Source organism: Prolixibacteraceae bacterium (assembly GCA_019856515.1).
In the GTDB taxonomy this organism is placed as follows: domain Bacteria; phylum Bacteroidota; class Bacteroidia; order Bacteroidales; family Prolixibacteraceae; genus Halosquirtibacter; species Halosquirtibacter xylanolyticus.
In genome coordinates this window covers 2,537,542-2,595,212 of the sequence record CP082230.1, presented here as the reverse complement: position 1 = coordinate 2,595,212, position 57,671 = coordinate 2,537,542, and the positions used below count along the sequence as shown (strand labels likewise).

Annotated in this window: 44 protein-coding genes (2 of these 44 only partly in view); 23 read left to right on the top strand and 21 right to left on the bottom strand. The window is 35.7% G+C overall.

Annotated elements, in window-relative coordinates:
* Positions 1-1,560, bottom strand: the 5' portion of a protein-coding gene (locus K5X82_09195; GenBank protein QZT35536.1) for a PAS domain-containing protein. 183 nt of this gene lie to the left of the window's left edge; the window shows 1,560 of its 1,743 coding nt (coding positions 1-1,560); its start codon is at positions 1,558-1,560; the stop codon falls past the left edge of the window.
* 344 nt (positions 1,561-1,904) lie between these two features.
* Here K5X82_09195 and K5X82_09190 point away from each other — a divergent pair, with 344 nt between their 5' ends.
* On the top strand, positions 1,905-4,373 hold the full coding sequence (locus tag K5X82_09190) for a hypothetical protein (protein ID QZT39058.1): 2,469 nt from the start codon (positions 1,905-1,907) through the stop codon (positions 4,371-4,373).
* 237 nt (positions 4,374-4,610) lie between these two features.
* On the opposite strand, the gene K5X82_09185 is transcribed toward K5X82_09190, so the two are convergent.
* The 7 genes from K5X82_09185 to K5X82_09155 form a co-directional block, all read right to left on the bottom strand.
* The gene (locus tag K5X82_09185) at positions 4,611-5,708 is read right to left on the bottom strand and encodes a hypothetical protein (protein ID QZT39057.1); all 1,098 of its coding nucleotides are present in this window, start codon (positions 5,706-5,708) and stop codon (positions 4,611-4,613) included.
* 27 nt (positions 5,709-5,735) lie between these two features.
* A complete protein-coding gene (locus K5X82_09180) occupies positions 5,736-6,356 on the bottom strand; it encodes a hypothetical protein (protein QZT39056.1) in 621 nt (206 codons plus the stop codon).
* Positions 6,357-6,713: 357 nt separating this feature from the next.
* On the bottom strand, positions 6,714-7,325 hold the full coding sequence (locus K5X82_09175) for a hypothetical protein (GenBank protein ID QZT39055.1): 612 nt from the start codon (positions 7,323-7,325) through the stop codon (positions 6,714-6,716).
* 4 nt (positions 7,326-7,329) lie between these two features.
* Positions 7,330-7,788, bottom strand: a complete 459-nt coding sequence (locus tag K5X82_09170; protein ID QZT39054.1) for a hypothetical protein — start codon at positions 7,786-7,788, stop codon at positions 7,330-7,332.
* 67 nt (positions 7,789-7,855) lie between these two features.
* On the bottom strand, positions 7,856-8,227 hold the full coding sequence (locus K5X82_09165) for a hypothetical protein (protein QZT39053.1): 372 nt from the start codon (positions 8,225-8,227) through the stop codon (positions 7,856-7,858).
* A gap of 93 nt (positions 8,228-8,320) precedes the next feature.
* Entirely contained in the window at positions 8,321-8,629 is a 309-nt protein-coding gene (locus K5X82_09160) for a hypothetical protein (protein QZT39052.1), read from the bottom strand.
* 764 nt (positions 8,630-9,393) lie between these two features.
* Positions 9,394-10,683 (bottom strand): DUF5103 domain-containing protein, encoded by a 1,290-nt coding sequence (locus K5X82_09155; protein QZT39051.1) that lies wholly within the window; start codon positions 10,681-10,683, stop codon positions 9,394-9,396.
* Positions 10,684-11,002: 319 nt separating this feature from the next.
* Here K5X82_09155 and K5X82_09150 point away from each other — a divergent pair, with 319 nt between their 5' ends.
* From K5X82_09150 to pruA, 7 genes are all read left to right on the top strand, one after another.
* Positions 11,003-12,355 carry a Na(+)-translocating NADH-quinone reductase subunit A gene (locus K5X82_09150; protein ID QZT39050.1) on the top strand — a complete coding sequence of 451 codons (1,353 nt, stop codon included), beginning with the start codon at positions 11,003-11,005 and terminating at the stop codon, positions 12,353-12,355.
* 51 nt (positions 12,356-12,406) lie between these two features.
* Positions 12,407-13,573: an NADH:ubiquinone reductase (Na(+)-transporting) subunit B gene (locus K5X82_09145; protein QZT39049.1), complete on the top strand. Its 1,167-nt coding sequence runs from the start codon at positions 12,407-12,409 to the stop codon at positions 13,571-13,573.
* 18 nt (positions 13,574-13,591) lie between these two features.
* On the top strand, positions 13,592-14,296 hold the full coding sequence (nqrC, locus tag K5X82_09140) for an NADH:ubiquinone reductase (Na(+)-transporting) subunit C (GenBank protein ID QZT39048.1): 705 nt from the start codon (positions 13,592-13,594) through the stop codon (positions 14,294-14,296).
* Between the two features lies 1 nt (position 14,297).
* Positions 14,298-14,930 (top strand): NADH:ubiquinone reductase (Na(+)-transporting) subunit D, encoded by a 633-nt coding sequence (locus K5X82_09135; GenBank protein QZT39047.1) that lies wholly within the window; start codon positions 14,298-14,300, stop codon positions 14,928-14,930.
* Between the two features lie 23 nt (positions 14,931-14,953).
* The gene (gene nqrE, locus K5X82_09130; GenBank protein ID QZT39046.1) at positions 14,954-15,571 is read left to right on the top strand and encodes an NADH:ubiquinone reductase (Na(+)-transporting) subunit E; all 618 of its coding nucleotides are present in this window, start codon (positions 14,954-14,956) and stop codon (positions 15,569-15,571) included.
* A 43-nt stretch (positions 15,572-15,614) separates the two neighbouring features.
* The gene (gene nqrF / locus K5X82_09125; protein ID QZT39045.1) at positions 15,615-16,880 is read left to right on the top strand and encodes an NADH:ubiquinone reductase (Na(+)-transporting) subunit F; all 1,266 of its coding nucleotides are present in this window, start codon (positions 15,615-15,617) and stop codon (positions 16,878-16,880) included.
* Positions 16,881-17,338: 458 nt separating this feature from the next.
* A complete protein-coding gene (gene pruA / locus K5X82_09120; GenBank protein QZT39044.1) occupies positions 17,339-18,976 on the top strand; it encodes an L-glutamate gamma-semialdehyde dehydrogenase in 1,638 nt (545 codons plus the stop codon).
* A 596-nt stretch (positions 18,977-19,572) separates the two neighbouring features.
* On the opposite strand, the gene K5X82_09115 is transcribed toward pruA, so the two are convergent.
* Together K5X82_09115 and K5X82_09110 are read right to left on the bottom strand one after the other, a co-directional pair.
* Positions 19,573-20,187, bottom strand: coding sequence for a hypothetical protein (locus K5X82_09115; protein QZT39043.1), 615 nt, complete (start codon positions 20,185-20,187; stop codon positions 19,573-19,575).
* Between the two features lie 42 nt (positions 20,188-20,229).
* Positions 20,230-20,433 carry a hypothetical protein gene (locus K5X82_09110; GenBank protein QZT39042.1) on the bottom strand — a complete coding sequence of 68 codons (204 nt, stop codon included), beginning with the start codon at positions 20,431-20,433 and terminating at the stop codon, positions 20,230-20,232.
* 281 nt (positions 20,434-20,714) lie between these two features.
* On the opposite strand from K5X82_09110, the gene K5X82_09105 reads away from it, so the two are divergent.
* Entirely contained in the window at positions 20,715-21,014 is a 300-nt protein-coding gene (locus K5X82_09105) for a septum formation initiator family protein (GenBank protein ID QZT39041.1), read from the top strand.
* A gap of 1 nt (position 21,015) precedes the next feature.
* Positions 21,016-21,603, top strand: coding sequence for a YqgE/AlgH family protein (locus K5X82_09100; protein QZT39040.1), 588 nt, complete (start codon positions 21,016-21,018; stop codon positions 21,601-21,603).
* A gap of 95 nt (positions 21,604-21,698) precedes the next feature.
* On the opposite strand, the gene K5X82_09095 is transcribed toward K5X82_09100, so the two are convergent.
* The 4 genes from K5X82_09095 to K5X82_09080 are packed head-to-tail and all read right to left on the bottom strand — an operon-like array spanning position 21,699 to position 24,897.
* Entirely contained in the window at positions 21,699-22,454 is a 756-nt protein-coding gene (locus K5X82_09095; protein QZT39039.1) for a hypothetical protein, read from the bottom strand.
* Positions 22,455-22,501: 47 nt separating this feature from the next.
* Complete coding sequence (locus K5X82_09090) at positions 22,502-23,113, bottom strand: rhomboid family intramembrane serine protease (protein ID QZT39038.1); 612 nt, start codon at positions 23,111-23,113, stop codon at positions 22,502-22,504.
* Between the two features lie 6 nt (positions 23,114-23,119).
* Positions 23,120-24,121, bottom strand: a complete 1,002-nt coding sequence (gene holA, locus K5X82_09085; GenBank protein ID QZT39037.1) for a DNA polymerase III subunit delta — start codon at positions 24,119-24,121, stop codon at positions 23,120-23,122.
* 5 nt (positions 24,122-24,126) lie between these two features.
* Complete coding sequence (locus K5X82_09080; GenBank protein QZT39036.1) at positions 24,127-24,897, bottom strand: AMP nucleosidase; 771 nt, start codon at positions 24,895-24,897, stop codon at positions 24,127-24,129.
* Positions 24,898-25,053: 156 nt separating this feature from the next.
* On the opposite strand from K5X82_09080, the gene K5X82_09075 reads away from it, so the two are divergent.
* A complete protein-coding gene (locus tag K5X82_09075) occupies positions 25,054-25,509 on the top strand; it encodes a type I restriction enzyme HsdR N-terminal domain-containing protein (protein ID QZT39035.1) in 456 nt (151 codons plus the stop codon).
* Here K5X82_09075 and K5X82_09070 read toward each other — a convergent pair.
* The gene (locus tag K5X82_09070; protein QZT39034.1) at positions 25,488-26,039 is read right to left on the bottom strand and encodes a GNAT family N-acetyltransferase; all 552 of its coding nucleotides are present in this window, start codon (positions 26,037-26,039) and stop codon (positions 25,488-25,490) included. The two genes, K5X82_09075 and K5X82_09070, sit on opposite strands and share 22 nt — an antisense overlap.
* A 6-nt stretch (positions 26,040-26,045) precedes the next feature.
* Positions 26,046-26,666, bottom strand: a complete 621-nt coding sequence (gene recR, locus K5X82_09065) for a recombination mediator RecR (GenBank protein QZT39106.1) — start codon at positions 26,664-26,666, stop codon at positions 26,046-26,048.
* Between the two features lie 377 nt (positions 26,667-27,043).
* On the opposite strand from recR, the gene K5X82_09060 reads away from it, so the two are divergent.
* Positions 27,044-28,882, top strand: a complete 1,839-nt coding sequence (locus K5X82_09060; protein QZT39033.1) for an ABC transporter ATP-binding protein/permease — start codon at positions 27,044-27,046, stop codon at positions 28,880-28,882.
* A gap of 723 nt (positions 28,883-29,605) precedes the next feature.
* Positions 29,606-30,811, top strand: coding sequence for an L-serine ammonia-lyase (locus tag K5X82_09055; GenBank protein QZT39032.1), 1,206 nt, complete (start codon positions 29,606-29,608; stop codon positions 30,809-30,811).
* 29 nt (positions 30,812-30,840) lie between these two features.
* Here K5X82_09055 and K5X82_09050 read toward each other — a convergent pair whose 3' ends face one another.
* Entirely contained in the window at positions 30,841-32,559 is a 1,719-nt protein-coding gene (locus tag K5X82_09050; GenBank protein ID QZT39031.1) for an ABC-ATPase domain-containing protein, read from the bottom strand.
* Positions 32,560-32,625: 66 nt separating this feature from the next.
* Positions 32,626-33,120, bottom strand: coding sequence for a leucine-rich repeat domain-containing protein (locus K5X82_09045; GenBank protein ID QZT39030.1), 495 nt, complete (start codon positions 33,118-33,120; stop codon positions 32,626-32,628).
* A 220-nt stretch (positions 33,121-33,340) separates the two neighbouring features.
* On the opposite strand from K5X82_09045, the gene K5X82_09040 reads away from it, so the two are divergent.
* From K5X82_09040 to K5X82_08995, 10 genes are all read left to right on the top strand, one after another.
* Complete coding sequence (locus tag K5X82_09040) at positions 33,341-34,612, top strand: adenylosuccinate synthase (GenBank protein QZT39029.1); 1,272 nt, start codon at positions 33,341-33,343, stop codon at positions 34,610-34,612.
* A 601-nt stretch (positions 34,613-35,213) separates the two neighbouring features.
* Positions 35,214-36,299, top strand: coding sequence for a DUF1573 domain-containing protein (locus K5X82_09035; GenBank protein ID QZT39028.1), 1,086 nt, complete (start codon positions 35,214-35,216; stop codon positions 36,297-36,299).
* Positions 36,300-36,819: 520 nt separating this feature from the next.
* Positions 36,820-38,013 carry a helix-turn-helix transcriptional regulator gene (locus tag K5X82_09030; GenBank protein ID QZT39027.1) on the top strand — a complete coding sequence of 398 codons (1,194 nt, stop codon included), beginning with the start codon at positions 36,820-36,822 and terminating at the stop codon, positions 38,011-38,013.
* A gap of 358 nt (positions 38,014-38,371) precedes the next feature.
* On the top strand, positions 38,372-41,620 hold the full coding sequence (locus tag K5X82_09025) for a TonB-dependent receptor (protein ID QZT39026.1): 3,249 nt from the start codon (positions 38,372-38,374) through the stop codon (positions 41,618-41,620).
* An 18-nt stretch (positions 41,621-41,638) separates the two neighbouring features.
* Complete coding sequence (locus K5X82_09020; protein QZT39025.1) at positions 41,639-43,468, top strand: RagB/SusD family nutrient uptake outer membrane protein; 1,830 nt, start codon at positions 41,639-41,641, stop codon at positions 43,466-43,468.
* 25 nt (positions 43,469-43,493) lie between these two features.
* A complete protein-coding gene (locus tag K5X82_09015) occupies positions 43,494-46,505 on the top strand; it encodes a SusC/RagA family TonB-linked outer membrane protein (GenBank protein ID QZT39024.1) in 3,012 nt (1,003 codons plus the stop codon).
* Positions 46,506-46,516: 11 nt separating this feature from the next.
* On the top strand, positions 46,517-48,232 hold the full coding sequence (locus K5X82_09010) for a RagB/SusD family nutrient uptake outer membrane protein (protein ID QZT39023.1): 1,716 nt from the start codon (positions 46,517-46,519) through the stop codon (positions 48,230-48,232).
* Positions 48,233-48,781: 549 nt separating this feature from the next.
* Positions 48,782-50,167 (top strand): C1 family peptidase, encoded by a 1,386-nt coding sequence (locus tag K5X82_09005; protein QZT39022.1) that lies wholly within the window; start codon positions 48,782-48,784, stop codon positions 50,165-50,167.
* A 380-nt stretch (positions 50,168-50,547) separates the two neighbouring features.
* Positions 50,548-51,870 (top strand): tRNA (N(6)-L-threonylcarbamoyladenosine(37)-C(2))-methylthiotransferase MtaB, encoded by a 1,323-nt coding sequence (gene mtaB, locus K5X82_09000; GenBank protein ID QZT39021.1) that lies wholly within the window; start codon positions 50,548-50,550, stop codon positions 51,868-51,870.
* A 267-nt stretch (positions 51,871-52,137) separates the two neighbouring features.
* Positions 52,138-54,534, top strand: coding sequence for a tetratricopeptide repeat protein (locus tag K5X82_08995; protein ID QZT39020.1), 2,397 nt, complete (start codon positions 52,138-52,140; stop codon positions 54,532-54,534).
* A gap of 237 nt (positions 54,535-54,771) precedes the next feature.
* On the opposite strand, the gene K5X82_08990 is transcribed toward K5X82_08995, so the two are convergent.
* From K5X82_08990 to K5X82_08980, 3 genes are all read right to left on the bottom strand, one after another.
* Entirely contained in the window at positions 54,772-55,338 is a 567-nt protein-coding gene (locus K5X82_08990) for a YceI family protein (GenBank protein QZT39019.1), read from the bottom strand.
* Between the two features lie 171 nt (positions 55,339-55,509).
* Positions 55,510-56,682, bottom strand: a complete 1,173-nt coding sequence (locus K5X82_08985; GenBank protein QZT39018.1) for a hypothetical protein — start codon at positions 56,680-56,682, stop codon at positions 55,510-55,512.
* Positions 56,683-56,874: 192 nt separating this feature from the next.
* Positions 56,875-57,671, bottom strand: partial view of a RecQ family ATP-dependent DNA helicase gene (locus K5X82_08980; GenBank protein QZT39017.1) — the end only. It continues 1,144 nt past the right edge of the window; only the last 797 of its 1,941 coding nucleotides appear in the window; its start codon lies beyond the right edge, outside the window; it ends in the stop codon at positions 56,875-56,877.

Here is a 57,671-nt window from a genome sequence, read left to right as displayed (position 1 = left end):
TTTGAGTAAAGGAGCGATGATCATATCTTTATGTATCTGTTGATCCTTTGTAAGTGGTTTCTCTTCAGTACTTGGTTGGTTATTCCAAGACAATAGTTTTTGAGATCCTTGTAAACTTCGGATGTGCGTAGCATCTTGCATCATCTCAAGTACTCCTCTAAATTTACCGTCTTCATCTCTTACTGCATTGTAGATAATATAGATAAACTTTTCACCCATCTGTAGCCAAAACTCTGCCTGGTTCTGTGTTCCAGCTCGAAAAGCTTTGATAATCTCTTCAACGGTTTCTACACTCTCTCTTGGGTGACAGTTCTGTACTTCACGACCAATTACCCCAGCGCTTCTTGGAAAGACACGATGTTTGGTGTCGCTATAGAATTTTACAATATCATTTTCATCGACATAAGAGAGATCAATGGGTAAGTGTTTGAAAATTAGGTTTATCTGATTTAATGTTAGCTTACCCATACTTACATCCATCTCTTTGTTGGACTCTTCTGATGTAGTGGACATACCGTGTTTATTTAGTATTTTGACTAAATCAGACATAAATTCACTAGGGGCTGCTTGATTTATATCTGGTGTGGGCAGTCCAAATGATGGAGGAGGAGATATTAAACAGTAACCAATTTCATCATCACTTATTCTCATCTTGATGAATTCGTCTTCATTAATAAGTTTTAAGGCAGTAGGAAATAGAATGTCTTGTTCTTTTTGTAAAATATCTCTTACCAACTCAATGACATCTGGCTGTTTCTTAATGAACTCTTGATCTTTGCCCTCTTTTAAAAGTATATAGGATTCTTTTATGATATCCCTTACGTTGTTATCAAATGTCCACATAATCTTTGATGGTCGATCAAATCCTTTGGTTTCAAGAGTCGAAAAGAGTTGATTCTGTTTTCGACTGAAGTGAATGTTGATTTGAAGTAGTTTCTCATAACATATCAGCCATTCGTTTTTTATAAACTTGGAGGTTAGTTTTTGTTCAATACTATCCACTAAGTCATTCAAAGCTTTCGCCTCATTGATATAAGTTTGGATAGGATGTCCTTTGGGAAGAGTTGTACTGGTGGTTTGTAGTACATCTTTAAAAATATCAATGATATCATCCATTTCATTTGTCATCTTCTCATCTGAGATGCCAAAGTGAATCATATTTTGTTCTGTATAAGCAAACTCTTCAGGAGTAATATAGTCGAAGGTTTTATTGACCAACTCCTTTGCCTCTTGGTGGTTAAGTTCATGGTGAAATACTCTCTGTTTTAACTCATGTATCTTAGCGACCTTTTCCATATCTATATTCAGATAGGGTTTCATCTTATTGTTTGTGAGAGGATAGAACCATACATGAAACTCTTCATGTTCACGTTGTTCTGTGTATTTTCCATAGCCCCTTTTTTGCATTATATCATAGACTGGAAATGGTTCAAAATCTTTGACAATGTGTATTCCTTCTGCTTCGCTAAGGTTATTAACAGTGTTCAAAACACAGTTGATAAAACTTTCATTCTCACCTCTTCCATCTAATTCAATATAGACAATGTCTGGATAACTCATACCATCAAATTTTTGTTTGATTACAAAGAAAGGATATAATAAAAGAGTAAACTATCCCTAATTGTTGGGATTTTTATTGATAGATGGTTGAATTAAAGTATATGAAGGTGAGATGGAGTAGTTATTATCTAGTAAATTTTTGTGTGATGAAAAGGTTTAATAATGAAAATATTAATAGAATTGTTCTATTTGGGATATCTTAAGTTGTTGATATGCAATTTTCTGTGTGTTATTTGTTGAGGTGTTGGGTAACGATCGTTCAATATTCGATTTGAATTATACTTCCCTTGTTTGTGAATTTAAAAGAGCATATTTGGAATATAACTAATATCCCAGATTTAATCATGAAAAAGATTCAACTGATTTTAGTATTACTATTCTTATTATGTAGTGCTATAGTTTTTGGACAGACTTCAAACAAAAAAGAGAAAGGTGTTCAACATTTTAGAGATTTCTATACAACACATGTTTACAAAGGTTATCAATTAAAAAGAATTGCACCTTTAGAGAAGTGTCTTGAAGATCTTCAAAAAGATGGACATTTTGCAAGTTTAAAGAAATTAGAAGATAAAATTATATCAGAAAAGAGTTATTTGATTCCATCGCAAAAGAAACAATCCAAAGTTGGAACGTTGAATGCAAAAGCCTTTGGAATGATTTGGAAGATCTCTGAAGGAGTACGTTCTAATGAGTTTAGTAAGAGAGATCTTAAAAAGATATATCCAAAATTATATAGTGCAATATTGTTTTATGGAGGAATCGAAAGAGAAAGAGGTACTATCTCTACAGGTCGTTTCCACGCCAGTTGCTTTGCTATTCCTGTTGCTGCTGTAAACACCTATTTCGTTCTTATCGACCAGATGAATGCTGTAGAAAAAGGGAAAGAGAAGAGTAAAACCTTGGTGGCAGTAAATAAAATGTTGAAAGAGTTGAGTTTCCAATCATGGACACAACCATATCGAAATGATGAAACAGATAATAATGTAGTGAGTGTTGCTCGTTTTCGTGGCCATGTATGGTGGGTTGGTGGTAATGCCCTTGGCTATAGAGCTCTTCTGCCTACAGCTGCAGCAATGAGTTCGGCAGCAATGATTGATGTTCTTGCCGAAGTGTCTGGAAAAGCACTAAGTGTGGTAGCTCAAAACACTATTGATACAGACTTTTGGATAGAAGGTTTTACTGCCGATGGTGCAGGATGGGGCCATGGACGACAAAGTATTGTATGGGGGTATCCAATTGATGGTACATTGGCAGCTTTAGAGCTACTTTATCGCTTTCAAAAGACTCCATGGGAACAATCACTTAGTGAGAAGGGTAAGGATGCGATCTTTAACTATCTAAGAGGTAGTTCATGGTATTACTGTCGTGGTTTCTACCCTTATGGATTGGGTCGTGGAGGTATGCAATATTTTGGAGATAAGAAACAGGTGATTAAGTCTCAAAAGATCGCAAGCACTTTGTTAAGAAGCTGGAGAAGCTCTTTTAGTAAGAGTGAGATTAAAGAGTTAGAGTCTTTTGCTTCTCATGCAACGAAAAAGAGTATGGTTGCTACATTACCAAAAGATGGGACTTATCAAGGTGTAAGGTGGTTCTACAACAATGATGACTTAATTAAGAAGAATAAGGATTACTATATTTTTGTAAACATGTCTTCTGTGAGATCTGATGGTACAGAATCGGCTCCCAATATGGCTGATGCATACAACTTCTTTACAGATGTTGGATCTACTGTTCTATGGAAAAAAGGAGATGAATATACGCAAGCTATGGGAGCATGGGATATGAGTTCTATTCCTGGAACGACAGCACGACAAGGTATGTCTGCTTTGCATCCTATTACCAACTGGAGTGGCTACATAAGTCATAAGAACTTTGCAGGGGCTGCTACGGACCATTCAGGAGCTGCATTCGCTGGCTATGATTTAGAGTATATGAATGCGAAGAAGAGAGGTGAGAAGAATTTTAAAGATAGTAACAACCCAACCCTATATGATGTAGTGGCAAAGAAGTCGTACTTTATGTTTGGAGACTATATGTTAGCCTTGGGTAGTGGAATAGAGAATCAAAATAGCTCTTTAGACGGAAATATATGGACTACGATCGATCAAACATCATGGAAGAATAAAGCAAGTTTTTTTACTGTTGGTTCTGTTAATACAAGTGCATCCTCTAAAGTGAGTAACGGTTCTTTTAAATATAATTGGAAAAGCAATAAGGGAGAGTCTTTTGTAAGTGAACAGGTAGATGGATTTGCTTATAAGGTGATTGGCGATCAAACAACAGGAGAGGTTCGTTTGGATTGTGGTTCTAGAGCTACAGCGTGGAAAAAGATTAATGCAACCAATAAGAAAAAGCAGAATCTTCCAACAAAAGCAGATATCTTCCATTTGGTTATTGATCATGGTAAAGAGGTAAAGGATGGAACTTATGGCTACTTGGTTTATGCTGGAGAAAAGACAGGTAAAGATGCTTTTTCAAAGCAAGTGGTAGAAGTTATTTCAAATACGACATCATTACAGGCAGCACAGGATGCTCATCATACAGCTTTAGGTGCTGCATTCTATACAAAAGATGCAGTACTAAAGAGTGCTACACTTGAAATAAGTGTTTCCGATCAAGCGGTGGTGTTGTTATATGCAAAAGCAGGAGAGTTGTTTTTATCGTTGACAGATCCAACGATGGATAAAAATAAAGATGAAATATCCGTTGTTTTGGATGGAGAGTTTTCTGGAAAGCACTTCAATAAACAGAAGGTCACAGTTCAACTGCCTAAAGGTCATCAGAGTGGTGATTGTGTAATTACAAAGCTATAAAAACATAGAGTAATTTATCATTAAATACAGTTTGAGGAAAGAGGGACCTTCGATGGATACTTCTTTCCTTTTTTTTGTCTTAATGTGAATACGATCTTTATTTCATTTGGTATGGATAGATGAGCATCAGACCTACTGCCTGCTTATTACCCTTTTTCATCTATAGCTAGCGCCTTGTACTAGGCCATTTCTTGTAGCACCTTCAGTGCGTGTTGAAATTCCAAGTCGTTTAGGAGGTTAAAAGATCACTGTATGATATTGAGTTATTTTGTTCCACTGAAGATTGGTGTAGAATTCAGGGTAGTAGGTATTAGGATCAACAGGAATATAACAGTTGATGCCATGGGTGTTTTGGAGTGGTAGGATTTCTTGGAATTTCTCGGTATGGTCTTGATAGATAATAAAAGAAGATAGAGATATTTTCATTTGACGCGCTGCTTTTGTGCCAAAGTTTTTCTTTATCATATCTATTAGATCAAAGCAGTCGGCTTGTTTGTGTAGTTTCTGAACATTTGTTGCGTTGACTTTCGTGTTTGGATGGTTGGCAACAACTTTTTGCATGGCGAGTTGAACAGAAGGGATATGATTAAGATTGTACAGAGCAATGCTTGCCGATTGCATCTTCCGTTCTTTTTGTTTGTAATGATCGATATAGGTTTTACACACCTCTTTTAGTCGTTCTTCAACAGTAGGTTGTGTATTGAGAAGGATCGGCAGTATCTTTTTGTAGGGCATTCCTGTGGTTAATATATCCGTTGGAGATGCAATAAGATAATCGGTGGAGTTTTGTAGTTCTGAAGCCACCTCTACACCTCCCATCAAACAGGCATCGAAAAGAATATATTTAAATTTGGTTGGCAATGCCGTTGCCAGGTCATGGATCTCCATCGTAGATTGCTTGTCTACACCAAATGATTTGGTTTTGGGTTTCGGAGCAGGAAACCATGATGTGCCATGTGACCATAAGATCAATCCATACTGCTGGGATGGATATCTATCGATCACCTCTTTTAGTATTTGATGGAGGGTACGGCTATCTGCAGCGTTTTGATCAGGGTATTGCTTGACCACTTGTCGGTGGATAGCCGTGCCATTCTTCTTGTTTATCTCCATCAAATAGGAGTTTTTATCTCCCTTGTCCATAAAAACGATTACCTTTTGATCCTTCTTTATTCCTTCAACCATATCATATACATTTAACAGTGCATTGCCTTTTAGGTCATTATTCGCTGCCATATAGATCACTAACGTCTCGCTGGCTAGAGGTTTAAGGCGATCTGTTTGTTTGCAACTGAAGGATACCACAGCAAGGATAATAAATAGGAGCTGTTTCATAAATTAGATATAATCGTTTTGTATGAATTATTTCTTAGGATAATCCTTAGAGTAGATTATGGGCGTGTTTTTAGCAACTTTATATGCCTCTTTATCAATGTCAGTTGAGACTTTCTTAAACTTGACATATAGGTTGAGTAGTGTAAATCTCTTGTTTTTAAAGTCATAGAAATTTGCTTGGTATTCTGCTGACATAATACTATTATTATACTTTATATTATACCAATATCCATCGTTGTAGTTTAAGTTGTCAAGATCTAAAATTATTTTGTCGTATAGTACATATTTCTTGGCATTATATCGCCATAAAACATTTCTCGAAAATGTTTTACTTGATGCAACCCCATAAATTCGTGATCTCGGGAATTTAATGAAAAGTGTATTGGGAGTTACGATTGTGAATAGACTTGCGTTATTAATATTGGGATTTATTAGTCCATCCTCTTCGCTATTCATCATTTGTCCCAGAATATCATTGGACTCAATACCATCATTGTTGATATCAAATGTGTTCATGTTATTCGATTTTGCCTCAATCAGTTTATAAACACCTCTCATTTCCATAGGAAGATCTTCAGTTGCTGTTGTTAGATCTTCATTTTTGCATGAGTTTAATATCAGAAGAAGTAGAATGAAATATTTTGCCATAAGTGTTTTAATGTAATTAGTTTATGTTTTTTGTGCTCAAAGTAGTTTTTCTTCAATCTTACCTAGGCTTATTAGACACAGTGATGTGTTATAAGCTAAATCACCTCAGCTTTCATGATTTTCTGGTTTAAGCGACTCTTTTTCAATTTTTGCTATATTGTTTCAGTGATATTTAAATGAGGAGAAGTGGGATGGTAAGAAAAATATATCCCCCTTTTCTCCTCTGTTTGCAGCATAAGCATACCACAGTAAGGATGATAAATAGGAGCTGTTTCATAAATTAGATATAATCGTTTTGTATTATGTAATTAATAAAATAACCTTGTAGCTCTACCTGGAGCTACAAGGTTGTATGAATTATTTCTTAGGGTAATCCTTAGAGTAGATTATGGGCGTGTTTTTAGCAACCATAGAGGCTTTGTTTTGATCGTAAGTTAGTTTCTTTAGTTTAACATTGACTATAAGATTTGTAAATCGATCTTCCTTAAAGTCATAGAAGTCAGCTTGATATTTAGCTGAAATTACTCCATCTTTATACTTAACTTTGCTCCATGAACCATCATTGTAATTTACATTGTCAAGATCTAAAGTTATATTTCTATTAAGTACATATCTTTGTGCCGTATATCTCCATGTAAGGTCTCTGGTAAAACAAGTACTTTTTGCTGAACTGTATTTACTCGATCTCGGAAATTTTAGAAATATAGTATTTGATGTGACAACTGAAAATAATGCGGGTTTATTGATATTAATCGTGCAGTAACTGTTCGTAATCTGTCCAAGAATATCAACTGATTCAATACCGTCATTGTTGATGTCAATTGAATTATGACTTGTTTCTTCTGTTTTAGCTTCAATCAGTTTATAAAGACCTCTCATTTCCATGGGGAGGTCTTCCTTTGCAGTTGTTAGATCTTCTTTTTTACATGAGAAAAATATAGAAAGAAGTAAAATGTAATATTTTGTCATGTTTTTAGTTTCTTAAGTCAGGTTGAATTATCATAAACGTTGTATTCCCATTGAAAACAGGTTCTACTGGATAGTGATTCTCAACAACTGGTCTTTTTTTTGTAATCAGTGGATGATGGTATTTCATATCTCCTTTTGCAATTACGCCATCTGACTCTTTAATCGATATTTTTGTTTTTGTTTTAATCGCAGAACCATAATTGTTATTATAACCTCCTGAAAGATTAAAAGCTAGCTCTTTGACTTTAGCCGAAATTCCAGCTTTAAAATCCCAAGTTGTTTGGCAAGTAAATGTTGTTTGAACTTCAGTCTCAAATTTGTTATTGTTATAATCTTGCTCAATTAATACCCAAGCTACTGTTGTTGATTCTTTTGCAATATCCCATTCAAAAAGCCATATTCCATATTTCCCGTTTGGACTAAACGATTTTGATGTAATTCGGTTCTTATCTTTCGTCCTCATTTGATAATTGTTTTCACTATGATTAAACCATGTTGGAATTATTCTATCGTTAGAAACTGTAATAATATCAAATAGATCTTTTATATGCTTCAATCAATCTAGAGTGTATACGTTTTCCTGAAAGATAATCTAAAGTGTCTACTCCTCTTGAAACATTCTGTTCTCTCCATTCAGACCATTTCGTAGATTTCGAATTGTTATAATTAGGATTGTATGAATTTTTTGCAAATTCGTATTTTGCTTCGGCAGATTTTGTAGCAGGAGTCTTTAGAACCATTCTTTCATTGTTCTTGACTACAAGTAATGGAAATCTTGGGATCTCATTTCCTCCAATGTAGTAAACTTCTTCCCCATTACCATAAACGGTGTTTTCAGTGTTTCCAGCTTCTGATACGATAACAATGCGGTTATTTGAAATATCCCATTTCTCTGCACTCATTCCACCTGCAATTTCAAGATTTGGAAGTAGAATGTTAATAAGCGGAGCATTTTTTCAATTTGATCCAATGTGTTTGCATCCTCTGCATATACATCAAGAGCTTGTTTGAAAGTGAGTTCTTCTTTGACTTATTGATTCTTTTACTTTCCCATAAAGAATATCATAGTCATTATCGAACTGTTTTAGTGATTCTCTTTGAATAAAGCCTCGAACAGTTTCGTCGTTATAGACTGCCTTTGAAAGAATCTTAGCGAATTTTGATTGTGCTTCGCCTTGTGAAATAGTAGGCAAGATTTCAAAAGCACTTGCATCTACTGCTTGTCTTGTTGGTTCTATCGCTTCTTGTTGGCACGACATCATACCTCCTACTAAAACAATAAGTGAAAATATAAGTTTTTTCATTGTAAAAATAGTTAAAATATTGTAGTGCTATATTATGTAATATATATATAAGTTGATTTAAATATATATTATTTAACATTTGTATTGATGGAGTATCGATTAGACTTCTGTTAATCCGATAGTCGTGTTTGGATGATATTGATCTATTAAATGTCATATTATCAGTGTTATGAATTTGTGCTGATAACGAGCTGTGGACGAAGGTTTAATAGATTTGTTTGTCGAGATATATAGAGCTATTTAAGATAGTATTAGGCTATTGTTGTTGGCAAATAATTTGTGTTTATATAGTTGTTGTGTCATATTTTAAGTTTGGGTTAGATTTCTGTGTGAATGATAGGTGTTTACTTTTTAATTTTATTTGGGGCTGTTGAGGACAATTTGATATCAGAAGCACCTATGCTATTGTCGGACCTTTATATGTTTTTTTGATATTCATGGACTGGATATATGATCATCGAATTTACAGTCCTCTTGTCTCTTTGTGATCTATTCTCAGCAATTTGTATTGGGTTATTCAATGTAGTACTTTCAGATTTTTTTGAGGAAATATGGGATTGAAGTAAATGGCTCGTCTCTTCTGTCCTATAATTAACCCAGGTTTTTGTGATGGTAAAAATAGAGACGTAAATAGAAAGGTTGTTGGACTCGCCTTGGATGCTATATTATCCATTCAATAAGGTGTAATGCAGGTGAGATTACTAAAAATGAGAGGAGGCATTGTTCTTTTGTTCTATGAATAGCCTCCTATGTGATACTTATAGTTACTTTCGGCTATTTAGAGAAGTAAATCCAACCAACTGAGAATATCTTGATCCTATTGGAGAGTAGAAAACCCATATTTGATATTGATTCTCTGTTTCGATGTGATCGCCTTCGAACATTTGTAGGTTGATATCTTTATCCTGTGCTGTTTTGTAGCCATAAGCGTAGTTGTAGATTCCTTCTTTTAAGAGAATATCAGCAAAATACCCTCTATGCTCTTTTACACGGAACATCATGTTTTCTTTGGTGGTATCCCAATCGGTGAGTGCGCCAAAAACATATATCCCATCTGCAAGGTCTACAGGAACGTCTAGATTAAAATGGACAAATATATAGTCTGCTTGTGTATTGGGATTGGTGGTTCTATCTGCAGTAATGGTATAGGCTCCATTAATATCAGTATTGGTCTGATAAACACTTCCTCTGTTCATCCCATCCATCTCTAATGTTGCATGATAGAATGGCGCGATATATTGCATGTTGTTTACATGAAGGTTTACCGACTTCTCATCTCGAATAGTGAAAGCTCTAAATTCATTTAGTGGCGAGAAGAATAGGTTCTTGTCATTTTGATATTTTAGGTTTTCATCGTCCCTAAAAGTATAGTCAACTTCACGTGCAAGGTCCCATCTTGCATTTTGGGTTACAACTACATGAAGTTCATTTTTCGGATCTGTGACGTTCAATTTCTCATAGTTGAAACTGAAATTTACCTCTTGTTTGCGTCCTCCATCTCGAATAAGGTTTGAATTGATTACTTGAGCTGAGATATCAAGAACTGGAGCTATAACTTGAAACCTCCTTTGGAACAGAACAATATCATCTGCTAGGTCTGCATCATAGAATTGTATGATGTAGTTTCCTGTTTGGGTAATGCGTACATCCTCATTTGGTATAGTGAGTCTGTAATGTGTGTATGGTACTTGTGTGTTTTCGGAATTATAATAATCATATATTTCGTTCATCTCCATACCTTCCAAATAGTCTGTGAAGATATTATCTAGAGGTTTCCAATCCCAGTCACATTGAGTGATTTTGTAGGCGAAATTACGTGGGTCGTTCTTTAGATCATCAAATGACAAGAGTAATTTCTTACTACTATTAAGTAGTAAAAGAGGCATACTTAGATCGTCTCCTTGATGAAAAAACTGCACTGTCTTAATATTCTTGTCTGCAATATAGTTTCGATATTCTTTTTGTTCGAAGTAGTTCTTCTCTTGGGCAAATAATGCACAAAAATGACACATGAACAGTAGTGTGATGAGGCTTTGGAACAGAAGGTTTTTCATTTTTATATGGTTGTTGAATCTTAATAAAAGAGTATAAAGTAGCTTATTTTTATGTTGTGAGACATTTGAATTGATTCATTATCAATGTGTAATGAGCTATTTGTGCGGTAAATATAAAATTTTTATGTAGACAAAATAACGATACGCTACGTAAAAAAGGATAAATCTATAGTATAATAAACTACATGTGCAATAGGCAAGGGGGTTAATTAAGGTAAAATTGAACAATTTTATAACATACTCTGCCTACTTTTCTATTGGGTTTCTCGGTACGAATTTAGTATCTTTGTGCGGCAAATTAAAAAATTAATTCATTGCGATGTCAAACGTTATAAAGCTTAAAAAAGGTTTAAATATTCCGCTTCAAGGTGAGGCTGAGAAGACGATGAAAAAAGCGTCTCCAAGTCAAACCTATGCGATTAAACCAACTGATTTCCCTGGTTTGACACCAAAACTTTCAGTAAAAGAAGGAGCAACAGTGAAAGCTGGTTCTCCTCTATTCTACGATAAAAGTAATCCTGAAGTGAAATTCACATCTCCAGTGAGTGGTGAAGTGGTAGCTGTGGTTCGAGGAGAGCGTCGTCGTATTTTGGAAGTGGTGGTGAAAGCCGACAATGAAATCGTGTACGAAGAGTTTCAGAAAGGTAGTCCTTCTTCCTTAAAGAGGGAAGAGATTAAAGAGAGTCTACTAACTTCAGGATTATGGCCAATGTTGAAGATGCGTCCTTACGGTATCGTAGCGCGTCCAGCAGATACTCCTAAAGATATTTTCATCTCATGTTTTGATTCCGCGCCATTAGCTTCGGATTATGAATTTGTTCTAGCAGAAGAGCAGAAGCATTTTCAGGTAGGTATTGATGCTTTGTCAAAATTGACAGATGGATCTGTTCATTTAGGATTGCCAGCCGATTCATCGAATAAGATGTTTGGAGCGATTCAAGGAGTGAAGACAACTAAATTTTCTGGACCACATCCAGCAGGTAATGTTGGAGTGCAAATTGCTCATATCTCCCCAATAAACAAAGGAGATATCTATTGGACTATTGCTCCTCAGGATGTTGTGAATATCGGTCGTTTGTTCGAGAAAGGTATTTATGATGCCAAACGAGTAATCGCTCTTACTGGATCTCCATTGAAGTCTCCGGAATATGTGGAAACTTTAATTGGTGCTAACATCTCTTCCGTAATGCAAGAGAGTATTGATGCTGAGAATAATCGTATTATTTCTGGAGATGTATTGACTGGTACTCAGGTGGAAATTGATGGACATATGTCTTTCTATTCAAATCAAGTAACGATTCTTCCAGAAGGAAACTACTATGAGATGTTTGGATGGGCTTTACCTGGTCTTGGTAAATTTAGTCCTTCTAGAACATTCTTTTCTTGGTTAGGTTCTAAGGCTAGAAAGTTTACGATGGACACCAACTTCCACGGAGAAGAGCGTGCGTTTGTAGTTACAGGTGAGTATGAGAAAGTTCTTCCTATGGATATTCTTCCAGTTCAGTTGTTTAAATCAATCTTGGTCAATGATATTGATAAGATGGAACAACTTGGAATATATGAAGTGATTGAAGAGGACATTGCTCTATGTGAGTATGTATGTACTTCTAAGATCGATATCCAGAAGATTCTTCGCGATGGTATTAACACAATGATCAAGGAGTTAGGATAGGGATAGAGAGCACTTTACTCTTGTCTTATTCTTTTGAATCAATATTAGAATATGAAAGCATTAAGAAACTGGATTGACAAACAGAAACCGCAATTTGAAAAAGGCGGTAAGTTACATATGTTCAAATCTGTATTTGGTGGATTTGAGACATTTTTGTTCGTGCCAAATCATACAACGAAAATAGGATCGCATGTAAGGGATTATACAGACCTTAAGCGTACTATGTCTATGGTGGTATTGGCATTGATTCCTGCCCTGTTGGTAGGGATGTATAATATTGGTTATCAACACAATCTTGCTGTAGGTGCAACGGCTTCTTTTATGGAGACTTTTTTCTACGGTTTTTTGCGTGTATTGCCAGCAATAATCGTATCCTATGGTGTGGGTCTTGGCGTTGAATTTGTCACGGCACAGTTGAAAGGGCATGAAATTCATGAGGGATTCCTAGTGAGTGGATTGTTGATTCCGATGGTGATGCCAGTAAATACACCTTTGTGGATGATTGCTGTATCCGTAGCATTCTCTGTTGTTTTCTGTAAAGAAGTATTCGGAGGAACAGGAATGAACATTTGGAACCCAGCGTTGGTTGCACGTGCATTCTTGTTTTTTGCTTATCCTTCGCAGATGTCAGGGGAGTCGGTATGGGTTTCGCTCGGAGGAGAGAAAGCTATCGATGCATTTTCTGGCGCGACGCCATTGGCAAAAGCAGCTGAGGCTGTAACGACAGGAACTTTGGATCTAGGTAATTTTTCACCAATGGATGCGTTCTTAGGGTTTATCCCAGGATCTATTGGAGAGACTTCTACATTGGCTATCTTGATTGGAGCAGTGATTCTAATTTGGACAGGTATTGGAAGTTGGAAGATTATGGTATCGACTGTTTTAGGTGCATCGTTCGTTGGAATCTTGATGAATCTATTTGGAAGTAATCCTTATATGACAGATATGCCATTCTGGTATCACTTTATTATTGGTGGATTTGCATTTGGTGCGGTATTTATGGCTACTGATCCTGTTTCTGCAGCACAAACAGAAAAAGGAAAATGGTATTATGGATTTATTATTGGTGTTCTAGCTGTAATTATCCGTGTTATGAATCCAGCATATCCAGAAGGTATGATGTTAGCAATCTTATTAATGAATACTTTTGCTCCGCTTATTGATCACGGTGTTGTTTCCGGAAATATCAAGCGTAGATTAAAACGTGCAAAAGCTTAAACCTATTAATTTAGTAAAATGGATAAGAATAGCAATTCATATACGTTTATCTATGCTTCGGTAATGGTGGTCGTTGTTGCAGCCATTTTGGCATTGGCAGCAGTAAATCTTAAGCCTTTCCAACAGAAAAACGTAGCAATAGAGAAGAAACAAAATATCCTTAAGTCGGTAAATGTAATTGTAGATGCTTCTAATGCAGAAGTTAAATACAAAGAAGTTATCAAGGAAGCTTTTGTTGTAAATAATAAAGGAGAGAAAGTAGAGGGTGATGCATTTACTGTAAACCTAAAAGTTCAGTATTCTGAGAAAGATACATCTAAAAAATTGTTGCCAGTTTTTGTTGCTCAGACCGATGCTGGAAAGAAGTATATCATTCCATTGTATGGAGCAGGTCTATGGGGACCTATCTGGGGATATATAGCATTGAATGATGATATGAACACAATTTATGGTGCAACATTTGATCACCAAGGTGAGACTCCTGGTTTGGGTGCCGAGATTGCTGCCCCTGCTTTTCAGAAGCCATTCAAAGGGAAAACAATCTTTGATAAGTCAGGTAAACTTGTGTCAATCATTGTAGCTAAAGCTAGTGAGAAATCAATAGTGGACCCTGCACATAGTGTGGACGCTATTTCTGGTGGAACTATTACATCGAAAGGGCTTCAAGCGATGGTAGGTGACGATCTTAAGTTGTATGAGAACTTTATCAAAAAAGTAAAATAAGATGAGTCAATTATTTTCAAAGAAAAATATAAAGCTGCTTACTGATCCTATCGGCAGTAAGAACCCTATCACAACTCAGGTTTTGGGTATCTGTTCTGCTTTGGCGGTAACAGCTCAGCTAAAACCAGCGATTGTCATGTCTTTGTCTGTAATGGTTGTATTGGCCTGTGCAAACGTGATTATTTCGTTGTTGCGTAATACGATTCCTAATCGTATCCGTATTATTGTTCAGCTTGTAGTTATCGCTGCTTTAGTGATCTTGGTAGACCAAGTATTGCGTGCATTTGTTTATGATGTAAGTAAGCAGTTGTCCGTGTTTGTTGGTTTGATTATTACAAACTGTATTTTGATGGGTCGTATTGAGGCATTTGCATTAGGTAATAAGCCAGGTCCAGCATTCTTAGACGGTATTGGTAACTCAGCGGGTTATGCGTTAATTTTGATTATTGTAGCCTTCTTCCGTGAATTATTGGGATCAGGAACTTTGTTGGGATATCATGTGATTCCTCAATGTTTTTATGATCTAGGTTATTCAAATAATGGTATGATGATTCTACCTCCAATGGCATTGATTACTGTTGGTGTGATTATCTGGGTACAACGTAGTTATGACCGTAAATTAATTGAAGATTAATCGTTTTAAAGTATTATATACAAATGGAACATTATATTGATTTATTTATCAAATCGGTATTTATCGATAACATGGTATTTGCATACTTCCTAGGAATGTGTTCTTACCTAGCTGTGTCGAAAAAGGTAAATACAGCGTTTGGATTAGGACTTGCGGTTATCTTTGTATTGGGTATCACTCTTCCTGTGAACTACCTATTGGAAACTAAAGTTCTTCGTCCAGGTGCACTGTCTTGGTTAGATCCAAGTTTTGCTGAAGTGGATTTAAGCTTCTTGTCTTTTATCATGTTTATCGGAATTATTGCTGCAATGGTTCAGTTGGTAGAGATGGTTGTGGAGAAGTTTGCTCCAGCTCTTTATTCTAGTTTAGGTATCTTCCTTCCTTTGATCGCAGTAAACTGTGCGATTCTTGGTGGATCTCTTTTTATGCAACAAAAAGAGTTCGTTAACATCGGAGAAGCTACTGTTTATGGTCTAGGATCTGGTGTGGGTTGGTTACTTGCTATTGTTGCTTTGGCTGCAATTAGAGAGAAGATCCAGTACTCGAATGTACCTGCTCCTTTGAGAGGATTGGGGATCACCTTTATCATCACAGGATTGATGGGGATCGCATTTATGGGATTTATGGGAATCAAACTTTAATCCTAAGTAAGATTTATTAACGACAGAATAATAAAAAGATAAAATGATACTACTAGATATAAGCCAATTGAAAGTGGTTATAACGAGTGTCGTGATCTTCCTTTTAGTGATCCTTCTTTTGGTAAGTTTGCTTTTATATGTAAAGAAAAAGCTTACTCCAGAGGGAAAAGTAAAGGTGGATATCAACAATGGTGACCAAACAATTGAGACGGAACCTGGTGCAACTCTATTGAGTACACTAGGAAATGAAAAAATTCTTCTTCCTTCTGCTTGTGGTGGAGGTGGTACATGTGGAATGTGTCGTCTTCAAGTGGATAGTGGCGCAGGATCAATTCTTCCTACTGAAACAGGTTTCTTTACAAGAAAAGAGCAAGCAGACAATTGGCGTTTGGCTTGTCAGGTGAAGGTAAAGGAAGATATGGATATCCGTGTTCCTCAAGAGGTAATGGGAGTTAAGAAATGGGAGTGTGAGGTTGTCTCTAATGACAACGTTGCCACCTATATTAAGGAATTTGTAGTTAGGCTACCAGAAGGAGAGACTCTAGATTTCCAATCGGGTGGATATATTCAGATTGACGTTCCAAAATGTGACGTTGATTTCAGTAAATTTGATATTTCTGATGAGTATAAGCCAGAGTGGGATCAGCATGGTATCTTTGATCTTAAGATGGTTAACCCTGAGCCTACATTCCGTGCTTATTCAATGGCTAACCACCCTGCAGAGGGTAACATTATCATGTTGAATATCCGTATTGCAACGCCTCCTTTTGATCGTGTAAACGGCGGTTTCCAGAAGATTAATCCAGGTATCTGTTCTTCATATATCTTCTCTTTAAAACCAGGAGATAAGATCACGATTTCAGGACCTTATGGAGAGTTCTTCTTGCATGATGATGATCAAGAGCGTATGTTTATTGGTGGTGGTGCAGGTATGGCGCCAATGCGTTCTCACCTGTTCCATATCTTCAATACTGTGAAAGATACGACTCGTAAAGTTACTTTCTGGTATGGTGCTCGTTCATGGAGAGAGGTGTTCTACTATGAGCAGTTCCGTGAGATAGAGAAGAATTTCCCTAATTTTGAATTCCATTTGGCTCTTTCTGATCCACAACCAGAGGACAACTGGGAAGGACCAACAGGATTTATTCACAACGTTATTTTTGAGAATTACCTACGTAATCATGAGGCTCCTGAAGATATCACATACTACATGTGTGGACCTCCAATTATGAACTCATCTGTTGAGAATATGTTATTCGACTTAGGTGTTGAAAAAGAAAATATCCACTTTGATGATTTCGGAAGCTAATACTTCTTTGTCAAAGTAAGAATATATGAAGGCTGTCTCTTATGAGATAGCCTTTTTTTATATAGATCTGTCAGGGGTGGGTGATTTCCTAGGGTAATACATTGTTTTAATATGATATAATAAGTTTACCTCATTAAAATAGGGGTACTACTTTTATATGCCAACTATTGGTAGGACCAATATTAGTTAACATAGTTTGATATTGATCTTTTTTGATCATCTTTTGGTTTTGTATGTCGTTGTTTTCATAAACATAAGATGTTTTTTATTTGTTTAATTAGTATTATTAAATTGTTAACTATTCTTTCATTTTGAATTTAAATAGCCCCATAAAATAGGTATGTATAAGTAGAATGTGGTGTCTGTATGATTTTTGTTAGTAAATATGGATTGTGAACTATATACCTTTGTTATAAAGTATTTAACCCTAATTAAGAATTACTCAAAATATTACAGTTATGACAGATGGTTTTTATAGAGTACCCAAAGCTACTAATGAACCCGTTTATACATATGAGCCAGGAAGCCTAGAGAGAAAAAGACTACAAAAAGCAATTTATGAATGGAGATCTGAGTTGGTTGAACTACCAATGATTATTGGAGGACAGTCCGTCTATTCAGAAAATAGAGAACAGATACGTCCACCTCATGATTTAGCACACCTTCTTGGTTATTATCATATAGGAGAAAAAGAGCATGTTCAGATGGCTATAGATGCTTCTTTAGAGGCAAAGCCAGCATGGGAGACCATGCCATGGCATCATAGAGCATCTATTTTCTTAAAAGCGGCTGAATTGATTAGCGGACCTTATCGATATAAAATTAATGCAGCAACCATGTTGGCTCAATCCAAAAATGCTTATCAGGCAGAAATTGATGCAGCATGTGAACTGGCCGATTTCCTACGTTTTGGGGTACAGTGTATGTCCGAGATATATGCGATGCAGCCAGCTTCATCAAAAGGTATTTGGAACTATAATGAGTTTAGACCTTTGGAAGGTTTTGTTTTTGCTTTGACTCCTTTTAATTTTACTGCTATTGCTGGAAACCTACCTGCGGCACCTGCAATGATGGGAAATACAGTGGTGTGGAAAGCATCGAAGACTGCGATCTACTCTGCTCATGTTGTAATGGAGATTTTTAAGAAAGCAGGTCTTCCTGATGGTGTTATCAACCTAGTTCATAGTTCAGGGCCAGATACTGCTGATGTCGTTTTTAATAGTCCTGATTTTGCTGGAATTCACTTTACTGGATCTACTGCTGTTTTCCAATCGATATGGAAAACTATTGGAAATAATATATCAAAGTATCGTTCATATCCGCGTATTGTCGGAGAGACAGGAGGGAAAGACTTTATCTTTGCAGCACCTAGTGCAGATACAACAGAAGTAGCTACTGCAATTGTACGTGGTGCATTTGAATACCAAGGACAGAAGTGTAGTGCAGCATCTAGAGCTTATATTCCTCGTTCTATGTGGAGTCAACTACAAGAAGAACTTACCAAACAGTTGAAATATATTAAGGTTGGTCCTGTAGAGGATTTCTCTAATTTTGTAAATGCAGTAATTGATCAGGCAAGTTTTACTAAGCTTGCAGGGTGTATTGATAAGGTGAAAGAAGATAAGGATGCTGAAATTTTCTGGGGAGGAACCTATAGTGAAGAGAAAGGTTTCTTTATTGATCCAACTATTGTCGTTGCAAAGAAACCAGACTATTTTACTATGAAAGAGGAGCTGTTTGGTCCAATTATTACTCTGTATATTTATGAAGACGAAGATATCGATAGTATGGCATCTTTAGTCGATACGACTTCAATGTATGCACTGACTGGAGCTATCTTAAGTAACGATAGGTATGAGATTGACCGTTTGGTGAAAGCATTACGTCATAGTGCAGGTAATTTCTATATTAACGATAAGCCTACAGGAGCTGTTGTTGGACAACAACCTTTTGGGGGTGGACGTGGATCTGGAACGAATGACAAGGCAGGTTCTGTGTTTAACCTATTGCGTTGGACATCGATTAGAACGATCAAAGAGACTTTTGTCCCTGCAACACACTATATGTACCCAAACTTTAGACCTGAAATAGAATAATACAAGTATATTATTGAGATACATAAAAAAAGGGGTTCGAGATGAAGCCCTTTTTTTATGTATCTCAATGGAATATGTTTTTTGTGCATAATGACTCTAGCAGTTGAACTGTTCTAAATCAAAATGCTTCCGTATTGTTTTTTTTCATAGTAATGATGTTTTAGCATTGCTTACGACTTAGTGTAGCTGCTATTAAATGGATGGTATTTGTGTCGATTTTCCTACAAAACAAATAATCGGAGGAGGTAATTGTTTAATATAGAGGTTGTCTTCGTAGAAATGAAGTTAGTTCAATTTACACAGAAAGTCAATGATTATATCTCCATTGAGTTATTAAATTTGTTCTAAAGCACTATGGTTGTTATAGTATATGGCTTTGCCTTTAATCCTATGTCAATATTCATTGAGGAATGGATCACTATCGTCTTGCTTACTTATGGGTTTAAACTATATGTTTGGTTGTTTTCGTAGCAAGTGGTTGATATAATGATAAATGGAAGAAGCATCAATGTAATAATTAATCAGAATGAGGAAATAATTTCCCCATTCTGACTGTTAAAGTACGATACAATCAAACCATCGATCCTATATTAGGTTTAATAGATCGGTGTATTTTTAGCAATATTGCTTGCATCTTCTGGATAATATGCATGACGAACAAAGGTGCATTTAATGTTGAGTTTTAAGACTTTATTGGTTTTAAAATCATAACAATCTATTAATGCATATGCTGTTAGTTTTCCGTCTTTATAAATAATATTGGAAATATCTCCTTCTCCATGATTATTACTATCAACTTCAAGACCTGTTGAAGTAAGTAATAAGAAGTCATTATCTATATTCTCTCTTGATTCAAATGATGCCCTCCAACTTAAGGCGTAATTGAAGTGAGGTTTATTGATCTTTGAAAAAGGATCATATTCGACATTTCGAGGGATATTGATCTCAATAGTAGATCCGATAATCGATGTCATCTGTTCCTTTTTTGTGTATCGTATCGGATTGCCATTATATCCTTTTTCGTATTGATAAAGAAGGGAATTGAAATCTTGTCCATCATCATTAAAATCAATAGATCTATTCGATACCATCTCTACTAGTTGATATGAGCCAAAAGCTGATTTTGGCAATTCCTTAGATACGGGCAGTTCGTCTTTACTACATGAGTATAATACAAGTAGTAGTAGGGGTAAAAAAAATATTCTTTTCATTCTGGTCTTATTACAAACATTATTTTATTACCAAAATCTGTATTACATTGTTTCTATTGCTTCGTCGTTGTATACTGCTTTAGAAAGAATCTTAGCGAATTTTGTTTGTGCTTCGCTCTTAGAAATAGTAGGTAAAATCTCAAAGGCAATAGCATCAACAGTTTTACTTGTTATTTCCAATGCTTCTTGCTGGCATAATATCATACTCACAATTAATATATTAAGAGAAAGAAATAGTCTTTTCATAATAATTTATAGATTTAACAATATGTAGTGCTACTAATGTATTGGGAAAAATAATATTTAGTGTTTTGTTATGTGCTTTAAATGTTTAAATATGTATAAGGGTAGTGATTTTGTTGCTATTGTGAAGCTAATTTTAATGAATGGAGTGTACCTTGTTCTTCTATAATGAACTGAACTTTATTTAGATATTAGGATCGTGGAGAGTAGTGTGTTTTTATGGAATTGAGACTAATAAAGTCAACCAATCGTTGTATCTTCGTGTTATATTATTAAACAAGACTATGTTAAGATTAAAAGCAAAGTATCGTATTACATCACGTTTTGCATTCTTTTCTGTATTTGTTGGATTCCTTTTTTGGAGTTTCTTTTTAGATTCACACTCTTATATTGCTTTTAAACGACATGAAAAGGAGTTGAAGCAGCTAAAGAGGGTCCATGAGCAACATAGAATTTCTATTGAGAAGAATCGACAGCGTTTGAAGGAGTTGTCGGAAAATAATGGTGACTTAGAGAAATATGCAAGAGAGCGTTTCTATATGAAGAAACGGCATGAAAAGGTATTCGTTGTAATGGAAGAATGATATGAAGATATTTAATAAGGACTTTCTTGAGATAAATAATTCCGATTCTTTTAAACAAGGATCTTTTATGATTGCGGAGCCATTTATGGTAGGTCGATTCTTTTCACGTTCCGTGATTTACATTGTTGAAAGAACAGATGAAGGGATCGTTGGTTTTGTGTTGAATCAATTGGTTCCTTATAAGGCATCGGCTTTGATTGATGGCTTTCCTGATACTGATTGTGATCTTTTTTATGGAGGACCTTTAGATACGGATCGTTTGTTCTATATTCACACTCTTGGGGATATCTTGAGTGGAAGTGTTCAAATAGAAGAGGGACTTTATTGGGGTGGAGATCTTGAGGAGTTGAAAAGTATGCTTAGTAGCGGTTATGCAACAAAAGATAATGTGAGATTTTTCCTCGGTTATTCTGGTTGGTCTGAAAAGCAATTAAAAGACGAGATAGAGATGAAGAATTGGAAAGTTATAGCTCCGGGTATGATCTCTGTATTTCCACCTAGTATTATGCTTTGGGAGGATACTCTAACGCAATTAGGTGAGCATTATTCGAGTTGGAAATATTTCCCGCGTCACCCATCTCTGAATTAGATTGTGAGTAATGTGGCTTTAGTTGGATAAAGGTTGTGATAAGATAAACCTGATTATCTGGGTGACATATGAAACAAGTAGTCTGTATTCTGTTTTTATCTATGATGTTCATAGAGCCACCTAAAGATGTTTTTACTTGTAATACTAAAAAATCTTCTCTGCCCCATGGCTAAAATCCACTGTAATCCATTGGCGTTATCTAGTATAAATATTTCATCTGATTGTAGTAACTCTTCTTCAGAAATAAAGCTTCGAACTGTAACTTCTTTAATGTAGTTCCGTACCACTTGACTTGATATACTGTTAATATGTTTCAGGTCTCCGATATAGGTTGTTTTTTTTGCTTTGACAATAAAAAAGCCTCCTCTAGATGTTTCTATTATATGTTTTTGATGGTCTAATATAAATAGTAGATCATATCCCATGTCAGATGCCATGGCATTCATAGAGGACCATATTTTCTGATGACGATACCAATATGGAAGATGTAGAAGGTCTGGAAAGCTTTTTACTTCGGACCACCATCCTTCTTTCTTGGTTTCCCAGAAAGAGGTGGTTGGATGAAAGAGTTGAATACAATAATGTTGGTTGGAAAGGATTGTTACCTTGGCTATTGTATCAGACACTTCATTCTGTTTTATTGTTCTCAAAAGCTCTCTTTCAAAGCGCACATGTGTTGATATAGAGTCAGGAATGGATAATCCCATAACACCTGACTTTCTAATAAGATCAGCCCATATGGGATTAGAGAGAATAAAATTTTCATCAGTGTATCGAATACACACCTCCACATTATGATCCCAATGAAGATGGTCTGGAATAGATATCTTCGGTTCATTTCTTGGGACCATAATCCCATCATAATTGATATATCTTTCAGAGGGGTGTTGCATTGAAATTAGAACTGCTGAATGAAATGAGTAAGAAATTTATTGAAGTTAATAAATAACGGATAGATAAAACCAAATAGAGCACCTGTTAGATGTGCATAATGCCCAACATTATCGCTGTTTTTCTGTCCCATATAGTAGCTATAATATATGTATCCGGCTCCAAAAAGTACACCTGGAATAGGTAATACTGCAAAGAAATATATTTTCCCCCAAGGGTTTAAGAATATAGAGCAAAATAGAATTGCAGAAACGGCACCAGATGCTCCTACTGCATTATAGTGTGGATTGTCTTTGTATTTAATAAGATCTACAATAGATGAAATAGGTAGTGATAAGACAAAAAGAAGTATGTAATATATTGATCCTAAGCTTCCAAAATTGCCAATGAAGAATCCTTCTACATTTGATCCAAATGAATAAAGTACTAATAAGTTTATGATTAGATGATTCCAATCTCCGTGAACAAAAGCATGTGTGAATAAACGATAGTATTCAGACTTATGAACTATTTTATATGAGTTAAATTCAAGTTTCTCAAATAGAGACATGTCTTGAAAAGAGTAATATGAAACAATTCCTATGGTAATACAAAGCAGTGTAGTAATAGATAAAATCATAATGAATTAAATGTGCATTATTTTATAAACTAATTCTTTCAACAGATCCCCTTCAGTAGTATTCGTTGGTGCTCCACCTTTTGAAAGTCGGTCATATTCACGAAGCAGGCCGATAATTGCTACGACATTACGTATGTTATAGTTTCTTGCAGCTTTAGAGTATCCAGTCAAGAAGAAAGGGTGTACACCCATAAATCTTGCTAGTTCATCCTTTGATTTCACCTTGGCATAGTGCATCATAAGAAGCTTTTTGAAATAGTTATATAGAACAGCAATGTTCGCAGCAAAAGGATATTGTTTTGGGTTTCCACCCATATGATTTACAATAAGATTTGCTTTTACGACATCTTTTGTTCCAATAGCATCTTGAAGCTCAAAACTATTGAACTCTTTACTGATGCCAATATTCTTTTCAACATTTTCAAGGGTAATCTTATCTCCAGGTTTAATACCAATACTTAGTTTATCGATATTGTTGGAAAGTTGAGCTAGACTGTTTCCAATAGATTCTGCAATAAGCATCGTTGCTTTTGGATCAATAGTGTATCCCATGGATTTTACTCTGCTATTTATCCAATTGGGTATATCACTTTCGTAGGGTTTTTTTGCATCAAATAGCACCCCATTTTTTTTGATAGTCTTCGCAAGTGCCTTTCTCTTATCGATATTCTTATAACGATAATTGATGACCAATATAGTACTTTGAAGAGGATTCTTGCAGTAGGAATCTATTGCTTCAATGTTACGAATATTTTGAGCCTCTTTTACAATGATTAGTTGGTGTTCAGACATCATTGGAAATCTTTTGGCTGCAAGCATTATTTCATTAACATCAGTGTCTTTACCGTAAAGAGTCGTTTGGTTAAATGCTTTCTCATCTTCGGTTAGTACTGTGCTTTCAAGCTTGTTGGTGATTTCATCAATATAGAAAGACTCCTCTCCTTCTAAAAAATAGATAGGAGAGAATTTCTTTTGTTCAATATCTTTTAAGATATTATGAAAACTCATAACGGTTAAAATTTAAGGTGTTTTACAGATTCTCCACCGTCACGAAGTACTTCGAGTGCACTAATACCAATACGAATATGTTCTTCTACATAGTTCTCTGTTACTTTTTTATCACTGCTCTCTGTTTTAACTCCATCTGAAATCATCGGTTGATCAGAAACTAAAAGAAGTGCTCCTGTAGGTATCTGGTTTGCAAAGCCAACAGTGAATACTGTAGCTGTTTCCATATCCACAGCCATCGCTCTTGTTTTGCGTAAATATTTCTTGAACCTTTCATCGTATTCCCAGACTCTTCTATTGGTGGTTAACACGGTTCCAGTCCAATAATCTCGATTGTAACTTTTAATTGCTGACGAGATTGCTCGTTGCAAGCTAAATGCTGGTAATGCAGGAACTTCTGGTGGAAGATAATCATTTGATGTACCATCACTACGAATAGCTGCAATAGGCAAGATAAGGTCTCCCAAATCATTCTTCTTTTTTAATCCGCCACATTTACCTAAAAATAATACAGCCTTTGGGGAAATAGCACTAAGTAGGTCAAGGATTGTTGCAGCATTTGGGCTACCCATTCCAAAGTTGATAATGGTCATGTCATTCGCAGTCGCATTGGGCATAGATCGACCTTCACCTTCGATCTGTACATCAAATAGTTTAGCAAATACTTGTACATAGTATTGAAAGTTGGTGAGAATAATATATTCACCAAAAGTATCTAGGTTTTTTCCAGTATAACGTGGAAGCCAATTTTGTGTTATCTCTTCTTTGGTCTTCATACTTAATTCATTTTTAAGAAATTATCATGTAATATCTATTAGGTATGACAGATAGGACACAATAAGGTTTTCTGTTTGTGCAAAGAAACTTATTTTTGTCTATATTTTACAAGTACATCATAATAATAGCAACTACCAAAAAATATAATATTTAAAATGATCCAATTAAATCTTCCAAAGGCAAAGTTACGAGGCAAAAAGCAGGATGACAAACCTTATGTATGGGATATGTTTAGATCAAAATATGTTCGTCTTACGCCAGAGGAGTGGGTCCGTCAGCATTTTGCTCACTATATGGTTAATCATCTTGAATATCCCGCATCCTTAATGGTTATTGAATATGCAACTAAGGTCAATGGTTTGGATAGAAGGAGTGATATCGTTGTTTTTAATAACAAGAGAACACCTGTATTAGCAGTAGAATGTAAGGCTCCTTCTGTTAAAATAACGCAAGATGTCTTTAATCAAATCGCAAACTATAATCTAGACCTTAATGTGGACTACCTTGTGGTAACCAATGGACTTAACCACTATTGTTGTAAGCTAGATCGAAAGAATCACCGTTATGATTTTATCGAGATGATTCCTCCTTACTCAAACTTTCGTTGTTGAAATGGTGTGATCTTCTGAAATAGCAATTGATCCATCCATTTACCTCCTCTTCGTATCCAATCTTTTTTTGTTGAGGTGTGTTCAAAGTCTAACCTCTCGAAGAGTTTAATACTTGCACTATTGTCATCTGTAACGGTTGCATAAATCTGATGTAGACCTAAAAAATGGAAGGCATATTTCTCAATTGCCTCTAGTGCCTCTGTTGCATAACCTCTTCTTTGATATTTGTTTGAGAAAATTAGGATTCCAATTCCCGCTCTTCGATGAAGAGGATCAAAATCATAAAGATCGACTGCCCCAAGTACCTCTTTTGAGCTTTTCTCTTCAATAATAAGTCTCAGTTGTTGGGCCGCAAAGATATCATCATTGATGGTCTCAACATACTGTTTGAGAACATAACGAGAAAATGGGATAGAACTTTGTCCTACTTCCCATAGTGTTGTATTGTTCTCCCATTGATACAATGTGTCAATATCTTCAGGTTCAACAGGTCGTAGATTTAGGTGGTGTGTGTCAAAAAAAGATTGCATAGACTTTTATATGGATGGGTCAAAAACAGAACGATTCGTAATAGATTTTCCTAGTGTGATAGTATCAGTATAATAAAGTTCATCACCCACAGAGACGCCTCTAGCAAGAACGGATATTCTTATGTCAAACGATTGAAGTTTTTTGTACAAATAAAAGTTTGTAGTGTCTCCCTCCATTGTAGTACTTAGAGCAAGAATTACCTCTTTGATCGATTCGTTCTCCATTCTTGATATTAGACTATCTATCTCAAGATCTGCAGGACCAATACCATCCATTGGAGAGATTGTTCCTCCAAGAACATGATATCTTCCATTAAACTGACTCGTATTTTCAATGGATAAAACATCCCTGATGTTTTCTACAATACACACTGTTTGTGTATCTCTCTCTTGATCTTCACAAATACTACAAACTTCTCTATCTGAAATATTTTGACAAATACTACATTTTTGGATATTAGCCCCCATTGTGATAAAGGTTTGCCCAAACTTATTAAGTGCAGGTTCTCCCTTCTTTAGAAGGTGTAAAGCCAAACGTAATGCTGTTTGTTTTCCAATACCAGGTAATTGAGATAGCTCTTCCACTGCTTTGTCTAGTAGAAAAGATGAATTGTTTGAATGGTTCATCGATATTCCAATAATTGAGTGATGAAAGTAAAATGCAAATATAATCATTTACGACTAGATTCTCTTTTTTTTATCCATAATCACAAATAGGGATTGCCGAACTGCTTTATTTTAAATTAATGAACCCCTATTCAGTTATCATTGCTTATGAACCAAAATGAATATGAATAGAAAAGGAAGGAATTGATCTTCTTCATAAGATTTGTGGTAGGTTCATTAGAAACATTATTTCACATGTTGATGATGTGTCGTGATTCATTGAATATCTTGAATACTCTTCATATAATTATATTACTTTTGTGAGGTTTACTGAGAAAAATAAAAATGAAATTGAGAAGGAACAAGGACGTAGGACCTTGTTTAAATACCATAAAAACATGAAATATATTTTAAGTGTATTCAAACGATATCTTTCTCCCTACAAGGGGAAAGTGTTTTTGACTTTTTTTTATAATATTTTAGGTGCATTATTTGGTGCCGTTTCTTTTGCATCGTTTAGTCCTATACTAGGTGTTCTGTTTAAGACTCAAAAAATGGTGACTGATCCAGGCCCATTTGTTTGGACTTCTATCGATAGTTATAAAAACCATTTAAATTATTATGTGACAGAACTGATGAGTGTTTCTGCACCTGCCACTGCACTTCTATATATTGGACTGTTTATGGTGGTTATGGTCCTTCTGAAAGTAGGATTCACTTATATGGCAATTTACGTGATGGTCCCGCTTAGAAATAATGTCGTAAGAGATATTCGAGTGTCACTATATAAAAAGATAACAAGTCTACCTATTGGTTTCTTCTCTGAAGAACGAAAGGGAGATATCATGGCACGTATGACTGGTGATGTGGCTGAAGTTGAGGCATCGGTGATGAACTCATTGGAGATGTTTTTTAAAAATCCAGTGATCATTATTGTATCTCTATCAGTAATGATTACGATGAGTTGGCAATTGACTCTATTCGTTTTTGCACTCCTACCAATTGTTGGTTATTTTATTGGAAAAGTTGGTAAGAGTCTAAAGAAGCCTTCAATGAAAGGGCAGAATAAGATGGGAGAGATCCTTTCTCGTATTGAAGAGACATTGACAGGACTTCGTATTGTACAAGCGTTTAATGCTGAGAAGATGGTGCGTAGACGTTTCTATGAAGAGAGTACTGATTATCGTAACATCATGAATGATTTGATGTGGAGAAGGGCTCTTGCACATCCTATGAGCGAATTCTTAGGAACAGGAGTTATGATCATTGTTTTATGGTATGGAGGTAGCTTGGTGCTGAAAGGAGATAATCCACCATTGTCTCCAGAGGAGTTTATTACCTATTTAGTGTTTTTCTACTCAATCATAAATCCTGCAAAAGCTTTTAGTACAGCATTATATAGTATACAAAAAGGTATGGCATCGATGGAACGTATAGATGCAATACTGGATGCAGAGAATAAGATTATCGATGGTAAAACCGAATTTCCTATTGAAGGTTTTAAAGGTGAGGTTGCTTATGAAAATGTATCTTTCAAATATAATGACAATGGTCCACAGGTATTGAAGAATGTAAACGTAACGATACAAAAAGGACAAACCGTTGCTTTTGTTGGTCAATCAGGATCTGGAAAATCAACTCTTGTAGACCTTCTTCCGCGTTTTTGGGATGTTCAAGAAGGTAGGATTACTATCGATGGTAAGGATATCAAAGAGATGACAATCCACTCTTTGAGAGATTTAATGGGAAATGTGAATCAAGAACCTATCCTGTTTAATGACTCATTCTATAACAATATTACATTTGGTGTAGAGGGTGCAACGATGGAGCAAGTTATAGAAGCAGCGAAGGTGGCTAATGCACATGAGTTTATTGTTGCAACAGAAGATGGTTATGAATCAAACATTGGAGATCGTGGAAACAAGCTGTCGGGAGGTCAAAGACAACGTCTTTCTATTGCTCGAGCTGTTTTAAAGAATCCTCCTATTATGATTCTCGATGAAGCAACTTCAGCTTTGGATACTGAAAGTGAAGTATTAGTGCAACAAGCTCTAGATAACTTGATGAAGAATCGAACATCTATTGTGGTTGCACACCGCCTCTCTACTATTCGCAATGCAGATCTTATCTGTGTCTTTGATAAGGGAGAGATCGTAGAGTTTGGTAATCATCATAAGCTATACGAAGATGATAAGATCTATCGAAAACTGGTAGATATGCAATCACATAATAGATAAATCTGAGTGTAAAGTCTGTTTGTCTATTTATATAAACAGGTTAAGGATATATTTAAAGATGGGTAATAGGCCGTTGAAGCTTATTACCCTTCTTCTTTTTACTATGGATTAATGCAAATGGATAGAGATTACAGGAGCATGTATATTGAGAATATTGGGATGTGATTGTCGTAGACTATAGTGCAGAACTGGAGCTCAGTGTTTCTAAAGGGATCAACAAAGACCGTGAATTATCCTGTTTATGTTGCTTCCTGTTCTTATGAAACCTTGGATAGGAAAGGTGCTTCTACTTTAGGAGATAAACTGATATCTTAGATAGGGTTTCCTTCGTAGTTTATTGATACTTCAAGGATACTTCGTTGATAGTTCATTCATCAAAAATGATAAATAGATGGATATACTATTGTCATGCTGTGGATTTGATGACGCAAAAAGAGCTATGAATTCATAACGACATATGGTCATGTTATTTTTGATGAAAATATTAAATCCTCTCGTTTGAAAAGTTTAATGCTACAATATGCAATCATCTAAAGGTAGTACTTGGATTGTAGAATATATCGTTGTATTTATGATTTGATTGTAACGATATATCTTTACTTTAAATGATTGGAAAGTGTCATTTATTTAAAGTAATTCAAACCTTTGTTGTATTGTTGGAGTTAAAGATGTAAAATTGTTACTTGCAATAGGAAAATTAGGAATCAATCACTTAGAAAATAAATGGAATCGATAAGAGAGATTTTTCGTATTGGTAATGGACCTTCATCAAGTCATACGATGGGGCCGATGAAAGCAGCGGAGATGTATAGGTCTCGATTTGCAGATGAGAGTCAATTTCGTGTGACTTTATATGGAAGTTTGGCAGCAACAGGAAAGGGACACCTTACTGATTGGGCAATTGAAAAAGTCTTTAACGATAAAGATCTTGAAATCGTCTGGGAGCCAGATGTTTTTCTTCCTGAGCATCCAAATGGAATGAAGTTTGAAGTAATGAAAGATGGTATATGGAGTGATGAATGGCTCTCTTTTTCCATTGGTGGTGGTGCGGTCGTGGATGATATTTCACAAGGAGCTACTCCATCTATTTACCCTCTAGGTACGATGGATGAAATTCTAAAGTGGTGCTATGATAATGGGAAACAGATTTGGGAGTTTGTAGAGGCATACGAATCGGAAGATATTTGGGGTTATTTAGAGGAAGTTTGGGAGGTAATGAAAGCAGCTATTGAGAGAGGACTCGATGCTGAAGGTACATTGCCTGGTATAATTAAATATCCTCGAAAAGCAGCGAGTTATTATACGAAGGCTCGTAATTTTGAACGTACTATGAAGAAACGTTCTATGGTATATGCATTTGCATTGGCTGTTTCCGAAGAGAATGCTGGAGGTGGTCAGATTGTTACAGCGCCAACTTGTGGTGCCTGTGGTGTGGTTCCTTCAGTTCTTTTTCATATGCAGAAATATGAAAAGATTTCTGATGTTCGTATTATCAGGGCTTTGGCTACCGCTGGATTGATTGGGACTTTGGTAAAGAAGAATGCATCGATATCTGGTGCAGAGGTTGGTTGCCAAGGTGAGGTTGGAACTGCTTGTGCAATGGCATCTGCAGCTGCAACACAGCTGAGCGGTGGATCGATATTTCAAGTAGAATATGCAGCGGAGATGGGGCTAGAGCATCATCTTGGTTTAACATGTGATCCTATTGCAGGACTTGTTCAAGTTCCTTGTATTGAACGGAATGCTTTTGCCGCAGCAAGGGCACTAAGCCATAAAAACTATGCGATGTTATCAGATGGACGTCATATGATAAGCTTTGATAAGGTAACCATCACGATGAAGCAGACTGGTGACGATCTTCCAAATCTGTACAAAGAGACTTCTGAAGGCGGTTTGGCTCATTTTCATGGAATTAAAGGTGCCAACTAATGTAATAATCATTGACTAGAGTAGCTTAGCTACTCTGAGTCATGGTGATATTTTACACTTCCGAGTCGATTGAATGCAGCCATTAGCTCTTGTTTGCGGAACATGGCATAACTTCCGATTCCTTTGGGGCCAAGAATGTTAAGTCCTTGCTTTGTAAGGTCTTCAATAATCAAATCAGCAATCTCATTAAGCGATCTTTTCCCATCAATGTATTTCATCGCGTAAACTAGGCTATCACTAATACTACGTAGTTGACTCTCTGAGATCAATTGGTCCACATAAGATAGGTCTACTTCATCGCTACCGAAGAGAATCTTCGTTTTACTTACAGGCTTTACTTTTCTTGTTCCCTTATGCTTAAATCCCTCTAGAATAATTGGAGATGGGACCCTTTTTGAGAAAAAAGATTTTGGTGCAGATGCTTTTACAATGGCAGGTCCACTTTGTGCGATATCGTGTGCTTGAATTGTCACATCAATGGCATTGTACTCTTCCATACATATGACGTAATCTGCTTGGGAGAAATAGTCACCAGAACCACCCATCACCAAAATAGTAGAACACTCTTTTTGATCATATAAGTTACGTACTTGTTGAATAAATGGAGTAATTGGTTCTTTTTGTCTTGGAACTAGTTTTTCCATCTGTGCATCACGAATCATGAAATTTGTAGCTGAGCTATCTTCATCTAGTATTAAAAGATCCGAGCCAGATTCTAAAGCTTCAATAATATTCGTAGCTTGTGAAGTTGAACCCGAAGCATTGCTTGTAGAAAAATTACGGGTGTCAATACGTTGGGGTAAATGATGTATGAAAGCGGAAATATTGACGTGATTTACAGCTCTACCATCTTCGGCTTTGATTTTCATCGCATCCTTTCGTGTAATAACACGTTCTCTACCATCTCCTGGCCTATGGTTGTAAACGCCTAATTCGATAGCCTTCAATAGGGTTGACTTACCATGAAAGCCTCCACCCACAATTAGTGTGATTCCCTCTGGGATTCCCATACCCCAAACTTTTCCAGCATTAGGAAGAGTTACACTTACTTCATAAGAAGAAGGCGAAACAAATGGTACTACATGTTCATTGTCAGAAGGACGATCATCTGAGCCACTCATTCGTGGTAACATCGACTGGTTCGCAACGAAAGCTACGAGTTTTAACTCTTTTAGGTTTGCTCTTAAATGGTCTGCATCTTCATTGATTTCAATATACTCCATAAGAAGAGCAAGGTCGATGTTTTCGTATAGAAGAGTCTCTTCAACAAGTATAGGAATTTCATCGAAGAATATAGCTAAAGCTTCTTGTGATGCGATACGACGTCCATAGGCAGGAAGACCAACAGTGAATCGTACTTCAATGTGTGTCTCATCTGCTACAATACTACTACGATCAAGGATCTCTTGATGAGGAGAATCAATACTTATACGTCCACTTTTACCACTACCTCTGTGACCTTGAGTAAAGTGATAAATTGCTTTTGCAAACCTTCGCGTAAGGAAATCACAGAATCCAACTCTACGGCTAGAGTTCGAATCAAGATGGGATGGGAAGCCAAATTTCTTTCGGTCAATACGAATGGTAAGTCGACTGGGAGATGCAAAAGGATCACTCTGAACATGGTCAATCGATAGAGTAAACCCTTCATGTTTGTAATGATATTTTCCTGTTATATTTTTGTAAGCCAAATATCCTTTTCCATCAATAGCGGTAAGTTCTTGGCGTAAATGATCGTCGTAATGCATGTTGTATAATAACAGATTAAAAGGTTCCTTAAAAGTAGAATGATGACTTTAAAAACAATACTTATTTTACTTTCTTTTCTTCGGTTTCTTAGAGTATCTAAAATAACGAAGTTTCTTCATCATCGGTACATAGTTTGGTGCATCATGAATTCCAGTGCCGACTACATTAATGAGTCGAAGGTTTTCACAAGACCAAAGCACAGGAAGATCTGTTAAATTGGGATTTCCACTTAAAAGAAGCACTTCTAGCTTAGTACATGAGGTGATGATAGGGTCAATCTCTTTAAGGTTGTTGTTTCGTAGAGATAAAACTCTTAGATTAGGAAGATTACTTATCCATAATGGTAACTTCTCGATGTTATTGTCATCAAGAATAAGTATCTGTATTTCACGACGATTAGCATCAATTGGGAATTTCTTGTACCCATTGTAGCTCCCGTCATATACGATGTATTTACCACCATATACACCTCGGCCAGAAAGTGTTTTTACTTTATTTTGTCCATATGAAAGAGAGACAATGAGTAAGCAAAAAATGTTTAGTAAAATAGTTCTAGTCATACGATGTGATTTATTCTTCCATGTAATCATTAACAAAGGTAACATTTTTGCAATAGAGAAACAACCAGCCAATAAATGGAGACAGAAGGGATTATTGATGTTCTATTTTCACTGTAGCCATATCATGTGATATACGAAACAACATTAATTTAACATCAATATTGAAAAACATTTATTAATTTTGTCTGTAATTTTTTGTAAATAACTCAGAAAAATAAAGATGAAAGTCGACGTTTTATTAGGTCTTCAGTGGGGAGACGAAGGAAAAGGAAAACTTGTTGACGTTTTAACACCGCAGTACGATGTTATCTCTCGTTTCCAAGGAGGTCCAAATGCAGGACATACTCTAGAGTTTAATAACATAAAGCATGTGCTTCATACAATTCCATCAGGAATCTTTAGGGAAAATAAGATTAATCTGATTGGTAATGGAGTCGTGATGGACCCGGTGATATTCAAGAAGGAGATTGAAGGGATTGAGAAGTTAGGTATAGACATTACTAAGACATTAATTATCTCTAAGAAAGCACACCTAATTTTACCATCACATCGTCTTTTAGATGCCGCATCAGAAGCAGCAAAGGGGAAAGCTAAGATCGGTTCGACGTTGAAAGGTATTGGTCCAACTTATAGAGATAAGATTGGTAGAGATGGTTTACGTGTTGGAGATATTCTTCACAATTTTGAAGAGAAGTATCAGAAACTTGTAAAACAACACGTAGAGCTTCTAGAGAAGTTTTATCAGTTTGATTACAAAGAGACTTTAGAATCGTATGAAAAGGAGTGGTTAGCTTCTATTGAGACGCTTCGACAGTTTCAAATTGTAGATAGTGATCATATGCTTAACCAAATGATGAAAGATGGTAAAAGTGTGATTGCTGAGGGAGCTCAAGGAACTTTATTGGATATTGATTTTGGTTCATATCCATTCGTTACTTCTTCTAACACGATTTCGGCAGGAGCATGTACTGGTTTAGGTATTGCACCAAACAAAATTGGTAATGTCTATGGAATCTTTAAAGCCTATTGTACTCGTGTAGGTATGGGGCCTTTTCCAACGGAATTATTTGATAATGATGGAAAAGAGTTGCGTGACAAAGGACATGAGTTTGGATCAACAACTGGTCGTGAAAGACGCTGTGGTTGGTTAGACCTTGTAGCTCTAAAGTATGCTATTATGGTGAATGGGGCTACGGAACTTATCATGATGAAAGCAGATGTCTTAGACGGTTTTGATCATATTAAAGTTTGTACTAAGTATGTAATTGGTAGTGAGGAAACCGTGGATTTCCCTTACGAAATTACTGAAGATCTGATTCCTGTATACGAAACATTACCTGGATGGAAGTGTGATCTAACAGGGGTGAATAAAAAAGACGAACTTCCACAAGAACTACACGATTATGTGAAGTTTATTGAGGATTACGTTGAGGTGCCAGTAACTATTGTTTCTGTTGGTCCTGATAGAGATCAAACGATCCGAATTAAATAAGTATACATATAACTCTACGAAATATAATAAAGAGCAACTATCTAATAGTTGCTCTTTATTTTTACTTTTATACCATAAGAATAAGATGATATTATAGATCTATTCAGAAACTTTAGATCAATTAAACCTAGGTATAATAGAACTTATTGTACTTGTTGTATCTCAGAGATAACTCATCTTTGGTTTATGATAGTATTCGATCTTATTCCTACCTGTATCTTGAATGTTAATTTATCGAATATTTGTAAGATGGATTAATGTTGTTGTGAAATGAATGGAAAGAATAAAACAAGCCTTTTGTGAAGGTATGGTAATATAAAAAGATATTTCCTTTTAATGTTTTGTTTGTGCTCATACGACTTTAAAGGTGAAAAGAGTTGTTTCATCTTATAAAACAATAATTTTATCAAATAATTTATTATGAGTTAAATTTTATACTTTTATTTATTGAGTAACATAATAATCTAAATATATTATTGTTAATTTACACTGTCTGTATTTAGACAATTTGTTATGTAGTAAAAACTGAAAGATTAATCATCAATTATAATCCAATGCAACCTTCAATAGTTGAAGATTGTGGTAACAAAAATAATAACGCATGAAGAAGTTTTTATCTTTTTTCGTCATGATGCTAGCCATCAACATTACGTTGTTAGCACAAGCTCCTAAAGGTCATATTGAGTTCGAGTCTTACGAACACAACTATGGGGTAATTAAAGAAGCTGACGGTAAAACAACTTACAATTTTAAATTTAAAAATACGGGTAAAGCACCACTAATCATCGTGAATGCTCAGCCTTCATGTGGGTGTACAACTCCTGTATGGAAAAGACGTCCTATTCCTCCTGGAGGTAGTGATGTATTAGCTGTGACGTTTGATCCGGCGAATAGACCTGGTGCTTTTACAAAATCCGTAAGAGTTTCCTCTAATGCAGATAATAATAATATTATGCTTCGCATTATGGGAGAGGTTATTGGTCGTGAACGTACGCCACAAGAGTTATTTCCTCGCAAGGTTGGTTTAATAAATATGGCAACCAACTATATTGCTTTTACACGAGTTATGAATACTAAGGTGGTAGAGAAGAGCCTTGATTTCTATAACTTTGGAGAGAAGCCCGTTGCATTAGGATTAGCAAGAAAGCCCTCTTTTATTTCTGTGAAATTTGAACCTGAAAATGTTGCTCCAGGTGAAAAAGGAAGAGTAATTGTGAAATATGATGCGAGTAAGGCAAATATCTTTGGATATGATTCACAACGAATCTATTTAAAGATGAATGGAAACGAAGACTACAACTACTCTATTGGTGTGAGTGCTACTGTTGTTGAAGATTTTTCTAAACTTTCAGCAAAAGAGCGTGCAAATGCACCTTCAATTCGTTTTGATAGTAAAGAGTTTAATTTCAAGAAAATTAAGCAAGGAGAGAAGGCGGAACATGTTTTTGTTATCAAGAATAAGGGAAAGTCAAACTTGTTAATTCATAAGGTGAAAGCGTCTTGTGGTTGTACGGCTGTGACTCCAGATTCTAAAATGATTGCTCCAGGAGAATCAACAAATATGAAGGTCGTTTTTGATTCTCATGGTAAACATGGTCGTCAATACAAAACCGTAACCATCATAACAAATGATCCAAATCAGCCAACTTCAATTTTAAAAGTAATTGGGGAAGTGGTTTCTGAATAGGTCAATAGTACAATAATATAGAGAGGAAATCATTCGTTTGATTTCCTCTTTTTTATTTAATTATTTTTTAGGAAATACGATAATTGTGAATGTTTACACCATAAACATATAAAGGTGTACTTAATTGAATAATAGTATACCTTAATTGAATAATACTATCGCGTTTTATGTGTCTATATCTTCGCTAATTGATTGAATTAGTTCTAGTTTTATATCAGATCCTGTGACTCTGTTTTGATTTAGGATCAGCTAATAAAACGACTAAAACTAAATACCAACTAACAATGAAAATCAATTATCGTAACTTCATTGGAGTGAAGCATCGTCTTGTACTCCATAATTCTCCTCATTCTTTAATCAGTAATGTTCCTTTGCCTATTTGTAGTTTGAATGTTAATAATGGGCTATGATTTATTTTTTTTAAAGAATAAATCTATAGTTTTTTTTATTGTTTGTAATTTTAATTAACAGTCTACAAATTATGTATACTATTACCTAAAGATAGATACCTATGGTAAGGATGAAATTAGGGTTTTCTCGAGAAACACAATCTTGTGGAGAGTTTGTGTACCCCCAAAGTCAATCATTGATTGAACGACTCTGTAAGAAAATTATTGTAAGGTGTGAGAAGGTTGAAGGTGAGGTTTTACGTTTAATTGATCAAGATAGTGTCTCTAAAGAAGTTTTGAATAAATACATTGAGATAAAGGAGATATTAGACACAATTAAAGATGTTAGTTCGACTGTTCCTATTTCAACTGATAGTCGCGATAATGCCCCTAACCTGTTTCTGTTGTGTCAATTATTCAAGGAGCAGTTATTACAATCATGTAAAGTTAACTCTATACATTTTTGTAATCCACATAAAATGCAGAAGACGTTTGCTCATATACCAGTAGAGCGTTTTTTATTAATGATGAATTATTTTATTCATACATGGCAAACATCCTATAGTTATGCTATTTTGGATAAGATCTCTTTCATGTCATTGGATTTGAAAGGTAGATGGCAAATGGAGTTTAATTTCAATTATTTACTTAAAAGGCCAGGTTTCATTACTTATATTAAAAAGATAACAACACAAAGAGAAATAATAGAGGTTATTTTTAAAGAAAATTCTAAAATAATTTCTTCTCTTCTAGACGCGTCTAATGCTGAAATTAAAGTTGATGTAATAGGTGGGATTCAAGTTGTTATTTCTCTGATATTTAAATCGTCAAACCAAGAGATTGGATTAAGGACTTTAGAAAAAGAAAGAGTTTTATTAGATCGTATTAATGAGGATACGATAGCTCATAAAAAAACGAGCGTCTTATTAAGTCTTATTGATGATAAATCATTGAATCTAAGTTTTATAAAAAAAGACTGGGAGAAGCTTAATGGAATTGATATTGTAATATTGCAAAAATTGGTAAAAGAAGTATATGACCATATTGATCATTCAAGTTATAATATAAAAGATTTGGCAGAAAGTATGGGAATGGGACGTACTTCTCTTTTTCATAAAATTAAAAGTATTACAGGCTTAACCCCTAATGACTTTATTCTTAATATGAGACTTGAAAAAGCCAAAATACTTTTAGAAAAAAGAGTGGATATGCAGGTCTCTGAAATTGCTTATTGTGTTGGATTCTCTTCACCATGTTATTTTAGCCGCAGTTTTAAATCACATTGTGGCGTTTCACCTAAAGTTTTTCGTGAACAATTAGGGTAAAATAATTCTTGGGTTTGAGTTATTAATTTTCTCCTATTCTTTAACATCACTTCGATAACCAATTATTTAAAGTTGTCCTCTCATCGCTTTGTGATAATGAAGGGATAATTTTATGAACTATATGTAAAGTAATTGTACGGGAATTCAATATTAATGAACTCCTGTACAATTGACATAATCCAAGCAGCCTTATATTTGGTTTCCATGATATGGCCTGTAAAACAAACGATTGCATAACTCAAAGAAATAGAAATACTGAGAAGTATTGTAGTTTCTTTATGGATGTGGTTGATCGTAGGCATATGTGATGATTAATTCGAACAATATCTAACTATTCTTAGTATCTAAACAGACGTTTATGAACAATCTTAGAGCAATGGTCTATTGCAATAAAAGGAGTATTCTATTACGACTTTGTGCTTGGATCTTTCTAATGGGGGTGAGTCCCCAACTTTATGCTGCAGATAGCGGTGGAGCAAATGCAGTTCAACAGAGTACCTCCCGAACCATTAAAGGTGAGGTAAAAGATGGAGATGGTTATCCTATCCCAGGAGCTGCCGTAATGATTAAAGGAACAACCTCAGGTACTGTGACAGACTTTGATGGTAATTTCACATTGAAGGTAAAAGATAGCAATGCTTCGATTGTTGTCTCTTTTATGGGGTATGAGCCACAGACTATAATGGTCGGCTCTAAAAGTGTATTCAAAATTGAGCTTGAAGCTAGTAGTATCAATTTAGGTGAAGTCGTTGCAGTGGGTTATGGTACACAAAAGAAGGAGACTTTAACTGGTGCAATTTCTTCAGTGGAAACTGATGCATTGGTGCGTTCTCCAAATGCGAGTGTCGCTAATTCCTTGGCAGGTCAGATCACAGGACTCTCTTCAATTCAAACAAGTGGTCAGCCTGGGGCTGAAGATCCCAATATCTTTATTCGTGGTACAGGATCATTAACAGAAGGTGCATCAAAACCTTTAATCTTAGTGGATGGGGTAGAAAATGATTTCTTCCAAATGGATCCTAACGAAATCGAGTCAATCTCAGTGCTTAAAGATGCCTCAGCAACAGCTGTGTTTGGTGTACGTGGTGCAAATGGGGTGATTCTTGTTACCACACGACGAGGAAAGGATGGTCCTGCACAAATTACGATCAACTCTTCGGTTGGTATTCAAAGCCCAACAGCTTTATTGGATATGGCAGATAGTTATTCATTTGCACAAGCAGTTCGTAAGATGAACATTAGAGATGGATTGTCCAGAGAGAATTCATTTTCTGATTATGATATGGAAAGATTTCGTTTGAAAGATGATCCATTACTTTACCCAGACGTGGATTGGAGAGAAGAGTTGATGAATAAACAGTCTCTTCAAACACAACACAATGTGAATATCTCAGGTGGAACCAAGAAAGTGAAATACTTTACCTCTTTAGGCTTTTTATATCAAGAGGGTTTGTTTAAGAAACTCGAAGGTTTAGATTACGACAACAACTTCGACTATACGCGTTTTAATTACCGTTCAAATATCGATATCAATATTACAAAATCTACACTCTTAAAGTTAGGTATTGGTGGTATTGTTGGAAATACACAGTCTCCATTAAATATGACTTGGCAAGATCTAAATATATCTGCACCAATGGTGTCTCCTGGGGTTGTTAATGGAAGACTAAATATGGTCGACCCTAATAGATACTACGGGATTCTGATGGATAACAATGTATTGAAAAAGTACTATGGTGCGGGTTACAAGAATAATGTAAAGAATACGATGAACCTAAATTTGGCGTTAAAACAGAAGCTAGATTTTGTTACCAAAGGTCTTTCATTTGAAGTAAAAGGTGCCTATAATACTACTTATACAGTAGAGAAAAAGGCGGTAGGTAAACGAGAGTATTACCAAATATATTATACATCAGAGATTGATGGATCAACACTAATGCCTGGTGATGAAGGGTATAACTACGAGCATGCATATAAAATTATGGAGAAAGATGCTCCATTGAAATATGAGAACAAGATTGCAGGTAGAACAAGAGATTGGTATTTTGAAACAAGTTTACGTTATAATAGAAAATTTGGGAATCACTCTATTGGCGGTTTGATACTATATAACCAAACTAAGAAATACTATATTAAAAAGCCCGAAAGATTTGAGTCTATACCTACCGGTTATGTTGGTTTAGTCGGTCGTATTACATATGATTATAAATCTAAGTATGTGGCAGAGATCAATGCAGGATATAATGGATCAGAAAATTTTGCCCCTGGTAAAAGATATGGACTATTCCCTTCTTTATCGTTAGGGTATGTGATTTCAGAAGAAGACTTCATGAAGAACCAAAATTTAATTAGTTATTTGAAAATTAGAGGTTCTATAGGTCTTGTTGGTAATGACAGAATGGATGGAAGACGTTTCATGTACCTGCCTAATTCTTATGCATTAGGACTTGGAGATTATCATAAAACATTTAAGTTGTATACCAATGGATATAACTATGGACAGAATAGTACATTATGGAGAAAAGGTGTTGCAGAGGGAGCGATTGGAAACCCTGATCTTACATGGGAAACAGCACAAAAGACCAATATTGGTTTAGATGCTCATTTCCTTGATAACCGTTTGAAATTTGTTGGAGACATTTTCTATGATGATCGTAAAGATATCTTGATTTCTCGCAAAACAGTCCCTTTTATGGCTGGATTTGGGAATAAGTTTCCATCTGTAAATATGGGACGTGTGAAGAATCATGGATATGAGTTACAACTTGGTTGGAATGATAAAGTAGGTGATTTCAAATACAATGTATCTGCAAACGTATCTTATGCAAAGAATGAAATTATATTCCAAGACGAGGTCCCTTCAAGACCAGGAGAAGAATATCTACTAAAAACAGGGTATGAAGTAGGAGCAATTTTTGGTTATGAATATGATCGACTGTTTACGGAAGATGATTTTAATATCACTACTGCAGCGGATGGTATAAAAACATATGTAATGAAAGATGGGATCCCTGATCATAGAAATGTAAAGATCCGCCCAGGTGATGCGAAATATGTCGACTTAAATGGAGATGGACAGATTGATTCTTTTGACCAACACTACTTGGCTACTTCAAAACGTCCGGATTATACTTTCGGATTGAATATGGGTTTCTCTTACAAAGGAATATTTGCATCTATGAACTGGACAGGAGTTACGGGTAGAACACTTCTTTTAGATGGTCCTTTTAGAGAAATCGGTTCTGAAAAAGGGAACAACCGAAACTATATGAAATACATTATTGATAATTCTTGGCAAGAAGAAACTGCTGGTCAGTCTGAATTTCCTCGTATGGTCAATGGAACTTCAAGTAACAACAAATTTACATCGGATGTTTGGTTGAGAGATGGGTCCTATATCAAGTTGAAGAATGTAACCTTGGGGTATCGATTCAATAAAAGCAGTGTAGAACGGTTTGGGTTAAAAGGATTAGAGGTGAAACTAACGGGGTATAATCTATTGTCATTCTCAAAATTCGACATTATGGACCCAGAGTCTGAACCAAACTACAATGACAAATATCCTGTTGTTAAGATCTTTAATCTAGGAGCTACACTTCGTTTCTAATCGTGAAATAAGAATATTATGAAAAAGACATATATAATTGTATTTGCATTATGTGCCTTGTTGATCAGTAGTTGTGAGGATTTCAAAGTTGGGGACAATTTCTTAGATAAACCTAATGGTGGAGATAAAACTATTGAAGATGTATATAGTAATAAACTTAATGCAGATCAAGCGCTTGCAACCTGTTATCATACATTAAGAACTAGAATTATTGATGGTACTGGTTATAAATACCAGGGAATTGATCAGTTAACGGACTATATGGCTGGAAAACGTCCAACAGCATATCATGATGGATCAATTAACTCAAGTACGCAACCAACATACGATATTCCTGCCAACGAATTACGCATTCTTTGGACTTACATTGAGAATGTGAATAAAGTCCCTGATATGACCGATGAGGAGAAAGCAACCCGAAAAGCTGAGGTTAAGGTTCTTGTGGCATATCATTACTTAGAAATGCTTCGCTACTTTGGAGGAATGCCTAAAATAGATCATGTATATCTTCCTTCAGAAAATACTTACATGGAGCGTATGACAGTCCAAGAGCATGCCGATTTTATTGTCAAGTTGTGTGATGAAGCAGCGAAAGTGCTGCCTTGGCATGCCGCAGAGGATGATTTTGGTCATTTAACTGCTGCTGCTGCAAAAGCGGTGAAGTTTAAGACTCTTCATTACATTGCTAGCCCACTATTTAATAGTGCAAACCCTTTTAAAGACGGGGAAGCTTCAGCGAAGTTCATCACTTGGTTAGGTAATTACAAAGAGAGTCGTTGGCAAGATGCTTTAGATGCAGGTATGGATTTCATGAGAACTAATACTAAAAATGGGGACTGGTTTGGTTTAGTATTACCGAAAGATAATACTCTAAATGGTTATAGAGATGCTTATGCAGATGGCTATCTAAATCGTAATAATGGAGAAATTATCTTTCCAGTTCAGAAGACAGCTCGTTGGCTGAAAAACATACGTGCATTTGGTAATACACGTTATGGAATGAATATGCCAAGTTTTGAACATGTAAATGGGTATGAGTTTACGGATGGATCGCTTCCTGTCTTAGACACAAATGCTTCAGCAGAAGAGCTAGCGAATAATGAGTATTTCCAAAATCCTTACTTCAAAAAACACGCTCCAAAAACAAAATATAAAGACTTAGAGTATATCCGTGATCCTCGTATGTATGAGAATATTGTGGTTAATGAAGATCGTTGGCAAGGACGTGAGGCAGAGGTTTATAACAAAGGACGTGAAGGAATTAATAATCCAGGCTACTTTAAAAGTTTATGTCTAAATGGGTTCGGAACGCGAAAATGGACCCGAGATTATAAAAATGAGATTTTAAATCGTCCTTTTTGTAATGCCTATATCCGTATGCCGGAGATTTACCTAGGAATTGCGGAGTGTATGGCAGAGTTAAACATGCTTGGAGCAGATGAATTCGGACATGATGTATACTACTATCTCAACCAAACTCGTCAACGTGTGGGACTTATTCCTGTGGCTGCTACAAATGTGACTGGAACAATGCCTGCCCGACTAATCTGCGATTCTAAGGAGAAGTTACTAAACATCATTTTGTATGAGCGTAAAGTTGAATATGTAATGGAGCAAGAAAGATTCTTTGATATCAATCGTAGAATGATCAGCGAAGTGCTTAAATACAAGCGCCATATTATTTATACGACAAAACAGCCTGATGGTTCTTTTAAGATTGAACTACGTGATTTTAAGTGGACTCCATTTACATGGGCAGACAATTGGGATAATAAGTACTACTTACAACCCATTCCTGTTAACGAGATTAACAAGCAATATGGTTTGATTCAAAACCCAGGATGGTAGAGTTTAGATCAAAAAAAGAAACGACATGAAAAAATATATATTATCGATACTCTTATCGATCATTTGTACCGTTACAGCGATTGCACAGCAGGTTAGCGGTGTGGTGTTAGATCGTAATGGAGACCCTATGAAAGGCGTCAAAGTTTCTGTGGTAAGTACTAAATCAATTCATACTTTAACAGACGACAGTGGTATCTTTATTCTTGAAACCGCAGATCCATATATTGAGATAAATTATGCCGATCGTATGGTCAAAAGAGTGTGGGCGAAAGAACAGAATAATCAAATAATTCTTGAAGAGAACGACTTGTTGATTGAGAGTCAAGTAGAGGCGATATTGAAAAGAACATCTACTGCTGCAACAAGTTCAGTAACCTATAATGAATTACATCGCAATGCATCAAATAATGTGGAGTCACTATATCAAGGCTATTTAACAGGGCTTTATAATAAAAATGTTCGTGGTCAAGGTAGTGCACTTCAGATTGTAGATGGTTTAGAAAGAACGATCGAAAATGTAAACCCAGAAGATATTGAGTCGGTTACTGTATTGAAAGATGCAGCAGCCTTGGCTTTATATGGTGTAAGAGGTGCGAATGGAGCGATTGTTGTAACGACCAAAAGAGGTGCGTATAACAGTTTTAATATTAAAGCAGATTATAAACGCGGTCAGATTACTGCGATCAATAACCCTAAAATGTTGGATGCTGCAGGATATGCCACTGCTGTAAACGAAGCGCTTTACTATGACAACTACTATGGGGTTGATCCTGCAACTATACCTGCAGGAGTGAATCAAATGTTCTCTAGATATTCTCAGCAACAGATTGACTACTATCGTAATGGGGCAGGTGATGGCTATGATGCAGACTTGTATCCAAACGTAGATTGGGTCGGAGAAGGAACACGCAACCATGCTGTGAATAATGTTTTTAACATGACTTTTGATGGCGGAGGTAAGAATATTCGTTATTACACAAATATCAATTATCAAAACAACAAAGAGTTCTTGAATCCTGATTATGCAGAAAGAAGTGGTAAGTATGATACACAATTTAGAGATTATCAGCTAAATGTAAGAACCAATTTAGATATTGATATTACAAAGTCAACATTAGTTCGTGTAGATCTGAATGGTCGTCTAGTGGAAAATACTGCACCTAATTTGGGAACATATAAGAAAAACAATAAAGATGTACGATATGATGACTCGAAAGCTTACGAATGGTTATTTGCTACTCCTTCATTGGCTTTCCCTGTTAGAACGACCTCTGATCAATGGGGTGGTGATGAGATTTATAAGAGAAATCCAATAGCGATTAATTCTAATAAAGGTTTTTACCAAACCACCATGAGAATGTTTAGGTCAAACTTCAGTGTGGAACAAGATCTATCCGTATTAACAAAAGGGTTAAAAGCTTCTGCTGGTATTGCGTATGATAACACGGGCATATATCAGAAGACAGGCTCTCAGACTTATGCTTATGAAACCAATCAACTCATTTTAAACCCTGCGTCTGGACTACTTGAAAAACAAAGTACTGTTATTGGGGAAAATGGAGCATTTAATGAAAGCGTGAAGGGGCTTAAAACACAGTATATCCGTTATGCGATAAAAGGTAATCTGTCTTGGAATCGTGCTTTTGGTCAACACAATATCAATACTGTTTTACAGTACAGAAGAGAGTCGAATAACCCTACTGGTACTTATACAACCAGAGAAAATACCGTTGGGGTAGTGAACTACAACTATGGCAATCGATATTTCTTAGATATGTCTTTGAATTATAGTGGGTCGAGTAAATTGCCTAAGGGAGATAAATTCAAATTATATCCTTCTATATCTGCTGGATGGGCCCCAATAATGGATACTGATAAAACATTAGGTTACCTTAAGATTCGTGGTTCCTATGGACGTGTTGGATATGATAATGTCCCTAGATTGTATATGGATAAGCAGTATTGGGTTACAGGTACAGGCTATAGTCTTTTTGGCCCCAATGCAAAGATTGGCACTAGTGGATCATTAAAAGAAGGAACCATTGCCAATCCAAATTATACAATTGTTGACGATACAAAGTATAATGTAGGTGTGGATGGTGTACTATTTAACAACCTATCGTTCACTGCCGACGCATTTTATACTCAAAGACGTGATGCTTACGTTGATTCACAAAATATCATTTCTGAAGTATTGGGTGTTCCTGCTCCTCAAGTAAACAAAGGGTCTACCGACTATAAAGGACTTGAGTTAGGGTTGAACTATCAAAAGGATGGGAAGGATTTCTCTTATTATATTGGAGCTACTACAACATATCAAGTGTCGGAGATAATTGAGAATGGAGAAAAATTCCCTGTAGAGCCTTATTTGACGCGTAAAGGAAACCGTGTAGGACAACATTATGGTTTAGAGTCAATAGGTTACTTTAATTCATGGGAGGAGATTAATGATCCAACTACTCCAAGACAATTTTTCTCAGATGTTCGCCCTGGAGATGTTCGTTATAAAGACCAAAACGGGGATGGTAAAGTCAATGAATTAGATGTGGTTAAGATTGGTCAAACAAGCACACCTCAGATCTATGGTGGAATTTACTTTGGAATGGAGTATAAAGGATTCGGGGTTGATGTAATGTTGCGTTATGCTACCATGTTTGATGTACACCAAAGCAATGGACAAATATACCAACCTCTTAGAGGCAAGAACAATATCTCGGATTGGTACTACACTGATGGGAATGTACGATGGACAGAAACGACCAAAGATCAAGCAAACTTACCTCGTTTGTCTACGCTGAACAATGCAAACAATTACCAGAAAAGCACGCAATGGCTAGAAGATGGATCTTTCCTTAACATCTCTAACGTGAAGGTATACTATACGCTTCCAAAGAACTGGGTGAAGCAAATAAAACTTGAGGAGTTGAAGGTGTATGTAGCAGGTAATGATCTTTATACTTTTGATCATATTAAATATAAAGGTACTAAATTAGAAGAGAGAAGAAGTCTTTTTGCAGGTATCGAGATTAAATTTTAAATGGCATGAAAATGAATAGGTTAAATAAGATAAAAGCATTAGTGCTTGTTTTTGCATGCTTTCATTTCGTGGCATGTGAAAGTTTCCTAGATATAGATGAGTCTACGGGAAATGATAAGGAAACAGTATATCGCTATTTCACCAGTATGAATGCTTTAACAGGGCATCTATACAGCGGCCTTAATAGTGATTTTGGTAATATAAGTGGAGCTTTAAGAGAATCGGCAACGGATAATGCACTTTATACGGATCCAAAAGGCCAAGTCTATGATATTTACAATGACCTATGGTCTCCATCAAACCGTATCGATGATGTTTGGAAGAAATATTATGGTTATATTCGATCGGCAAACTCTTTCCTAGAGAATTTTGATATTTCAAGAGTTGAACGTTATAAGTATGATCCTGATTATAAAGATAAGCTTCTTCCTGCTGCATTAATGTATCCGAATGAAGTTCGTATCCTACGAGCTTACTACTATTTTGAATTGATCAAAAGATATGGAGATGTTCCTCTTCTAACACGTACTTATGAAATAGAAGAAGTGAATACTCTTAAGAAAAGTACTTTTCATGAAGTGGTGAAATATATTGTAGACGAGTGTGATCAGGTCGCTCCTTTACTACCTATTTCTCATCAAGTTGTAACCGTTGATCCGAATGGATTCTTAGGCGAGACAGGGCGTGTTACTAGAGGTACAGCCATGGCAATAAAAGCAAGAGTACTTCTTTATGCAGCAAGTAAATTACATAATCCAACGAACGATAAAGAGAAATGGAAACTTGCAGCCAAAGCTTCTTTAGATTTAATTCAATCTGGATGGTATTCACTACAAGGTGAAGATGCAGATCCACTATTTACAAAATATGATAATGGTGTTCTAACTTCTAAACAGTTGATTTTTGAGCGTCGTAATACGCCTCAGGCAACTTTCGAGCAGAACAATTTACCCTACAATCTTGAAGGAATCTCATCTGGAGGTAAGAATGTTCCGTCGCAAAACTTAGTAGATATTTACGAAATGTCAGATGGAACTCCATTTGATTGGGGTAATGCTGCGCATAAAGATCAACCATACTTTGATGCAACTGGTAAGAAAATTAGAGATCCTAGACTCTACAGAAATGTTAAGGTCAACGGTGTATTGTTTAATTATAATAAACAAAAAATCAATCTTAATACGGTAGAAAATGGCGCACACTATACTTCTATTCTAGGTATGATTAACAGCGGGTACTATATGAATCGTTATATAGATCCTAATGTAAACCTAGTTGCTGGTCGTGTAGACAAATATGGACATCATTATGCGCTTTATCGATATGCGGAGGTGTTACTTAACTATGCAGAGGCTGCGTATGAAGTATTTGGATCAGTAAATGGTACAGATGCAGAGCTAACACTATCTGCTTATGATGCAATAGCTCAAGTTCGTGATGCTGCCGGTATGCCAATGCCAGCATTATTAGATATGGATTATATTCGCGATGAGCGTCGTAGAGAGTTGGCTTTCGAAGACCATCGTTTCTGGGATCTTAGACGTTGGAAAATGGGTGAGAAAGTAAAAGAGATATATGGTGTTCGTATTACTCAAGAAGGAGGTAATACGATCTATACTCGAGTTAAATTACAAGATCGTGTTTGGAACGATAAGATGTACTTTTATCCTTTCTCTCTAAATGAGAATGCAATTAATCCAAATTTGACACAGAATCCAGGATGGTAGATTGGTATTAGACTGAAATTTAAACAATAAAGGATGGAAGTAATAGCCAAGTTTGATGTTAAGTAAACACTTAACTCGAATAAGTATTTCTTCTATCTTTTTAATATACAAAAACAAATCGATTTATAGTTAGTGTTTGAGAGAGTCTATGACTCTCTTTTTTATGTTATAATATTCCATTTATCAATTGAGTAAAAGTGGTTTCGATCTATCTACATTGTATTTTAGATTGTTCTTTTATTTAAGATGTTGTATATAATGTGTTGTGTCTAGTTTGTTGTGGGCTGCATTTTGAGTGTGTTTCATTAATGCTCAAGAGTGTAAAATTGATGGGGTTAAAATCAGTTTTAAATGTTTTTAAGTCGGATTGGATTTATGTAGTTGTTAATCCTGGGAGATGGAACTTTGAATTGATAGTACTGTGAAAATTATGAAAAATAAGTGGTAGTTTAGAAGGGTAAAGAGAGTAATATCATTTTGTAATGAAATATTATTGTAGATCTTTGTAGTATTAGGAACACATAGAATCGTAACATTAAATCAACCATTATGATTAAAAAGAGTATCGGGTTAGGCTGTTTGTTAGCGCTATCTTCTGTTGTCTTTGGACAAAAACAAGGGGAGTTAACAAAAGCTGACATCCAAGAAATCAGAGGGTCGTATAAGAAAGATAGTTATACGAAAGCGATGGAGAATGCTTTATCTAACAACGATGTAAAGTCGATCGCATATAATAGAGAGAATGCAGGTAAATTTGATCATTATTTTAAATATAAAGTAGACGTCAATGGGATTACAGATCAGGAAAGTTCTGGTCGCTGTTGGTTGTTTACAAGTTTAAATGTATTCCGTCCAAAGGTAATGGATGCATATAAAACTTCTTCTTTTGAATTTTCACAAGTATATCTTTCTTTCTGGGATCTATTTGAGAAGTCAAATTTGTTTTTGAATAATATTATTGAGACATCTAAGCAGCCAATTACTGATCGTGAAGTACGTTGGTATTTTGATGAGGTGATTGGTGATGGTGGTGTTTGGAACCTATTTGTTAACGTAGCTGGAAAATATGGTGCTGTACCAAAGAGTGTGATGCCTGAAACTCATTCTAGTAATAATACACGTTGGATGAATAAGTTATTGGTTCGCAAACTTCGTGAGGATGGTATCCGTCTAAGACAAGCAGCAGAGCAGGGGGCTAAAAAGAAAGAGCTTTATGCGAAGAAGAAAGAGATGATGAAAGCGGTTTATCGTATGCTGTGTTTGAACTTGGGTGAGCCGGTAAAAGAGTTTGAGTGGAGATTCAAAAAGAAAGATGGTTCCTTGAGTGAATTAAAGCGCTATACTCCTCAGTCGTTTTACGATGAAGTGATCGGTAAAGAGAGTTTGAATGATTATGTGATGATCATGAATGATCCGACTCGTCCATACTACAAGTTGTATGAAATACGTAATTATAGAAATACAGAAGAGGGGGTGAACTGGAAATATGTGAACCTTCCGAATGATGTAATTAAGCAGTTTGCTGTGGAGAGTATTAAAGATAATCAAGCAATGTATGCTTCGTGTGATGTAGGTAAACAGATTGATTCGAAACATGGTATCTTAGATACCGACAACTATGACTATAATGCTGTTTATGGTGTAGATTTTGGAATGAACAAGAAAGAGCGTATTTATACTCGTGATAGTGGTTCTTCTCATGCGATGACTCTAGTTGCTGTGGATGTTGATAAAAATGGAAAGTCAACAAAATGGCAGTTTGAGAATAGTTGGGGTGCAAAAAGTGGACATAAGGGATATCTTACATTTTCTGATGATTGGTTTGACAACTACATGTTCCGTGTAGTTATAAAGAAAAAATATTTGGATCAGAAAAGTTTAGACGTATTGAAGAAAAAACCAGTGGTATTACCACCTTGGGATTTCATGTACTAAGAAAGAAATATACACAATGTACTGGAAAAGCATCTTATCTATCATGGATAAGATGCTTTTTTTGTATTATTTCAAAACACTTTTTAGTTTTCAATGTTATTAGGGATGGATTGGATAAAGAACGTTCGATAATTCTCGTTTTTCACTATCATATCTCGAATCCTTTATCCGTATAATTCCACCTTGAGAGCCTTGTCCTACTAAGGCTCTCTTTTTGCAATATATCAAATTATTTCAAATGGCTCTATGATAAGAGTTTTTTTCTTCGAATAAAAAAAGATCTTTTAGTTTGATAATAGGGATTTACATTCTTATTTTTGCCGATCCATATGTATTATATGGTTTGTTTTTAGTTATTTAGACTATTTTGGGAGAGAAAGATGAATACAGAATATATAATGAACTACTCAGATAAAAGAGTAGCTTTCACGACACTTGGGTGTAAATTGAATTTTTCAGAGACTTCAACTATTGCTAGGTCTTTCAAGGAGTTGGGGTTCAATCGAGTTGATTTTAAAGAGTCGGCAGATGTATATGTGATTAATACATGTTCAGTAACAGATGCTGCAGATAAAAAAAGTCGCCAATTAATTAAGCAAGCTGAGAAGCAAAATCCTGCTGCATTTATTGTGGTTATTGGTTGTTATGCTCAGTTGAAGCCTGATGAGATCATTAAGATTCCTGGAGTGGATTTGGTTCTTGGTGCGACAGATAAATTTAATATCACCAAATATTTAGAGAATCTTCAGAAGCATGAAAAAGGTGTTACTTCGACTTGCCAATTTAAGGATATCGAAACATTTAATCATGCTTACTCTTTTGGGGATAGAACACGTACATTCTTGAAAGTTCAAGATGGATGTAATTATTTCTGTAGTTATTGTACCATTCCATTGGCAAGAGGAAAGAGCCGTAATCCAAGTATTGAATCTTTGGTGAAAGAGGCCTATGAAATAGCTTCGAAGGGAACCAAAGAGATTATTCTTACTGGGGTCAATATTGGCGATTTTGGTAGAAGTACAGGAGAGTCTTTTTTAGACTTGATAAAGGCTTTAGATAAGGTTGATGGTATTGAGAGAATACGTATATCTTCTATTGAACCAAATTTATTGACAGATGAAGTCATTGAGTATGCTTCTATTTCAAATAAGATCGCACCACACTTTCATATCCCTCTACAAGCAGGGAATAATCATGTACTTGAGTTAATGAAACGAAAGTATAAGAGAGAGGTGTTTGAAAGTCGTGTTTTAAAGATTAAATCATTGATGCCTCACGCTTTTATTGGTGTTGATGTGATAGCAGGGATGAGTGGTGAAACGAAGGAGTATTTTAATGATGCACTTCAGTTTATTACCAATCTGCCAATTTCTCAATTGCACGTTTTTCCATATTCAGAGCGTTCTAATACGAAAGCTATCGAAATTGATGGTAAGGTGCCAGTGGCCGAAAGAAAAGAGAGAGCAAAACATCTTCAGATGATTTCTGATCGTTTTCTACGCATGTTCTATGAACAAAGTATTGGACAAACGACCAATGTGCTATTCGAAGAGCAAAGAGATAAGTCAAAAATGGTAGGTTGGAGTGATAATTATGTGAAAGTTGAAATGCCTTATGATGCTGAGAAAGTAAATAAAACATTTTCTGTCTGTTTAACAGGTATTAATGAAAAAGGAAATATGGAAGCATCATTTGTTGATTAGAAATATAAAGATATATAAGTCTTTAATTATAGCATGCCACTTTTGTTTTCATAACAAGAGTGGCATTTTTATGCATATTGGTTATGAATAGGCCATTATGAGAACCATTTAAAGGGACTGTACGTTACTCTTGTAACATCTCTTGCAGCTCATGTAACATTTACTATAATGATCGTAATTTATAATGAATTTAAGCATGTTAACAAGTAATCAAGGTGTTGTATTAGAAAAAGATGATTAACTTTCGGACGAGAAAAAAAGCATTTAATGAGTAAAAATAGTATTGCTAGGTATTTTATTATGGCTCCAGTCGTGCTTGGACTGGTTTTTGGAACATTACTTTTCTTTCATGCCTGTAAGAGTGTGAAAAAAGAGGATGTTACGGATGATGGTTATGCCGGATCAGAGAGTTGTAAAGAGTGTCATGAGCGTTTCTATAAGTTATGGGAACCTTCTCATCATGGCAAGGCGATGCAGCCAATTACACCTGAATTTATAACAAAGAATCTTCCTCATTTTCCTGAATGGACTCCTGTCGAAAATGTTCAATTTCGAATTGTAAACAAAAAGGGCAAGTTGATCTATGAGGAACAAGATAAGGATGGTAATGTAACCGATTACGAAGCGGTTTATTCCATGGGAGGAAAGAATATTTACTATTTCATGACGGAATTGGAGAGAGGAAAACTCCAGACACTTCCGTTGGCCTTCGATATTAATAAAAGTGAGTGGTATAATGCACAAGAGAGTGGGATGAGACATTTTGGGGATAGTGATCTCGAAGATGAAGCACTGCCTTGGAAGCATTATATGTATACCTTCAATACAACCTGTCATGACTGTCATGTGAGTCAGATGACAAAGAATTATGATTTAAATACTGATTCATACCATTTAATTTGGAAAGAACCAGGTATCAATTGTGAAGCTTGTCACGGTCCTTCAAAAGATCACATTCGTCTATGTCGTGAGGCAGAAGCGAAAGGTGAAGAGCTTGAAGAGCTTGGTTTGATTTCATGGCGAACATTCGACCACCATCAAAGCGATGCAACATGCTCTGCTTGTCATGCGAAAATGAGCCCACTAACGGCAAAGTTTATGGCAGGAGAGAAGTTTTACGATCATTATAATCTAGTGACATTAGAAAACGTTGATTACTATCCAGATGGTCGTGATTTAGGTGAGAATTACACCTATACCTCATGGAGTCAGAGTCCATGTATACAAGAAGGAGCAGATATGGATTGTGTAACATGTCATACATCAAGTGGTCGCTATCGTTTCGCAAAGAAAGACTTTAATAATGCATGTATGCCTTGTCATAAAGATAAAGTGCAGAATATCTCTGAACATAGTCATCACCCTGCTGAGGGAGAAGCTGGTAAGTGTGTATCATGTCATATGCCAAAAACTGACTTTGCTCGAATGAAGCGATCGGATCACTCTATGAGACCTCCTATGCCACGAGCAAGTATTGAATTTGGGTCACCTAATGCTTGTACAATATGTCACACTGATAAAAGTGATGAGTGGGCTGATAAAGAGGTTCGTAAATGGCATAAGGATGATTACCAAGCGGAAACAATTATGGTGGGGCGCTGGATTAAGGAAGGTAGAGACGGAGAGTGGAAACATCTTCCTGAAATGATCAAATGGATCAAGGCTAACCCAAAGAAAGAGATCTTTATAAATTCGTTGGTGAGAATGATGAATACTTGTAACGATGCTAAGAAATGGGATCTTCTTTATTATTTGTTTGAAAATCATCCTTCTGCATTGGTTCGTTCTTCTGCAATATCTCAAATTGGAATGGATCGTGAAAATCCTAAAACCAAGAAGTTGTTAGTTGAAGCTTTAAATGACTCTTTAAGGTTGGTTAGACGAATGGCTACATCTTCATTGGCTTACTATCCATTAAATACATTTAATGCTTTAGATAGAGAGAAGGTCCGTGAGAATTTGGTGGAGTATGAGAATTCCATGGTAATTCGTCCAGATGATTGGATTGCCCACTATAATTTGGGTAACTTCTATTCTCAGAAAGGGATGCATCAGAAGGCACTCGAAGAGTATAAAATGTCGAGTAAACTGTTTGAAGATGCTGTTGTACCATTAGTTAATGGTGGTTACACAAGTGCGGTGTTAGGTGATTATGCACAAGCCGAAAGCATGCTGAAGAAGGCGCTTGCTATGGAACCAAGTAATGAGGCCGCAAATCTCAATTATGCGCTTCTTCTTGGCGAACAGGGACGAACTAATGAAGCAAAATCTTGTTATGAGAAAGTGCTAAGTGCAAATAATGAATCTGCCGTTGCCGCATTCAATCTAGCGGTAATATATGGTCAAAAGGACTTGTCAAAAGCACTAAAATATAGTAAGCAAGCTTTTAAACATGCAAATAATAATCCTAAATATGGTTATACATATGCATTTTACCTATTACAGGATGGAGATAGAAAAGTTGCGATTAGTGTATTAATGCAGGTCGTGAACGTAGATCCAAACTATCTCGATGCTTGGGTATTCTTAGGACAGATGTATGAGCAAGAGAAGAATTATACCAAAGCCATTGAGGCATGTCAAAAGGCCTTACAAGTTGAGGGGTTACCTGACAGAGCACGTCAAGGTCTTCAACAGAAGATTATGATGTTGAAAAGTAAATAAATAATATTACTATCATATAACTAAAAGAGGCTTCTGATCCAATATGGACAAGGAGCCTCTTCTAGTTATATGAAGTATCGATTCAAATAAGTTTATAAAATGCAATATACCCGTTTGATTCTATTTGTGCCACATTAAAGAATATCATCATACGGAATAACGATGACTCTATCTCTTATCTAGTATAATCGAAGGAGACTCTTAGCCATTTATCATCATTTCAGATGATAATGGGGATTACAGATTCAATTCTACTTCTATTTCAAAGACGTCATCAATCGCTTTGTCTCCTAGGTTGTCAAAGAAAGAGTTTGAACCGTAACGAACATTATATTTCGATCTGTCAATAAGAAGTTTAGCATGAATGCCTGTTTCATGTTTCTCCGCAACAAATGTTATTGGATGTGTTACACCTTTTATGGTAACATTTGCTGTGACCTCTGCCTTGTTATCAACAAATTTATCTGCCTTGGTAATTTTCAGTGTTGCAGTTTCATATTTCTCTACACTAAAGAAATCATCTGATTTCAAGTGTCCAACTAGTTTACTATTATATGTTTTATTGGTAAGATCTACACATGTAATACTATTCATGTCCATTGTAAATTGTCCATCTTTAATTTGCTGTTTACTCATGTCAATAAAACCATCTTTGACTTTGATATAACCATGATGACTTCCTCCAATTTTTTTACCAGTCCATTTTATCTCTGTATTGTTAGAGGTAAAGCTCTGCTTTTTGGCAAAAAGATCTTGTACTCCAAAAATTGTTAGGATAAATGATAAGATTAAAACCTGTTTCATAGCTGCGTTTTTTGAGTACCCATCTAAGCTGAATAAATTAACTTGAGAGGGCTGTTAATATTTTAAAATTAAACTGTAGAACTAATAACATCAAAGGACTAAAAATGTTCTTTGTTGTTAATAAAGACATTGTGACGTTTATTGCAAATTGAGTGAATAGTATTTAGTCTATCAATTAATGTTATGGTTAATACTGTTGCGTAATATAACTCCATATCTTGACTGCTCTGCCCATACTCCAGTAGTGTAGTATTCCAAATCATAGTAGAAGTAATGATATGGAATAAACATAGATATCCCACAATGGTCTTCTGCTTTAGATCGCCCAAGAAGGATATCCACATTTTTGGTGTAAATTACCATTTGGCTAATGCTTTGTTTCAACTTAGTACATTCAGCTTCTGTGAAATGTGCCTCTACAGTTTTCATAAAGTCTTTAAATGGAGTGTGGTTAAAGAACTCAATCTCCCCATTGTAAAATAGGTTGTTATAGTTCATATAACTAGTCGAGATAATATGATTCATTGTTTGTATTAATCGATCGACTTCAGATGTTTTATATAATGAAAGGGTGCCGAATTGCTTACTCGTTTTCTCTTGATTTATATAGTAGTGTATGTAGGTTTCACATGCTTTTACCAATCTAGTTTCAAGGTCATCATTTTTGTTCGTAATTGCTTTCATAAATTGATTATATGGATAACCATCTTCTAATATCAGATCCGTGGAAGCTGCGATGTAATTGCAGATATCTTTAAGCTCGCTTATAACTTCAATATCTCCCATAAGACAAGCATCAAAAAGGATATATTCATACAGTGTCTTATTGTGTCTAGAGAGTACAGACTTTAGTGCTACTGTAAGGTCTTTGATTGACATATCATTCCCATTATCGTCACCAAATGATTTATTCGTATAGGATGGAGCAGGTGCCATCCATCCTGAGCCATGTGACCAAAGTACTAGCCCGATTGTTTCTGAAGGATAGTGAGTTAATACATGATCAATTATTTTAGCAACAGTAGACTCGCATCCTGAATCTAAGTTTTCAAAAGTTGCTACTGGATTCCCTCTAGTTGCATCTAGATTGTCTGGCACCAATTTATAAATATAGGAGTTCTTTTCACCTTGATCTAGATATACAAACACATCTGCATCAGGATCTATTCCTTCCACCATATCTTCGATATTAAGGTCTGCAACTTCCTTAAGGTTGTTATCTGCACACATGTAAACAATAATTGCTTCTTTGAGTTTAATTGAAGCTTCATGATCTTCTTGTTGGCAAGAAAAAAGTAGAGGAGAGATTAATAACAGAATTAAAAAGGTTGAAAGCTTTTTCATAAAGATATATTAAACACGTTTGTAAAATATCAAGTGAGCCTTCTGAGTATGAAAGATGGTGGTTTATTTGAATTAACCCATCTCCTACTATTTTTGTTTAAAAACAACAGCAGTTATTATCGGAGATTAATAAAAAACACACTGAAGTTATTTGCTTCAATGTGTTTCAGTAATGCTATTTGAATAGATGATCTACTCTTTTTCGTTTGTTTCAATCCAGTCCATTACCGATTGAAACCTATAGTCGGTAAAGCGTGCCCAATCCCTTAATTTCTTTACTCTATATCTAGAGAGTAATGGTGCTGAAATACCACATAAATAGCACCCGAAATCATGTGCCGAAAATGATGCTTTATAGTTCGTCAGAAATAGCTCTTTCATATCTTTGTATGAAAATGACTCGAACTCTTCATCGGTAACTCTATCGGGTATCGTGATAGTCGTACCTTTACAGTTTGAGCAGTGTCCACACTTTTCCCATGAAGTCTCTTGTCCAAAGTATTGTGTGAGCTGGTGATAAAAACAACTGTTTGAGCAAATCAGATCAATGACTTGATTGATGCGGAAAATCTCTCCCTTCTCTTTATTCTTAAAAAGTTGATAAAGATGCTCTATAAGCTCTAATTTCGAATGATTTTGTGGTGGGGTTACTCTATATACCTCCATCATTTTTTTTGTCTCTAAATCGATCCATTGCTTCTCAACGAAATAGTCTAGTGCATTTACGACCCTCTCCCTTGTTGCTTGAGGAGAACCTTTCGCAATTTTATCGAAATCCACATTATACCATATACGTGCCTTGTCTGAATAAGTGAAGATATCTTTGACAAACTTCATTCTTTCTCCAGAGAAATGAGAAGCAACTTCTTGGGGAGAGATACGACTCTTAAAACGATATTCAGAGTAGTAACTGTGTGTTGGGGATAGCACCCCTAAAGCTTCAAGATAGACAAGTGCTGTTTTTAATGGCAATTGTCTTATGTTATATC

Coding starts and splice junctions, on each gene's coding strand:
- K5X82_09190 (QZT39058.1), top strand. CDS start 1,905: ATGAAAAAGATTCAACTGATTTTAGTATTACTATTCTTATTATGTAGT.
- K5X82_09185 (QZT39057.1), bottom strand. CDS start 5,708: ATGAAACAGCTCCTATTTATTATCCTTGCTGTGGTATCCTTCAGTTGC.
- K5X82_09180 (QZT39056.1), bottom strand. CDS start 6,356: ATGGCAAAATATTTCATTCTACTTCTTCTGATATTAAACTCATGCAAA.
- K5X82_09175 (QZT39055.1), bottom strand. CDS start 7,325: ATGACAAAATATTACATTTTACTTCTTTCTATATTTTTCTCATGTAAA.
- K5X82_09170 (QZT39054.1), bottom strand. CDS start 7,788: ATGAGGACGAAAGATAAGAACCGAATTACATCAAAATCGTTTAGTCCA.
- K5X82_09165 (QZT39053.1), bottom strand. CDS start 8,227: ATGAGTGCAGAGAAATGGGATATTTCAAATAACCGCATTGTTATCGTA.
- K5X82_09160 (QZT39052.1), bottom strand. CDS start 8,629: ATGAAAAAACTTATATTTTCACTTATTGTTTTAGTAGGAGGTATGATG.
- K5X82_09155 (QZT39051.1), bottom strand. CDS start 10,683: ATGAAAAACCTTCTGTTCCAAAGCCTCATCACACTACTGTTCATGTGT.
- K5X82_09150 (QZT39050.1), top strand. CDS start 11,003: ATGTCAAACGTTATAAAGCTTAAAAAAGGTTTAAATATTCCGCTTCAA.
- K5X82_09145 (QZT39049.1), top strand. CDS start 12,407: ATGAAAGCATTAAGAAACTGGATTGACAAACAGAAACCGCAATTTGAA.
- nqrC (QZT39048.1), top strand. CDS start 13,592: ATGGATAAGAATAGCAATTCATATACGTTTATCTATGCTTCGGTAATG.
- K5X82_09135 (QZT39047.1), top strand. CDS start 14,298: ATGAGTCAATTATTTTCAAAGAAAAATATAAAGCTGCTTACTGATCCT.
- nqrE (QZT39046.1), top strand. CDS start 14,954: ATGGAACATTATATTGATTTATTTATCAAATCGGTATTTATCGATAAC.
- nqrF (QZT39045.1), top strand. CDS start 15,615: ATGATACTACTAGATATAAGCCAATTGAAAGTGGTTATAACGAGTGTC.
- pruA (QZT39044.1), top strand. CDS start 17,339: ATGACAGATGGTTTTTATAGAGTACCCAAAGCTACTAATGAACCCGTT.
- K5X82_09115 (QZT39043.1), bottom strand. CDS start 20,187: ATGAAAAGAATATTTTTTTTACCCCTACTACTACTTGTATTATACTCA.
- K5X82_09110 (QZT39042.1), bottom strand. CDS start 20,433: ATGAAAAGACTATTTCTTTCTCTTAATATATTAATTGTGAGTATGATA.
- K5X82_09105 (QZT39041.1), top strand. CDS start 20,715: ATGTTAAGATTAAAAGCAAAGTATCGTATTACATCACGTTTTGCATTC.
- K5X82_09100 (QZT39040.1), top strand. CDS start 21,016: ATGAAGATATTTAATAAGGACTTTCTTGAGATAAATAATTCCGATTCT.
- K5X82_09095 (QZT39039.1), bottom strand. CDS start 22,454: ATGGTCCCAAGAAATGAACCGAAGATATCTATTCCAGACCATCTTCAT.
- K5X82_09090 (QZT39038.1), bottom strand. CDS start 23,113: ATGATTTTATCTATTACTACACTGCTTTGTATTACCATAGGAATTGTT.
- holA (QZT39037.1), bottom strand. CDS start 24,121: ATGAGTTTTCATAATATCTTAAAAGATATTGAACAAAAGAAATTCTCT.
- K5X82_09080 (QZT39036.1), bottom strand. CDS start 24,897: ATGAAGACCAAAGAAGAGATAACACAAAATTGGCTTCCACGTTATACT.
- K5X82_09075 (QZT39035.1), top strand. CDS start 25,054: ATGATCCAATTAAATCTTCCAAAGGCAAAGTTACGAGGCAAAAAGCAG.
- K5X82_09070 (QZT39034.1), bottom strand. CDS start 26,039: ATGCAATCTTTTTTTGACACACACCACCTAAATCTACGACCTGTTGAA.
- recR (QZT39106.1), bottom strand. CDS start 26,666: ATGAACCATTCAAACAATTCATCTTTTCTACTAGACAAAGCAGTGGAA.
- K5X82_09060 (QZT39033.1), top strand. CDS start 27,044: ATGAAATATATTTTAAGTGTATTCAAACGATATCTTTCTCCCTACAAG.
- K5X82_09055 (QZT39032.1), top strand. CDS start 29,606: ATGGAATCGATAAGAGAGATTTTTCGTATTGGTAATGGACCTTCATCA.
- K5X82_09050 (QZT39031.1), bottom strand. CDS start 32,559: ATGCATTACGACGATCATTTACGCCAAGAACTTACCGCTATTGATGGA.
- K5X82_09045 (QZT39030.1), bottom strand. CDS start 33,120: ATGACTAGAACTATTTTACTAAACATTTTTTGCTTACTCATTGTCTCT.
- K5X82_09040 (QZT39029.1), top strand. CDS start 33,341: ATGAAAGTCGACGTTTTATTAGGTCTTCAGTGGGGAGACGAAGGAAAA.
- K5X82_09035 (QZT39028.1), top strand. CDS start 35,214: ATGAAGAAGTTTTTATCTTTTTTCGTCATGATGCTAGCCATCAACATT.
- K5X82_09030 (QZT39027.1), top strand. CDS start 36,820: ATGAAATTAGGGTTTTCTCGAGAAACACAATCTTGTGGAGAGTTTGTG.
- K5X82_09025 (QZT39026.1), top strand. CDS start 38,372: ATGAACAATCTTAGAGCAATGGTCTATTGCAATAAAAGGAGTATTCTA.
- K5X82_09020 (QZT39025.1), top strand. CDS start 41,639: ATGAAAAAGACATATATAATTGTATTTGCATTATGTGCCTTGTTGATC.
- K5X82_09015 (QZT39024.1), top strand. CDS start 43,494: ATGAAAAAATATATATTATCGATACTCTTATCGATCATTTGTACCGTT.
- K5X82_09010 (QZT39023.1), top strand. CDS start 46,517: ATGAATAGGTTAAATAAGATAAAAGCATTAGTGCTTGTTTTTGCATGC.
- K5X82_09005 (QZT39022.1), top strand. CDS start 48,782: ATGATTAAAAAGAGTATCGGGTTAGGCTGTTTGTTAGCGCTATCTTCT.
- mtaB (QZT39021.1), top strand. CDS start 50,548: ATGAATACAGAATATATAATGAACTACTCAGATAAAAGAGTAGCTTTC.
- K5X82_08995 (QZT39020.1), top strand. CDS start 52,138: ATGAGTAAAAATAGTATTGCTAGGTATTTTATTATGGCTCCAGTCGTG.
- K5X82_08990 (QZT39019.1), bottom strand. CDS start 55,338: ATGAAACAGGTTTTAATCTTATCATTTATCCTAACAATTTTTGGAGTA.
- K5X82_08985 (QZT39018.1), bottom strand. CDS start 56,682: ATGAAAAAGCTTTCAACCTTTTTAATTCTGTTATTAATCTCTCCTCTA.